Source organism: Caballeronia sp. AZ1_KS37 (genome assembly GCF_023631165.1).
Lineage (GTDB): Bacteria > Pseudomonadota > Gammaproteobacteria > Burkholderiales > Burkholderiaceae > Caballeronia > Caballeronia zhejiangensis.
Genome location: NZ_JALQDP010000037.1, coordinates 226963 through 284633 on the forward strand (window position 1 = coordinate 226963; position 57671 = coordinate 284633).

Annotated in this window: 52 protein-coding genes (1 of these 52 running past the window's edge); 36 read left to right on the plus strand and 16 right to left on the minus strand. The window is 64.6% G+C overall.

The window, feature by feature from the left end; translation table 11 throughout:
• Positions 1-224: 224 nt before the first annotated feature.
• The 7 genes from NCS00_RS25435 (at position 225) to NCS00_RS25465 (ending at position 6298) form a co-directional block, all read left to right on the plus strand.
• Positions 225-1064 (plus strand): alpha/beta hydrolase, encoded by an 840-nt coding sequence (locus NCS00_RS25435; RefSeq protein ID WP_250441304.1) that lies wholly within the window; start codon positions 225-227, stop codon positions 1062-1064.
• A gap of 136 nt (positions 1065-1200) precedes the next feature.
• Positions 1201-1896: a CBS domain-containing protein gene (locus tag NCS00_RS25440; RefSeq protein WP_033536426.1), complete on the plus strand. Its 696-nt coding sequence runs from the start codon at positions 1201-1203 to the stop codon at positions 1894-1896.
• Positions 1897-2105: 209 nt separating this feature from the next.
• Positions 2106-2300 carry a hypothetical protein gene (locus NCS00_RS25445; protein WP_008347565.1) on the plus strand — a complete coding sequence of 65 codons (195 nt, stop codon included), beginning with the start codon at positions 2106-2108 and terminating at the stop codon, positions 2298-2300.
• Between the two features lie 151 nt (positions 2301-2451).
• On the plus strand, positions 2452-3438 hold the full coding sequence (locus tag NCS00_RS25450; protein ID WP_250441305.1) for a sulfonate ABC transporter substrate-binding protein: 987 nt from the start codon (positions 2452-2454) through the stop codon (positions 3436-3438).
• A 138-nt stretch (positions 3439-3576) separates the two neighbouring features.
• Entirely contained in the window at positions 3577-4725 is a 1149-nt protein-coding gene (ssuD, locus tag NCS00_RS25455) for an FMNH2-dependent alkanesulfonate monooxygenase (protein ID WP_008347568.1), read from the plus strand.
• Positions 4722-5504 (plus strand): aliphatic sulfonate ABC transporter permease SsuC, encoded by a 783-nt coding sequence (gene ssuC, locus NCS00_RS25460; RefSeq protein WP_008347569.1) that lies wholly within the window; start codon positions 4722-4724, stop codon positions 5502-5504. The genes ssuD and ssuC overlap by 4 nt, the downstream gene beginning before the upstream one ends.
• Positions 5468-6298, plus strand: coding sequence for an ATP-binding cassette domain-containing protein (locus NCS00_RS25465; RefSeq protein WP_502801600.1), 831 nt, complete (start codon positions 5468-5470; stop codon positions 6296-6298). Before ssuC ends, NCS00_RS25465 begins: the two co-directional genes overlap by 37 nt.
• Before the next feature lie 23 nt (positions 6299-6321).
• On the opposite strand, the gene NCS00_RS25470 is transcribed toward NCS00_RS25465, so the two are convergent.
• Positions 6322-6795, minus strand: coding sequence for an Lrp/AsnC family transcriptional regulator (locus tag NCS00_RS25470; RefSeq protein WP_175980527.1), 474 nt, complete (start codon positions 6793-6795; stop codon positions 6322-6324).
• Between the two features lie 135 nt (positions 6796-6930).
• Between NCS00_RS25470 and NCS00_RS25475 the strand changes: the two genes are divergently transcribed.
• The 3 genes from NCS00_RS25475 to NCS00_RS25485 all read left to right on the plus strand — a co-directional run bounded on the left by NCS00_RS25475 (position 6931) and on the right by NCS00_RS25485 (position 11142).
• Complete coding sequence (locus tag NCS00_RS25475; RefSeq protein WP_008347574.1) at positions 6931-8304, plus strand: amino acid permease; 1374 nt, start codon at positions 6931-6933, stop codon at positions 8302-8304.
• Between the two features lie 11 nt (positions 8305-8315).
• A complete protein-coding gene (locus NCS00_RS25480; protein ID WP_250441307.1) occupies positions 8316-9521 on the plus strand; it encodes an amino acid aminotransferase in 1206 nt (401 codons plus the stop codon).
• 67 nt (positions 9522-9588) lie between these two features.
• Positions 9589-11142, plus strand: a complete 1554-nt coding sequence (locus tag NCS00_RS25485) for a class I adenylate-forming enzyme family protein (protein ID WP_250441308.1) — start codon at positions 9589-9591, stop codon at positions 11140-11142.
• 376 nt (positions 11143-11518) lie between these two features.
• Here NCS00_RS25485 and NCS00_RS25490 read toward each other — a convergent pair whose 3' ends face one another.
• The 4 genes from NCS00_RS25490 to NCS00_RS25505 all read right to left on the minus strand — a co-directional run bounded on the left by NCS00_RS25490 (position 11519) and on the right by NCS00_RS25505 (position 15185).
• Positions 11519-12703, minus strand: coding sequence for a benzoate/H(+) symporter BenE family transporter (locus NCS00_RS25490; protein ID WP_008347580.1), 1185 nt, complete (start codon positions 12701-12703; stop codon positions 11519-11521).
• An 8-nt stretch (positions 12704-12711) separates the two neighbouring features.
• Positions 12712-12990, minus strand: coding sequence for a muconolactone Delta-isomerase (gene catC / locus NCS00_RS25495; RefSeq protein WP_008347582.1), 279 nt, complete (start codon positions 12988-12990; stop codon positions 12712-12714).
• A 38-nt stretch (positions 12991-13028) separates the two neighbouring features.
• The gene (locus tag NCS00_RS25500; protein ID WP_008347583.1) at positions 13029-14156 is read right to left on the minus strand and encodes a muconate/chloromuconate family cycloisomerase; all 1128 of its coding nucleotides are present in this window, start codon (positions 14154-14156) and stop codon (positions 13029-13031) included.
• A 105-nt stretch (positions 14157-14261) separates the two neighbouring features.
• On the minus strand, positions 14262-15185 hold the full coding sequence (locus NCS00_RS25505; protein ID WP_008347585.1) for a LysR family transcriptional regulator: 924 nt from the start codon (positions 15183-15185) through the stop codon (positions 14262-14264).
• A 177-nt stretch (positions 15186-15362) separates the two neighbouring features.
• Between NCS00_RS25505 and catA the strand changes: the two genes are divergently transcribed.
• The 7 genes from catA to NCS00_RS25540 all read left to right on the plus strand — a co-directional run bounded on the left by catA (position 15363) and on the right by NCS00_RS25540 (position 21997).
• Positions 15363-16298 (plus strand): catechol 1,2-dioxygenase, encoded by a 936-nt coding sequence (gene catA / locus NCS00_RS25510; protein ID WP_008347586.1) that lies wholly within the window; start codon positions 15363-15365, stop codon positions 16296-16298.
• 105 nt (positions 16299-16403) lie between these two features.
• Positions 16404-17762, plus strand: coding sequence for a Rieske 2Fe-2S domain-containing protein (locus tag NCS00_RS25515; RefSeq protein WP_033536408.1), 1359 nt, complete (start codon positions 16404-16406; stop codon positions 17760-17762).
• Complete coding sequence (gene benB, locus NCS00_RS25520) at positions 17759-18247, plus strand: benzoate 1,2-dioxygenase small subunit (protein WP_250441309.1); 489 nt, start codon at positions 17759-17761, stop codon at positions 18245-18247. Before NCS00_RS25515 ends, benB begins: the two co-directional genes overlap by 4 nt.
• Positions 18248-18282: 35 nt before the next feature.
• Positions 18283-19311 carry a benzoate 1,2-dioxygenase electron transfer component BenC gene (benC, locus tag NCS00_RS25525; RefSeq protein WP_250441310.1) on the plus strand — a complete coding sequence of 343 codons (1029 nt, stop codon included), beginning with the start codon at positions 18283-18285 and terminating at the stop codon, positions 19309-19311.
• Positions 19308-20084 carry a benzoate diol dehydrogenase BenD gene (gene benD, locus NCS00_RS25530; RefSeq protein ID WP_250441311.1) on the plus strand — a complete coding sequence of 259 codons (777 nt, stop codon included), beginning with the start codon at positions 19308-19310 and terminating at the stop codon, positions 20082-20084. Before benC ends, benD begins: the two co-directional genes overlap by 4 nt.
• 19 nt (positions 20085-20103) lie before the next feature.
• Positions 20104-20511: a RidA family protein gene (locus NCS00_RS25535; RefSeq protein ID WP_033536407.1), complete on the plus strand. Its 408-nt coding sequence runs from the start codon at positions 20104-20106 to the stop codon at positions 20509-20511.
• 145 nt (positions 20512-20656) lie between these two features.
• Complete coding sequence (locus tag NCS00_RS25540) at positions 20657-21997, plus strand: MFS transporter (protein WP_250441312.1); 1341 nt, start codon at positions 20657-20659, stop codon at positions 21995-21997.
• Between the two features lie 19 nt (positions 21998-22016).
• Here the strand turns inward: NCS00_RS25540 and NCS00_RS25545 are convergent, their stop codons facing one another.
• Positions 22017-22211, minus strand: coding sequence for a hypothetical protein (locus tag NCS00_RS25545; RefSeq protein WP_008347602.1), 195 nt, complete (start codon positions 22209-22211; stop codon positions 22017-22019).
• A gap of 153 nt (positions 22212-22364) precedes the next feature.
• Here NCS00_RS25545 and NCS00_RS25550 point away from each other — a divergent pair, with 153 nt between their 5' ends.
• The 4 genes from NCS00_RS25550 (at position 22365) to NCS00_RS25565 (ending at position 24655) form a co-directional block, all read left to right on the plus strand.
• The gene (locus NCS00_RS25550) at positions 22365-23402 is read left to right on the plus strand and encodes a zinc-dependent alcohol dehydrogenase family protein (protein WP_008347604.1); all 1038 of its coding nucleotides are present in this window, start codon (positions 22365-22367) and stop codon (positions 23400-23402) included.
• Positions 23403-23444: 42 nt separating this feature from the next.
• Positions 23445-23891 carry a universal stress protein gene (locus NCS00_RS25555; RefSeq protein WP_008347606.1) on the plus strand — a complete coding sequence of 149 codons (447 nt, stop codon included), beginning with the start codon at positions 23445-23447 and terminating at the stop codon, positions 23889-23891.
• Between the two features lie 52 nt (positions 23892-23943).
• Positions 23944-24255, plus strand: coding sequence for a hypothetical protein (locus tag NCS00_RS25560; protein ID WP_239294878.1), 312 nt, complete (start codon positions 23944-23946; stop codon positions 24253-24255).
• Between the two features lie 94 nt (positions 24256-24349).
• The gene (locus tag NCS00_RS25565) at positions 24350-24655 is read left to right on the plus strand and encodes a DUF1488 family protein (RefSeq protein WP_008347608.1); all 306 of its coding nucleotides are present in this window, start codon (positions 24350-24352) and stop codon (positions 24653-24655) included.
• Here the strand turns inward: NCS00_RS25565 and fnr are convergent.
• The 8 genes from fnr to NCS00_RS33560 form a co-directional block, all read right to left on the minus strand.
• Complete coding sequence (gene fnr, locus NCS00_RS25570) at positions 24631-25365, minus strand: fumarate/nitrate reduction transcriptional regulator Fnr (RefSeq protein WP_250441313.1); 735 nt, start codon at positions 25363-25365, stop codon at positions 24631-24633. The two genes, NCS00_RS25565 and fnr, sit on opposite strands and share 25 nt — an antisense overlap.
• 162 nt (positions 25366-25527) lie before the next feature.
• A complete protein-coding gene (locus NCS00_RS25575; RefSeq protein WP_008347611.1) occupies positions 25528-26175 on the minus strand; it encodes a response regulator in 648 nt (215 codons plus the stop codon).
• On the minus strand, positions 26172-26639 hold the full coding sequence (locus NCS00_RS25580) for a universal stress protein (protein ID WP_250441314.1): 468 nt from the start codon (positions 26637-26639) through the stop codon (positions 26172-26174). Before NCS00_RS25580 ends, NCS00_RS25575 begins: the two co-directional genes overlap by 4 nt.
• Positions 26640-26723: 84 nt before the next feature.
• On the minus strand, positions 26724-27833 hold the full coding sequence (locus NCS00_RS25585; protein WP_250441315.1) for a PAS domain-containing sensor histidine kinase: 1110 nt from the start codon (positions 27831-27833) through the stop codon (positions 26724-26726).
• Between the two features lie 18 nt (positions 27834-27851).
• The gene (locus tag NCS00_RS25590; RefSeq protein ID WP_008347614.1) at positions 27852-28082 is read right to left on the minus strand and encodes a hypothetical protein; all 231 of its coding nucleotides are present in this window, start codon (positions 28080-28082) and stop codon (positions 27852-27854) included.
• 74 nt (positions 28083-28156) lie between these two features.
• The gene (locus NCS00_RS25595) at positions 28157-28384 is read right to left on the minus strand and encodes a hypothetical protein (protein WP_008347615.1); all 228 of its coding nucleotides are present in this window, start codon (positions 28382-28384) and stop codon (positions 28157-28159) included.
• Between the two features lie 94 nt (positions 28385-28478).
• Complete coding sequence (locus tag NCS00_RS25600) at positions 28479-28754, minus strand: hypothetical protein (protein ID WP_175980543.1); 276 nt, start codon at positions 28752-28754, stop codon at positions 28479-28481.
• A gap of 189 nt (positions 28755-28943) precedes the next feature.
• The gene (locus NCS00_RS33560; protein ID WP_250441316.1) at positions 28944-29291 is read right to left on the minus strand and encodes a hypothetical protein; all 348 of its coding nucleotides are present in this window, start codon (positions 29289-29291) and stop codon (positions 28944-28946) included.
• Here NCS00_RS33560 and NCS00_RS25610 point away from each other — a divergent pair.
• The 6 genes from NCS00_RS25610 (at position 29278) to NCS00_RS25635 (ending at position 37069) form a co-directional block, all read left to right on the plus strand.
• Positions 29278-30798 carry an outer membrane protein assembly factor BamB family protein gene (locus NCS00_RS25610; protein ID WP_235366245.1) on the plus strand — a complete coding sequence of 507 codons (1521 nt, stop codon included), beginning with the start codon at positions 29278-29280 and terminating at the stop codon, positions 30796-30798. The two genes, NCS00_RS33560 and NCS00_RS25610, sit on opposite strands and share 14 nt — an antisense overlap.
• 61 nt (positions 30799-30859) lie before the next feature.
• Positions 30860-31435, plus strand: a complete 576-nt coding sequence (locus NCS00_RS25615) for a DUF1993 domain-containing protein (protein ID WP_250441317.1) — start codon at positions 30860-30862, stop codon at positions 31433-31435.
• Positions 31436-31489: 54 nt separating this feature from the next.
• Positions 31490-32179 (plus strand): ABC transporter ATP-binding protein, encoded by a 690-nt coding sequence (locus NCS00_RS25620; RefSeq protein WP_250441318.1) that lies wholly within the window; start codon positions 31490-31492, stop codon positions 32177-32179.
• On the plus strand, positions 32176-34719 hold the full coding sequence (locus tag NCS00_RS25625) for an FtsX-like permease family protein (protein ID WP_250441319.1): 2544 nt from the start codon (positions 32176-32178) through the stop codon (positions 34717-34719). The genes NCS00_RS25620 and NCS00_RS25625 overlap by 4 nt, the downstream gene beginning before the upstream one ends.
• A complete protein-coding gene (locus tag NCS00_RS25630; RefSeq protein ID WP_250441320.1) occupies positions 34719-35804 on the plus strand; it encodes a lipocalin-like domain-containing protein in 1086 nt (361 codons plus the stop codon). The genes NCS00_RS25625 and NCS00_RS25630 overlap by 1 nt, the downstream gene beginning before the upstream one ends.
• 287 nt (positions 35805-36091) lie before the next feature.
• A complete protein-coding gene (locus tag NCS00_RS25635) occupies positions 36092-37069 on the plus strand; it encodes a M23 family metallopeptidase (RefSeq protein WP_250441321.1) in 978 nt (325 codons plus the stop codon).
• 3 nt (positions 37070-37072) lie between these two features.
• Here the strand turns inward: NCS00_RS25635 and NCS00_RS25640 are convergent, their stop codons facing one another.
• Positions 37073-38218, minus strand: a complete 1146-nt coding sequence (locus tag NCS00_RS25640; RefSeq protein WP_250441322.1) for a GGDEF domain-containing protein — start codon at positions 38216-38218, stop codon at positions 37073-37075.
• A 297-nt stretch (positions 38219-38515) separates the two neighbouring features.
• Between NCS00_RS25640 and NCS00_RS25645 the strand changes: the two genes are divergently transcribed.
• From NCS00_RS25645 to NCS00_RS25675, 7 genes are all read left to right on the plus strand, one after another.
• A complete protein-coding gene (locus NCS00_RS25645) occupies positions 38516-39211 on the plus strand; it encodes an RNA polymerase factor sigma-70 (protein WP_250441323.1) in 696 nt (231 codons plus the stop codon).
• 37 nt (positions 39212-39248) lie between these two features.
• Positions 39249-39494: an MbtH family protein gene (locus NCS00_RS25650; RefSeq protein ID WP_008347630.1), complete on the plus strand. Its 246-nt coding sequence runs from the start codon at positions 39249-39251 to the stop codon at positions 39492-39494.
• Entirely contained in the window at positions 39494-40492 is a 999-nt protein-coding gene (locus tag NCS00_RS25655) for a TauD/TfdA family dioxygenase (RefSeq protein ID WP_008347633.1), read from the plus strand. The genes NCS00_RS25650 and NCS00_RS25655 overlap by 1 nt, the downstream gene beginning before the upstream one ends.
• Positions 40489-41304 (plus strand): ABC transporter ATP-binding protein, encoded by an 816-nt coding sequence (locus NCS00_RS25660; protein WP_250441324.1) that lies wholly within the window; start codon positions 40489-40491, stop codon positions 41302-41304. Before NCS00_RS25655 ends, NCS00_RS25660 begins: the two co-directional genes overlap by 4 nt.
• A 94-nt stretch (positions 41305-41398) precedes the next feature.
• Positions 41399-43483, plus strand: a complete 2085-nt coding sequence (gene fhuB / locus NCS00_RS25665) for a Fe(3+)-hydroxamate ABC transporter permease FhuB (protein ID WP_250441325.1) — start codon at positions 41399-41401, stop codon at positions 43481-43483.
• Positions 43480-44238, plus strand: a complete 759-nt coding sequence (gene fhuF / locus NCS00_RS25670; RefSeq protein WP_250441326.1) for a siderophore-iron reductase FhuF — start codon at positions 43480-43482, stop codon at positions 44236-44238. The genes fhuB and fhuF overlap by 4 nt, the downstream gene beginning before the upstream one ends.
• Positions 44235-45188, plus strand: a complete 954-nt coding sequence (locus NCS00_RS25675; protein ID WP_409017477.1) for an ABC transporter substrate-binding protein — start codon at positions 44235-44237, stop codon at positions 45186-45188. Before fhuF ends, NCS00_RS25675 begins: the two co-directional genes overlap by 4 nt.
• 30 nt (positions 45189-45218) lie before the next feature.
• Here NCS00_RS25675 and NCS00_RS25680 read toward each other — a convergent pair whose 3' ends face one another.
• The gene (locus tag NCS00_RS25680) at positions 45219-46961 is read right to left on the minus strand and encodes a cyclic peptide export ABC transporter (RefSeq protein WP_250441327.1); all 1743 of its coding nucleotides are present in this window, start codon (positions 46959-46961) and stop codon (positions 45219-45221) included.
• 209 nt (positions 46962-47170) lie between these two features.
• On the opposite strand from NCS00_RS25680, the gene NCS00_RS25685 reads away from it, so the two are divergent.
• Entirely contained in the window at positions 47171-56713 is a 9543-nt protein-coding gene (locus NCS00_RS25685; protein WP_250441328.1) for a non-ribosomal peptide synthetase, read from the plus strand.
• Between the two features lie 25 nt (positions 56714-56738).
• A protein-coding gene (locus NCS00_RS25690) for a non-ribosomal peptide synthetase (RefSeq protein WP_250441329.1) crosses the window boundary here: on the plus strand, positions 56739-57671 show its 5' end (the start). It continues 4029 nt past the right edge of the window; 933 of the gene's 4962 nt are visible here — the first part of the coding sequence; it begins with the start codon at positions 56739-56741; its stop codon lies beyond the right edge, outside the window.

The following is a 57671-nucleotide window of genomic DNA, read 5'->3' on the forward strand; positions in this document are numbered from 1 at the left end:
TTTGCGATGCGTGAATTCGACACGCTTATAAACATCGAATAACCGGTATGCGTGGCATTCCTAATTGGAAAGATTATGAAAGATTCGTGATGCTATTCGTCAGGCCGCCGTAAGTGTGTGCGGTTCCTGCTGCTCTAAGATGATGCACGCAACGATATTTCCAGCACGGACAATAAGCGTCGTGCATCATGTCATGTCGCCTGAAAAAATACTCCGAACGCAACATGCATTTTCCGGCAAGAAGAAAGTTCATTGCCCTCGCGCTGGCGGCATGCGTGGGCGGCGTCATAGCGGCGCGCGCGCTCGAACACGATAGCGAACGAGCCGACGGTATCGCGTACGGCACGGATCCGCGCGAGCGGCTCGACGTCTATGCACCCGATTCGGGCACGCAGGGAAATCGCCCGGTCGTCGTGTATTTCTACGGCGGAGGCTGGCAAAGCGGCCATCGCAAGGACTCGCGCAATATTGCCGAGGCGCTCGCCGCGCACGGCATCGTGACCGTCGCGCCGGATTACCGCATTTATCCGCAAGCCGTTTTCCCCGGCTTTCTCGATGACGCCGCCGCCGCCGTGCGCTGGGCACGCGATCACGCGCACGAATACGGCGGCGATCCCAATCGCATCTTTCTGATGGGGCATTCCTCCGGCGCGCACTTGGCGTCCATGCTCGCAACCGATCCGCGCTATCTCGCCACGCAAGGCATCGCGAATACTTCGCTGCGCGGGATGATCGGACTCGCCGGTCCGTACGCCGCGATCCCGACGAGCGATCCCCACATGGACGAGATCTTTCCGGCGGCGTTGCGCGCGGGTGCGTTGCCGATCGCGTTCATATCGGGAGACGAGCCGCCGATGCTGCTCGCCGCAGGCACGGCCGACACCGATGTCGATCCGCGCAACAGCGATCGCTTCGCGGAAGCGCTGCGCGCGCATCATGACGCCGTCGTGCTGAAGAAATACGCGGGATACGGCCACGACACGATCATCGACACGTTCTCGGCGTCGCGCCGCAAGGATTCGCCCGTTCTCGCCGACGTCGTCGCGTTCATCGGCGCGCATTGAACGAGGCCGCGTCGGTTCGCCGCACGCGTGCTCCGGTGGATTGCTTGATGCAAGTCAATCGAGGATCGCGCAGCGCTCCTTAGAGTGATTCAGGACGCGTATGCGCGACCTTATTCATCGACCTCCGGAGCACATGATGCAAGCACGCGATGTAATGACTTCCCCTGTCGTTTCCGTCACGCCCGAAACGAGAGTGCATGACCTGGCGCGGCTCCTGGTGCAGCACCGCATCAGCGCTGCGCCCGTCGTCGATCAGGATGAGCGCGTCGTCGGCATGATCAGCGAAGGCGATCTGCTTCATCGCGAGGAAATCGGCACCGAGAAACGCAACCGCCGCTCGTGGTGGCTCGACATGCTCGGCTCCGATGGCGGCGCGGCCGACTACATCAAGTCGCATGCCCCGACGGTCGGCGAGATCATGACGCGCGAACCCATCTGCGTGAAAGAGGACACGTCGCTGGCCGATATCGCCGCGGTGCTCGAAAGCCATCACATCAAGCGCGTGCCGGTGCTGCGCGATGGCCGCCTCGTCGGCATCGTCAGCCGCTCGAATCTGGTGCAGGCGCTGGCGTCGGCGCTCGCCGTCGAAGCCGCGCCCGAGGCGCTCGCCAGCGATGCCGAGATCCGCGCCATGCTGATGGGCGATCTCGCGGGACGCGGCTGGGCGTTTCCGGGGCGCAATATCGTCGTGCGCGATGGCGTCGTGCATTTGTGGGGCACGGTGTGGTCGAGGGATCAGCTCGATGCCATGCGTATCGCGTCGCAAAGCATTCCGGGCGTGAAGCGCGTCGAGGATCACACGATTCCTTATCCGATCATGCCGGGGCTGTGAAAGTCCAAAGCCGATCAACGACAGGCGCGTCGCGGCGTAAGTCGTCTCGATCGGCCGATTTCTCCCACTATCCGGGACGACCCGAATTGCCGCGAACGGGCATCCGGTCCTACTATCGAATCCCGCTGCTATCGCGGCCAGAGGTACCCCCGGGTCATGCGTCCGAAGCGCATGCCTACATCAGCTAATCAAACGATGGGGAGACAGGTATGCTCAGCGCACACGAATTCGCAACCCTCATGCTCGTCAAGGATGCCGCCGATCAGATCATCGACCGGCACGAGCTCGACACGCTTCTCGAACGTCAACTGATCGCGATGGAACAACTCGTGAGCGGCGCGCAACTGCCGCGCATCACGGAAGATGGCGATTGGCTGCTGCGCGCCGTGCGGCGCACTCACTGAGTCGTCGGGACGTGTGCAGACGTACTGAGTCACGTCGGTACGCATCGGCCTGACCGCACTATCGATATCACGATTTCTCGTTTAGCCCGCGAGGCATGCGTTGTTAGCATTGGCATCGGTAAAGATGCCTTCGCTCAACGAGGAAACACGCATGTCCGACCGCAAGAACACGCCTTCCATTCCCGCGCGCCGTCGCACGCTCTTCACGCTCGCCGCGCTCGGTGCGGGGCTGTCGGGCGGGCTCGCCACGCGCATCGCGCAAGCCGCCGATGCGCCGAAGACCTTGCGTATCGGCTATCAGAAGTACGGCAACTTCGTCGTGCTCAAGGCGCGCGGATCGCTCGACAAACGCCTTGCGGCGCAAGGCGTCACGGTGCAATGGCTCGAATTCCCGGCCGGGCCGCAACTGCTCGAGGGACTCAATGCGGGCGCGGTCGATATCGGCACGGTAGGCGAGACGCCGCCGATCTTCGCGCAGGCGGCGGGCGTCGACTTCGTGTATATCGGCCACGAGCCGCCCGCGCCGCACGCCGAGGCGATCGTCGTGCCGAAGGATTCGACTATCCGTTCGGTCGCGGAATTGCGCGGCAAGAAAGTGGCGCTGAATAAAGGATCGAATGTTCACTATCTGCTCGTCGAGGCGCTCAAAAAAGCGAATCTCACGTGGTCGGATATTCAACCGGTCTATCTCGCGCCCGCCGATGCGCGCGCCGCGTTCGTGCAGGGCAGCATCGACGCATGGGCGATCTGGGATCCGTATCTCGCCGCCGCCGAAAAGCAGGCGAACGCGCGTCAACTGACCGACGCAGAAGGCATCGTGCGCAACGTGCAGTACTACCTCGCGACGCGCAAGATCGCGACGGCGCAGCCGCAACTCGTGCATGCGGTGCTCGAAGAGCTGGATCAGGTCGATCGCTGGGCGCGCGACAACGTCTCCGCCGTGGCGGCGCAATTGTCGCCGCTCGTCGGGCTCGATACCGGCATCCTCGAAACGGCGTTGAAACGCACGTCGTACGGCGTGCAGCCGATCGATCCAGCCACGCTCGCGTACCAGCAGCAGATCGCCGATACCTTCACGAGCCTCAAGCTCATCCCGAAGAAGCTCGACGTGACCGAAGCGCGCTGGAACGTTGCCTGACGCGGCGACCGGCGTTAGCACGATCACGCACATCCTTAGCGCGAATCGATGGTTCAGCCGCGCGCGACGCGTCGTTAGACTCGTTCGAGCGCCGCTGCATTCCTGCGCGCGGCAAGCCCTCTCTCAGACACGACGAACATGAATGTTTTCTGGTTCATCCCCACGCACGGCGACAGCCGCTATCTCGGCACGTCGCAAGGCGCGCGCGCCGCGAATTACGATTACTTCCGTCAGATCGCGGTAGCCGCCGATACGCTCGGCTACGAAGGCGTGCTGCTGCCCACGGGCCGTTCCTGCGAGGACGCGTGGGTGGTCGCGTCGAGCCTCATTCCCGCGACGAAGCGCCTCAAGTTTCTCGTCGCGATTCGCCCTGGCCTGAGCTCGCCGGGATTGTCGGCGCGCATGGCATCGACGTTCGACCGGCTCTCGAACGGGCGTCTGCTCATCAACGTCGTGACGGGCGGCGATCCGACCGAACTCGCGGGCGACGGCGTCTTTCACGATCACGACACGCGCTACGAAATCACCGACGAATTCCTCACGATCTGGCGCGGCCTGCTCGAACAGTCGCACGACAACGGCAGCTTCGATTTCGACGGCAAGCATCTGCAATCGCAGGGCGGCAAGGTGCTGTATCCGCCGGTGCAGAAGCAGCATCCGCCGCTGTGGTTCGGCGGTTCGTCGGCTGCGGCGCACGATATCGCGGCGAAGCACATCGACACGTATCTCACGTGGGGCGAGCCGCCCGCGGACGTCGAGAAGAAGCTCGCCGATATCCGCAGCCGCGCGAAAGCGGAAGGGCGCGACATCAAGTTCGGCATTCGCCTGCATGTGATCGTGCGCGAGACCGAAGAGGAAGCATGGGCCGACGCCGACAAACTCATCAGCAAGCTCGACGATGAAACCATCCGCCGCGCGCAGGCCTCGTTCGCGAAGATGGATTCCGAAGGCCAGCGACGCATGGCCGCGTTGCACGGCGGCAGCCGCGACAAGCTGGAGGTGTATCCGCATCTGTGGGCGGGCGTCGGGCTCGTGCGCGGCGGAGCGGGCACCGCGCTCGTCGGCAATCCGGAGCAGGTCGCCGGGCTGATGAAACAGTACGCGGAACTCGGCATCGATACGTTCATCCTGTCGGGTTATCCGCATCTGGAAGAGTCGTATCGTTTCGCCGAACTGGTGTTTCCGCTTCTGCCGCGCAAGCAGCGCGAGCAGGCGAGCGGGCCGCTCTCGGGGCCGTTCGGCGAAGTCATCGGCACGTCGGAATTGCCGCGCGCATCGGCATCATGAAACTGGCATTCATTGCTCGGCGCGCGCTGCCGTGGCTCGTGCCGTTGATGATCCTCATCGCTTGGGAAAGCGCCGCGCGCACGGGCGGACTGTCGTCGCGCGTGCTGCCCGAACCGCTCGCGGTGGTGAAGGCGGCGTGGGCGCTGATCGAATCCGGCGATCTGTGGGCCAACGTCAAGGTCAGCGCGGGCCGCGCGCTCGCGGGCTTCGCGATGGGCGGCGGAATCGGCTTCGTGCTCGGTCTCGCGACGGGTCTTTTCAAGCCCGCCGAAATCGCGCTCGACTCGACCGTGCAGATGATCCGCAACATTCCCGCGCTCGCGATGATTCCGCTCTTGATCCTGTGGTTCGGCATCGGCGAGGAAGCGAAGCTCGTGCTCGTCGCGCTGGGCGTGTTCTTTCCGGTCTACGTCAACACGTATCACGGCATCCGCTCGGTCGATCGCGACCTGATCGAGATGGCGAGAAGCTACGGCTTGTCCGGCTTCGCGCTGTATCGCGATGTGATTTTGCCGGGCGCGTTGCCGTCGATACTCGTCGGCGTGCGCTTCGCCTTCGGGCTGATGTGGGTGATGCTGATCGTCGCCGAGACCATTTCCGCGCAGTCGGGCATCGGCTATATGACGATGAACGCGCGAGAGTTCCTGCAAACCGATGTCGTGGTCGTCGGCATCCTGCTGTACGCGCTGCTCGGCAAACTCGCCGACATGGCCGCGCGCGCGATCGAACGCGCGACCTTGCGCTGGCATCCGGCGTATCAAACGAAGGCGCAATCATGAATCTGATCGATATCGACACGCTGACGCCCGCGTTCAGGCGCGTCGAAACACATGCGCGCGCGCCGCTCGGCGGGCGCGATATCGCCGTGTCGCTGCGCGGCGTGGAGAAGCGCTTCGGCGAGCGCACGGTGCTGGATCGGCTGGACTTGTCGATCGAGCGCGGCAGTTTCGTATCGATCGTCGGGCGCAGCGGCTGCGGCAAGTCGACGTTGCTGCGGCTCATCGCCGGTCTCGATCGACCGACCGGCGGCATTCTGCAGCGCAACGCCGCCGCGCGATCGGACGAACTGCAAGTGCGGATCATGTTTCAGGACGCGCGTCTCTTGCCGTGGAAGAGCGTGCTCGACAACGTGATGATCGGCCTGCCGCGCGACAAGCGCGACGAAGCCCGCGCGACGCTTGCCGAGGTCGGCCTTGCGGAACGCGAGAAGGACTGGCCGTCGCGTCTGTCGGGCGGGCAGCGTCAGCGTGTGGCGCTGGCGCGCGCGCTCGTCCATCGGCCGGATCTGCTTTTGCTCGATGAACCGCTCGGCGCGCTCGATGCGTTGACGCGCATCGAAATGCAGGGCTTGATCGAGCGTTTGTGGCGTGAACATCGGCTCACCGCGCTGCTGGTCACGCACGATGTGCAGGAAGCGGTGTCGCTCGGCGATCGCATCGTGCTGATCGATGCGGGGCGCATCACGCTCGATACCGACGTCCCGCTGCCGAGGCCGCGCACGCGCACGGCGCCGGGGTTTGCCGAACTCGAGGAACAGGTGCTTTCGCGGGTGCTTCAGCGAGGTTCGACGTGATCCTGGCGTGAGCGCCGCCCTCACTATCCCTCCAGCGGCACCGCGCTCACGCACTTCAACTCGTCGAGACATACGCTCGACTTCACGCCGCTCACGCCGGGAATACGCATCAGCGTGTCGAGCAGAAACTCCGACAAGCCCTTCAGGTCCCGCGCGATCACCTTCAGCATGTAATCGATATCGCCGGTCACGGCGAAGCATTCCTGAATCTCCGCGAGCTTGCCGACGACGCCCTTGAACTTCGCGAGGTCGCGCACGTGCCCGCGCTCCATCGTCACCTGAATGAAGGCGACGACGCCGAAGCCCAGCGCCTGCGCATCGAGCCGCGTCTCGTAGCCCTTGATGACACCCATCTCTTCCAGCCGCCGATGCCGCCGCAACGTCTGCGCCGGCGACAGGTTGATCGCTTCCGCCAGTTCGAGATTGGAGATGCGCCCGCGCGACTGCAGTATCCCGAGCAAACGCAGGTCGATACGATCGATCTCGATAGTCTGCAATTTTCTTTCTCCGATGAACCAATCGATGAAATCCGGACGCGCAAACTAGGGTTTGTCTGCGCGCGTTAGGAAATCATATTGTGCCGTAACAAATTTACACTGATTCCCCTAAATCGAGCACAAGGAGAGAGACACGTGACACATGAGGGACACGGCACGCTCAAGCGCGGCCTGAAGAACCGTCACATTCAGCTGATCGCGCTCGGCGGGGCGATCGGCACCGGGCTTTTTCTCGGCATCGCGCAGACGATCAAGTCGGCGGGACCATCGGTGCTGCTCGGCTACGCGATCGCGGGCATCGTCGCCTTTTTCATCATGCGGCAACTGGGCGAGATGGTCGTCGACGAGCCGGTCGCGGGTTCGTTCAGCCACTTCGCGGACAAATACTGCGGACAGTACGCGGGCTTTCTGTCGGGCTGGAATTACTGGGTGCTCTACATTCTCGTGTCGATGGCCGAGCTGTCCGCCGTCGGCATCTACGTGCAGTACTGGTGGCCGGGCATCCCGACGTGGATCTCCGCGCTCGTCTGCTTCTGCATCATCAACGCGATCAATCTGACGAGCGTGAAATCGTATGGCGAGCTGGAGTTCTGGTTCGCGATCGTGAAGGTCGTCGCGATCGTCGGCATGATCGGCTTCGGCGGCTGGCTGCTGTTCTCGGGCAGCGCCGGGCCGGACGCGAGCGTGACCAATCTCTGGCGTCACGGCGGCTTCTTCCCGAACGGCGTCTCCGGTCTCGTCATGGCGATGGCCGTCATCATGTTCTCGTTCGGCGGGCTGGAGCTGGTCGGCATCACCGCGGCCGAAGCGGACGATCCCTCGCACACGATTCCGCGTGCGACCAATCAGGTGATCTATCGCATTCTGATTTTCTACGTAGGCGCGCTCGGCGTGCTCCTTTCGCTGTATCCGTGGCAGAAGGTCGTGACCGGCGGCAGCCCGTTCGTGCTCATCTTCCATGCGATGAACAGCAACTTCGTCGCGCATGTGCTCAATGCCGTGGTGCTCACGGCGGCGCTCTCGGTCTATAACAGCGGCGTGTATTGCAACAGCCGCATGCTCTATGGTCTCGCGCAGCAGGGCAATGCGCCGCGCGCGCTGCTCAAGGTCAACCGGCGCGGCATTCCGCTCGCCGCGCTCGGCGTCTCCGCGCTCGCGACGGCCGTCTGCGTGCTCATCAACTATCTGATGCCGGGCAAGGCGTTCGAGTTGCTGATGGGGCTCGTCGTGTCGGCGCTCATCATCAACTGGGCGATGATCTCGCTCATCCATCTGCAATTCCGACGCGTGAAGGCGCGCAACGGCGAAACGACCGTGTTCAAGAGCCTCGGCTATCCGCTCACCAACTATCTGTGCCTCGCGTTCCTCGCGGGCATTCTCGTGGTGATGTGCCTGATCCCCGATCTGCGCATCTCGGTCTATCTGATTCCCGTGTGGCTCGCGGTGCTCGGCGTCGGCTATGCGATTCGCAATCGCCGTCGCGCGAGTGCGGCCTTGTCGCGCGTCTGACGGAGACGGTCATGTTCGAACACATCGATGCCTATCCCGGCGATCCGATCCTTTCGCTCAACGAAGACTTCGCGAAGGATCCGCGCGCGGACAAGGTCAATCTGAGCATCGGCATCTACTACGACGACGAAGGCCGTCTGCCGGTGATGCGCGCCGTGCGCGACGCGGAAGCGCAGTTGCTCGCGGAACCCGCTGCGAAACCGTATCTGCCGATGGCGGGCTTCGCCGCGTATCGCGATGCCGTGCAGTCGCTCGTATTCGGCGACGATTCGCCCGCGCGCATCGAAGGCCGCATCGCGACCGTGCAGACGCTCGGCGGCTCCGGCGCGCTCAAGGTCGGCGCGGACTTCATCAAGCGCTATTTCCCGGCGTCGCACGTCTGGGTGAGCGATCCGACGTGGGATAACCATCGCTTCATCTTCGAGCGCGCGGGCTTCACGGTCGGCACGTATCCGTACTACGACGAAGCGAGCGGCGGCCTGAAGTTCGACGCGATGCTCTCGGCGATCCGCGATCTGCCTGCGAAGAGCGTCGTGCTGCTGCACGCGTGCTGTCATAACCCCACGGGCGTCGATCTGAACGATGCGCAATGGGCGATGCTCATCGATGCCATCAAAGCGCGCGACTTGCTTCCGTTCATCGACATGGCGTATCAGGGCTTCGGCGCGGGACTCGATGCGGATGCGTTCGCGATTCGCGAGCTGGTTCGCCGCAACGTGCCCGCGCTGATCGCCAATTCGTTCTCGAAGAACTTTTCGCTCTACGGCGAGCGTTGCGGCGCGTTGTCGGTGATCTGCGAATCGGCGGAGATAGCGGCGCGCGTGCTCGGTCAACTGACGAGCGCCGTGTGCGCGAACTACAGCAATCCGCCGACGCATGGCGCGAAGATCGTCGCGCGCGTCTTGACGACGCCCGCGTTGCGGCAATCGTGGCAGGAAGAACTGGCGTCGATGTGCACGCGCATCGCGCGCATGCGTAGCGCGATTCACGCGCGTCTTTCCGGCAACGTGCCCGATGCGATGCTTGCGCGTTACGTCGAGCAGCGCGGCATGTTCACGTACACAGGGCTTTCCGCCGCGCAGGTCGATGTGCTGCGCGAACGGCACGGCGTCTATCTGATCCGCTCGGGCCGCATGTGCGTCGCGGCGCTGAACGAGCGCAACGTCGATGCGACCGCAAGCGCCATCGGCGAAGTGCTGTCGAAAGCGATCGCGTAGCCGCTCATTTTCGCCTCATTGTGCGCGGGCACACTGCATCCATCGCTGATGAAGGAGGGATGCAGTCATGGAAACGTTTCGCTCTTATGTCGATGGGCTGCTCGAGCAGCTCGACGCGCACGCCGATCGCACGGTGCTGCGCTATCTCGGCGACGACGTGACCGGCGCGGCGTTTCGCGCATCGATCTATCGATATGCGCGGGCGCTTGCGTCGTTCGGCGTCACGCGCGGCGGGTTCGTCGCGATGTTCGCGCCGAACTGCCCCGATGCGCTCGCGATCCGCTACGCGACCGGCCTGCTCGGCGCGACGACGATGTTCCTGCCCGCGATCACGCGCGCGGAACAGCGCGCCGCGTTTGTCACGCGCATGCAGCCGACGTTGCTCATCGCCTTCGAACAGACGAAGCATCTCGTGCCGGCGCATAGCGGCGCGCGTCTCGCGTATGTCGGAACGGGGCCGGCGCGTTTGCGGCTGGATATCCGGGCGCGCGTGCAGCACGATCTGCCGGTTGAGAGCCGTGCAAGACCCGACGATCTCGCCGTGGTGGTGTCATCGGGCGGCTCGACCGGCGTGCCGAAAGCGAGCCGCCGCAGCTTCGCCGCATATTCGACGATGGTGAGCGCGCCGAGCCCCGAGGATCGGCGGCAGCTTGTCAACGGCGCGCTTGCGTATCTGTCGCAGGTGCTCGTCGATAACACGTTGATGGGCGGCGGCATCGTCGTGCTCAAGCCTGGCTACGATCCCGCCGAAACGCTCGCGACGATCGAAGCCGAGCGCATCACGGACGTCTTGCTCGTCGAACCGCAACTGTTCGAAACGATGGATCATCCGGACGTTCATCGGCGCAATCTGTCTTCGTTGCGCTCGGTCGCGCATATCGGCGGATCGGCGCCCGCGATTTTGCGGCGGCGCGCGATCGAGCGCCTCGGCCCGGTGCTCACGCACATGTACGGCGCGAGCGAAGCGGGGCTCGTGAGCGTGTTGACGCCGTCGGACTATCTCGTCGATGCGAGTCTGCTCGAGAGCGCCGGGCGTATCCGGCCGGGCGTCGAGGTGCGGATTCGCCGCGCCGACGGCACGTTCGCGCGTCATGGCGAGCACGGCGCGATCGAGGTGAAATCGAAGGCGGTGGCGCAGGGCTATTACCGGCAGCCGATCGAAGCGGCGCAGAAGTTTCGCGATGGCTGGTGCATGACGGGCGATATCGGTTTCATCGACGGGAGGGGTTATCTGCATGTGATCGGACGTGGAGGGGATGTCGCCGAAATCGATGGTGCCGTCGTCGGTCCGGCGCAGATCGAAACGCCGCTTTGTGCGTTGCCCGATGTGCGCTATGCGCGCGCTGTTGCATCGGCCGATGCTGCGCGCGGTTATGTGTGGGATGTCGTAGTGGTGCCGTGGACAGGAAGGCGTGTGGATGTCGCGCGTTGCATGCGGGCGCTTGAATCGGCGTGTGGGGTCGCAGTGGCGAAGGTTGTGCGGATGGCTGCCGTGCAGCGCGTGCCGCTTACCGAGCAAGGGAAGGTGAATCGGGCGGCGATTGGGTTCTGGTGTCGGGAGGCCTTAAGTACCAGGTGTACATTCGGCCAAGCGCGTGCGATGCCGGCTGCAGTCAGTTGAAATATTGTCCTTGGTAAGTAAGCACGCCGATCGACGACGTAAAGCTACCGCCATCGACAAGTCCCTCACTCATGCTCCGGAGCACGATCAACGCATTTGCCGAATTGAGCGTGCCCGAAGATCGAACGCAGCCGTAATGACACCATTGCTACCGCCCTGCGCATTTTGAGTGGTGTATTCCTGTTTAACGCTCGCAAACGGGAGTTAAACATTCTCGGCATGGTAGCCACCCGATCCAATAGGATCGACGCCGCTAATACGCACGTCTTCAAGCGTGAACTTCTGGAAGTCGAGCGGCGTCCCGCCTGACTTGCGCATCGTGAGGATGGCTCTCGGGATAACCGTGCGTTTTGAAGGCATACACGCAAAGTCCGAATTAGCCCCTGTGCCTCGCCCGCCCCAGCACCAAATGCGCCATCGTCCCCAGCACGATCCCCCAAAACGCCGACCCCAACCCGAGAAAACTCATATTCGAAGCCGTCGCGATAAACGCGATAAACGAAGCTTCCCGATGCGCCTCATCCTGCACCAGCCCCACGACGTTCGCCGCGATCGCGCCGAGCAGCGCGAGACCGGCGAGCACCGCAACGAACGCATTCGGCAGCGCGGCGAACAGCATGACGACCGTCCCCGCAAAGCATCCGCCGATCAGATAGAAGACGCCATTGGCGATGCCCGCAACATAACGATTCGCCGGGTCGCGATGCGCATCGGGCCCGGTGCATAGCGCCGCCGTAATCGCCGCGATGACGATGGTGATGCCGCCCGAAAACGCGACGAGCATCGATGCGAGGCCCGTCGTCATGAGCACGGGACGCGTCGGCGTTTGATAACCCGACACGCGCAAGATCGAAAAGCCAGGCAGGAATTGCCCCGTCAGACTGACGATGACGAGCGGCAACGCAAGACTCACGGTCGATTGCCAGGACCAAGTCGGCATCGTGAATACGGGGCGCGTGAGATGAAGGCTGACCGACTCGAAATGCGTCAGGCCGAGTGCCATCGCCAGCGCGCAGCCGGACGCGAGAACCAGAATGAGGCAGTAGCGCGGCGCCCATCGGCGAAAAACGAGGAAGCTCGCGATCATGCCCAACGCGAGCCACGGCGTAACGGCAATCGACTTGAATACGTTCGTGCCGAACTGAAAGAGAATGCCGGCCATCATCGCGCAGGCGATGCCCTTCGGTATGCGCTTGACGATCTCATCGAACCATCCCGACAAGCCGAGCACGAAGATGCACGCGCCTGCGACGATATACGCGCCGATCGCCTCGCTCACCGGCATGCCGGGAAACAGCGTGACGAGCAGCGCCGAACCGGGCGCCGACCACGCGGTGATGATCGGCTGCTTCAGCCACACACTCAGCGCGATGCCCGAAACGGCCGCGCCCATCGAGATGGACCAGACCCACGACGCGATCACGTCGTTGCCGACATGTGCCGCGTGCGCGGCCTGGAAGAGAATCGCGAGCGGTCCGGCATACGAGATGATGACGGCAAGCAACCCGGCGCTCACCGCCGATACCGACCCGCTTCCTTCCCGCGATACCGGAATCGACATGCGCGGCTTCAGCGAATCGACGACGGATGATGCGCGAGGGCCGTCACTTGCATCGTCATGTACGGGAAGAGCGGCAGGCCGGACAAGATCGTGTGCAGTTCATCGTGCGAATCGACATCGAAGACGCTGTAGTTCGCATATTCGCCGACCACGCGATGCAACTGCTGCCATTTGCCTTGCCGCTGCAGTTCCTGCGAGTATTCCTTCTCGCGCGCCTTGATTTCATCGGCTTTGGCGGCGGGCATGTCGTGCGGCAGATGAACGTCCATCCTGACGAGATAAAGCATGATGTCCCCAATCGTTGTTGATGCGTTGATTCGATGATTCAAGCGCGCTTGTCGCGACGATAAAACGCGAGCTTCGCTTCATCGATCTGAAGCCCGAGGCCCGGTCCTTCCGGCAAGTGCAGATCGAAGTCGCGATACTGCGGACGCGCCGTGACGATGTCGTCCTTCAACAGCAGCGGCCCGAACAGTTCCGTGCCCCACGCGAGCTGCGGCAACGCGCTGAAACCATGCGCCGATGCAATCGAGCCGATGCTGCCTTCGAGCATCGTGCCGCCGTAGAGCGACACGCCCGCCGCATCGGCGATGGCGGCCGTGCGCATCATTCCGTAGATGCCGCCGGACTTCGCGATCTTCAGCGCGAACACATCGGCGCATGCGTGACGAACGAGTTCGAGCGCGTCCTCGGGGCCCGTCACCGCTTCGTCGGCCATGATCGGCACGATGAAGCGCGCCGCGAGCCGCGCGAGCGTGCCGCGCTGCTCGCGCGGAGTCGGCTGTTCGATGAGATCGATGCCCGCTGCCTGAAGCGCTTCGATGCCGAGCGACGCATCGGTCTCGCTCCATGCCTGATTCACGTCGACGGTGACTTTCGCGCGATCGCCGAGCGCGGCCTTGATCTTCGATACATGCGCGACGTCATCGCGCACGCCGCGCCGGCCGATCTTCAGCTTGAATGTGTTGTGACGGCGTTCGGCCAGCAGCATTTCCGCTTCTTCGATATCGCGCTGCGTGTCGCCGCTCGCGAGCGTCCAGAGCACCGGAAGCGTCTTGCGCACCGCGCCGCCGAGCAACTCCGACACCGGCACGTTCAACCGCTTGCCTTGCGCGTCGAGCAGCGCCGTTTCGAGCGCGCACTTCGCGAAGCGATTGCCGCGCGCGACCTTGTTGAGCTTCAGCATCGCCGCGTTGATGTTGCTCGCATCCTGTCCGATGAGCGCGGGCGCGAGATAGGTATCGATCGTCAGCTTGATGCCTTCGGGGCTTTCATCGCCGTAAGACAGGCCGCCGATGGTCGTGGCTTCGCCAATGCCCTCGATGCCGTCGCTCGTGCGCAGACGGACGATGACGAGGGTTTGCTGCTGCATCGTCGCCATCGCGAGTTGATGCGCGCGAATGGTCGGGAGATCAACCAGAATCGCTTCGACGGAGGTGATTTGGGCGTTCATACCTGAAATGTCGGAATGGAGAGGTTGATGCAGTATTGCGCGCCCGTTTGCCGCCTGTCCAAGACCATTCGCGTCTAGTGCGATACCCCCCAGGTATGACGTGCGTCATCGCCCCCGATCCGTGCGCGCCGTGTAAGGAATCTTCTCCTCGTCATACAGCCGGTAAATGAGTTCGAGCATTTCCTTGATGTCGCGCGATTCGTCGAGCGCGCGCATGCTCATGATGACCGGCGAAACGAGCGTGGGATCGTCGAGTTCCTTGTAGCTCACGTCGTCGCGCTTCAGGCCGTGGACGCTGCTCGGCACGACGGAAATGCCTTCGCCCGCCGCGACGAGCCCCAGCGCGATCTGCAATTCGCGCACTTCGTAGATCTTGCGCGGCGCGAGCCCGCGATCCTGAAACGCCGCGAGCACCTGATCCGCATAACTCGGGCGCGGCGACTTCGGAAAGATGATGAGCGTCTCGTTGACGAGATCGCGCAGCGAGAGAATGGGCTTCGCGAGCGAGAGCGGGTGCCCGAGCGGAAGCGCGACGATCAGTTGCTCTTCGCGCAAGATCACGCGACGGATGTTGGCATCCTCATGACGAATGCGCCCGAAGCCCACATCGATGCGGCCATCCTTGAGCGCGCGGATCTGGTCCATCGTCGACATTTCGTGCAGGCTCAGTTCGACGGTCGCGTTCTCGTCGCGAAAGCGCCGGATGATCTTCGGCAGCATGCCGTAGAGCGTCGAGCCGACGAATCCCACCGAAAGACTGCGCTCGATATTGCCTACGCGGCGCGTCATCGATTCGAGTTCGGCGGTCTGCGCGAGCAACTGCACCGCATGCGAATAAAAGAACTTGCCGGTCTCCGTGAGCTTGAGCGGCCGCGAGTTGCGTTCGAAGAGTTGCACGCCGAGCGTTTCTTCGAGTTGCTGTATTTGACGGCTCAAAGGCGGTTGTGCGATATGCAGCCTTTCGGCCGCGCGCGTGAAGTTTCTTTCTTCCGCCACCGCCACGAAGTAACGCAGGTGTCGCAACTCCATTCAATACCTCCTGGATATGGCCCGATACTAAATCAGTGTTGGACTGGGCTTCTTTACGTCCATTATCCTGCCTTCACGCTCTGTTTCAACACCCGACTATACCTTCCGAGCATATCTGCACAGGTGATGAAGCGAGGGTTAACCCCCACCAGAAAATTGCGAGATTCAGGAGAAGACATGAGCATCAAAGTGTTCGATACGAAGGAAGTGCAGGACCTGCTGAAGGCCGCTGCGAACATCGGGAGTCAGGACGGCAATGCTCGCGCCAAAGAGATCACGCATCGCCTGTTGAGCGACCTCTTCAAGGCGATCGACGACCTCGACATGACGCCCGATGAAATCTGGGCCGGCGTCAATTACTTCAACAAGCTCGGTCAGGATGGCGAAGCGGCGTTGCTCGCCGCCGGCCTCGGTCTGGAGAAGTATCTCGACATCCGCATGGATGCCGCAGACCGCGAAGCCGATATCCACGGCGGCACGCCGCGCACCATCGAAGGCCCGCTGTATGTGGCCGGTGCGCCGGTGCGCGAGGGCGTGTCGAAGATCGATCTCGATCCCGATGCGAACGCCGGCCCGCTCGTCATTCGCGGCACGGTCACGGGTCACGATGGCAAGCCGGTTGCGAATGCGGTCGTCGAATGCTGGCACGCCAACTCGAACGGCTTCTACTCGCACTTCGACCCGACCGGCGCGCAAAGCGATTTCAATCTGCGCGGCGCAGTGAAAACGGGCGCGGACGGCAAGTACGAATTCCGCACGCTGATGCCGGTCGGATACGGCTGCCCGCCGCACGGCGCGACGCAGCAACTGCTGAACTCGCTCGCGCGTCATGGCAATCGTCCGGCGCACGTGCACTTCTTCGCGACGAGCGAGAAGCATCGCAAGCTGACGACGCAGATCAACATCGAAGGCGATCCGCTGATCTGGGATGACTTCGCTTATGCGACTCGCGAAGAACTCGTTCCGCATGTCGTCGAAAAGACGGGCGGCACGGCGCTGGGGCTGAAGGCCGACGCGTACAACGAAATCGTGTTCGACATCCAGTTGACGCCGCTCGTGCAGGGCAAGGACAACCAGCTCGTCCAGCGCCCGCGCGCATCCGTCACCGCGTAATTACGCAACAGCGGCGGTCAGCCCGCCGCCGCCCGAATCTCCGTACGACCCCTTCGATACCGATGCATGCGCTCCGTCGCCGGAACGCGCATAGGGAGAACTCATATGTCCGCCATCACCGACAAAGCCACGCAGCTCGATGAACTGCTGCAAAACGCCGTCCAGGACGACAAGGAGAGTGGCATCTTCCGTTGCCGCCGCGACATCTTCACGAACGCCGATCTGTTCGATCTCGAGATGAAACACATCTTCGAGAGCAACTGGGTGTATCTCGCGCACGAAAGCCAGATCCCGAACAACAACGATTACTACACGACGTGGATCGGCCGTCAGCCCATCGTGGTGACGCGAGACAAGACCGGCGAGTTGCACGCGGTCATCAATGCATGCGCGCACAAGGGGGCGATGCTCTGCCGCCGCAAGCACGGCAACAAGGGCAGCTTCACCTGTCCGTTCCATGGCTGGACGTTCTCCAACACCGGCAAGCTGCTGAAGGTGAAGGACGAGAAGACGACCGAATACCCGATCCAGTTCAACACGCACGGCTCGCACGATCTGCGCCGCGTGCCGCGTTTCCAGAACTATCGCGGCTTTCTCTTCGGCAGCCTGAATGCGGATTCGATGCCGCTCGAAGACTATCTCGGCGAGACGAAGGTCATCATCGATCAGATCGTCGATCAGGCGCCGAACGGCCTCGAAGTCTTGCGCGGCAATTCGTCGTACATCTACGACGGCAACTGGAAGATGCAGATGGAAAACGGCTGCGACGGTTATCACGTCAGCACCGTGCATTGGAATTACGCCGCGACGATGGGCCGCCGCAAGATCGAAGGCACCAAGGCCGTCGATGCGAATAGCTGGAGCAAGTCGGTCGCGGGCGTGTACGGATTCGATCATGGCCACATCCTGTTGTGGACGAAGACGATGAATCCGGAAGTGCGGCCGGTGTATCAGCATCGCGAAGAGATCAAGGCGCGCGTGGGCGAAGTGCAGGCGGATTACATCGTCAATCAGACGCGCAATCTGTGCCTCTATCCGAACGTCTTTCTGATGGATCAGTTCAGCACGCAGATTCGCGTGGTGCGCCCGCTCGGCGTCGACAAGACCGAAGTCAGCATCTTCTGCTTCGCGCCGAAGGGCGAGAGCGCCGAAGATCGCGCGACGCGCATCCGTCAGTACGAAGACTTCTTCAACGTGACCGGCATGGGCACGAGCGACGACCTCGAGGAATTTCGCGCGTGCCAGTCGGGTTATGCGGGCATCACGGCGATGTGGAACGACCTCTCGCGCGGCGCGCCGCTTTGGGTCCACGGTCCTGACGAGAACGCGCAGAACATGGGTATCAAGCCGCTCATTTCGGGCGAGCGCAGCGAAGACGAAGGACTCTTCGTCGTGCAGCACGAATACTGGGTCAACGTGATGCGCGACGCGTTGAAGAAGGAACAAGGGGAGGCACTGGCATGAGCTTCGACTACCTGAAAATCTGCGCGACGCTGTATCGCGAAGCGCGTCTGCTCGACGATCGTCAATGGGACGAATGGCTCGGCTGCTATGCGGAAGACGTCACGTACTGGATGCCCGCATGGGACGACGACGATCAGATCACCGATGACCACGAAAGTCAGATCTCGTTGATGTATTACCCGGATCGCGGCGGCCTCGAAGATCGCGTGTTCCGCATCAAGACCGAGCGCAGTGGCGCTTCGATGCCCGAGCCGCGCACGAGCCACAACGTCACCAACGTGGAAGTGCTGGCCGAGCGCGAGAACGAAGTGGATGTGCGCTACAACTTCGACACGCTCAATCACCGCTACAAGATCACCGATCATTTCTTCGGCACGATCTTCGTGACGCTGCGCAAGGTCGACGACATTCTGGTGATTGTGCACAAGAAGATTGTGCTGAAGAACGACTATATCCGCCAGGTGCTCGACGTCTATCACGTCTGACACTCGCGGTGACGAGACAGGAAGTAGGAGGCAACATGTCCAGCTACAACATTGCACTGAATTTCGAAGACGGCGTGACGCGTTTTGTCGAATGCAAGGCGGGCGAGAAAGTTCTCGACGCCGCATTCCGCGCCAAGATCAATCTGCCGATGGATTGCTCCGACGGCGTGTGCGGCACCTGCAAATGCCGCGCCGAAAGCGGCAACTATGATCTCGGCGACGACTACATCGAAGACGCGCTTTCCGACGACGAAAAGGAAAGCGGTCTCGTGCTCACCTGCCAGATGGTGCCATCGAGCGATTGCGTGATCGCGGTCCCGGCATCGTCGACGGCATGCAAGACCGCGCAGAGCAAGTTCGCCGCGACGGTCACGAAGATCGAGCCGCACAACGACGCCGCCGTCGTGCTCGAACTGGATGTGGATGCCGCTACGCCCGCGCCGGTTTTTCTGCCGGGCCAGTACGTGAATATCGATGTCCCGGGTAGCGGACAGCATCGTTCGTATTCGTTCTCGTCGGCGCCGGGCGCGACGAAGATCAGCTTTCTCATCAAGAAGATTCCCGGCGGCGTGATGAGCACATGGCTCGAATCCGCGCAGGCCGGTCACACGGTCGAGCTGACCGGTCCGCTCGGCAGTTTCTATCTGCGCGGGGTGGAGCGTCCGCTGCTGTTCCTCGCGGGCGGCACGGGTCTCGCGCCATTCCTCTCGATGCTCGAAGTGCTCGCACGCGCGAACTCGCAGCAGAAGATTCACCTCATCTATGGCGTGACGCGCGATCTCGATCTCGTGCAAGTCGAAGCGATCGAAGCCTATACGGCGCGGTTGCCGAACTTCACGTTCAGCACCGTCGTCGCGGATGCGGATTCGAACCATCCGCGCAAAGGCTGGGTGACGCAGCACATGCCCGCCGAATCGCTGAATGACGGCGATGTCGATGTGTATCTCTGCGGCCCGCCACCGATGGTCGATGCCGTGCGCAAGCACTTCGACGATAGCGGCGTGAAGCCCAACAGCTTCCACTACGAGAAGTTCACGCCCAACGCCGCGCCGGTGGCAGCATGAACACGCAACGATTTGCCGGCAAGGTGATGGTCGTGACCGGCGCGGCGCAGGGCATCGGGCGCGGCGTGGCGCTGCGTGCGGCGGCGGAAGGCGCGAAGGTGGTGCTCGTCGATCGCGCGGACTTCATCGGGGAAGTGGCCGCCGAAGCGCAGGGCGCGGATACGGCCGGCTTCGTCGCCGACATGGAAACGTATGAAGGCGCGGCATCCGCGATGGCGTTCGCAGCGCGCACGTTCGGCGGCATCGATATCCTGATCAACGGCGTCGGCGGCGCGATTCGCATGCGTCCGTTTGCCGAGTTCGAACCCGCGCAGATCGACGCCGAAATCCGGCGCTCGCTCATGCCGACGCTCTACGCGTGCCATGCCGTGTTGCCGCATATGCTCGAACGCGGGCGCGGAACCATCGTGAACGTGTCTTCAAACGCGACGCGCGGGATTCGTCGCGTGCCGTATTCGGCGGCGAAAGGCGGCGTCAACGCAATGACGCAGGCGCTCGCGATGGAATACGGCGAGCGCAACATCCGCGTGGTCGCAGCCGCGCCGGGCGGCACCGAAGCGCCCGCGCGACGCGTGCCGCGCAATGCGAGCGGCGACAGCGAGCAGGAAGAAGTGTGGATGGGCGAAGCGGTGAAGCAGGTCACCGAATCGACGTTCTTCAAACGCTACGGCACGCTGGACGAACAGATCGCGCCGATTCTCTTCCTCGCATCGGACGAAGCGAGCTATATCACCGGCGCGGTATTGCCCGTCGCCGGCGGCGATAACGGCTGATCTCACGGGAGACGCAATCATGAGTGAACGCAAGGCAATCGTTCCCGCGGGAATGGAAGCGGTCTACGAAAAGATCCGCTATGCGCCCGCGATCAAGGCCGGCAATACGATCTACGTGTCCGGGCAGATCGGACGCGATGCGAACATGCAACTGGTCGAAGACCGCGAAGCGCAGATCGTGCAGGCTTTCGACAATCTCGAGCTCGTGCTCGAAGCGGCGGGTGCTTCGTTGAGCGATGTCGTCGACGTGACGAGCTTTCATACCGACATGCGCGATCTGCCGTTGTTCATGCAGGTGCGCGAGCGTTATCTGAACACGCATCCGCTGCCGGCGTGGACCGCGATCGGCGCGCATATGCTCGGTGGTTCCGCGGGTTATATCGTCGAAATCAAGGCGGTCGCCGTAGTGACGGCGAGCGCGTCGTAACACGCAAGAAACGTCAACGTAAAAAGAACCGACCTTGCTGCGCCATGCACGCAGCAAGGAGAACGCGCGCGCGTTCATCGTTCCGCCTGATCAATACATTAAAAATCGCGGAATCAAAGCAAGTCCTACATCCTTGGAGACACCCATGCGGCAAATAGACGTGCAAAAGCTATGCGACGATGCCCGGTTCAGCAAGTTTCATTTGCTGCTTCTGTTCTGGTGCGCGCTCATCATCATCTTCGACGGATACGATCTCGCGGTCGTCGGGATCGCGCTTCCGTCGATCATGAGCGACATGGGCATTCAGCCGACGAGCGCCGGATTCATGGTGAGTTCCGCGCTGCTCGGCATGATGATCGGCGCGGTGTTTCTCGGCACGATTGCCGACAGGATCGGCCGCGTGCCCGCCATCGTCATTTGTCTGCTGCTGTTCAGCGTATTCACGGCCGCGGCCGGATTGACGCGCGATCCCGTGACGTTCGGCATCGCGCGCTTTCTCGCGGGACTGGGCATCGGCGGCGTCATGCCGAATGTCGTCGCGCAAATGACCGAGTATTCGCCGCGCAAGATCCGCAGCACGATGGTCACGCTGATGTTCAGCGGATATTCCGTCGGCGGCATGCTCGCGGCGCTCGTCGGCAAGGGGATGATCGAGCGCTACGGCTGGCAATCCGTCTTCATCGCGGCGGGCCTTCCGGCGCTGCTCGCGCCCGTGATCCTCAAGTACATGCCCGAGTCGCTCGCATTCCTCGTGCGAAACGAACGCGCGGCGCGCCTGAAGGACATTCTTTCGCGCGTCGATCCGCGCTATGTGCCGCAAGAGGCCGACCGCTTCGCGCTTTCCGATCGCGAAGCCGCGCCCGGTTCGCCGATCGCGCGACTCTTCGCCGAAGGACGCGGCATGAGCACCGTCATGTTGTGGATCGCGTTCTTCATGTGCCTCTTCATGGTCTACGCGCTGAGTTCGTGGCTGACGAAACTGATGGCTGGCGCGGGGCACAGCCTCGGCTCGGCGCTCACATTCGTGCTCGTTCTGAACTTCGGCGCGATGATCGGCGCGATCGGCGGCGGATGGCTCGCGGACCGCTTCAACATCAAGTACGTGCTGATCGCCATGTACGCGCTCGCCGCGATTTCCATCAGCCTGTTGGGCGTGAAGGTGCCGGTCGGCGTGCTGTTTTTCCTGGTGGGTCTCGCGGGCGCATCGACGATCGGCACGCAGATCGTCACGTATGCGTTCGCCGGTCAGTTCTATCCGACCGCGATCCGCTCGACGGGCATCGGCTGGGCGTCTGGCATCGGGCGCAGCGGGGCGATTCTCGCGCCTATCGTGATCGGCTTTCTCGTGAGCAAGGCGTTGCCGCTGCAGCAGAACTTCGTCGCCATCGCGGTGCCCGGCGTCATCGCGATGCTTGCCGTTTGTCTGATCGATACGCGTCGTTCGCGCAATGACGCCATCGCCGTGGCCGCCGCCGATCCGGCGTAACGACGCGTGCGCCCGGCAATCACTCCTTCGCGGGCTTCGGTTGCCGGGCCTTCTGCGGCTCGGATGGAGCGCCGCGCTGCGTCGGCGCGCGCGTGCAGGCATCGGGCGGCGTGACATAAGGCACGTCGTGGCAGCAGCACGCATAGACCGGAAAGCCGTACGCGTTCGTGCGGACGATGGTCGTCGGTCCATGCAATGGACACACCGCTTTCATGCAGCCTCCTGAAAATGAAAACGCAGTCAATCAGGTGGTTTCATGTTACTCGCGATATGCGCGTGCGCTTGATTCAAGTCAATCGGAGCCGCGGGCGTCCCGATAGAGTGAGAGCGTCGATTCACGTCACGCGCCACGCAACGGAGTTCGCAGATGAAAGCACTCGTCTATCACGGCCCCGGCATCAAGTCGCTCGACGAGCGGCCGAAACCCGCGCTCGCCGCCGCCACCGATGCGATCGTTCGCGTGACGCGCACGACCATCTGCGGAACCGATCTGCACATTCTCAAGGGCGATGTTCCCACCTGCGAGCCCGGCCGCGTGTTGGGTCACGAAGGCGTGGGCGTCGTCGAGGACGTCGGCGCGGCGGTGTCGACGTTCAAGCCGGGCGATCGCGTGCTGATCTCGTGCATTTCGTCGTGCGGAAAGTGCGAGGCGTGCCGACGCGGCATGTATTCGCACTGCGCGACGGGCGGCTGGATTCTCGGCCACAAGATCGACGGCACGCAGGCCGAATACGTGCGCATCCCGCACGCGGATACGAGCCTCTATCCGATTCCGGCAGATGTCGAGGAAGAGGCGCTCGTCATGCTCTCCGACATTCTTCCGACGGGCTTCGAATGCGGCGTGCTCAACGGGCGCGTGCAGCCGGGCAGCACGGTCGCGATAGTCGGCGCGGGGCCGGTCGGTCTCGCCGCCTTGCTCACCGCGCAGTTCTACGCGCCGGCGCAGATCGTCATGATCGATCGCGACGCGCATCGGCTCGAAATCGCGCGTACGTTCGGCGCGAGCGCGTGCATCGACATCGCGCGCACAGAGGCCGTCGCCGAGATCATGCGTCTGACCGATGGCGCGGGCGTCGATTGCGCCGTCGAAGCGGTCGGCGTGCCCGCGACCTTCGAGCTGTGCCAGCAGATCGTCGCGGCGGGCGGCACCATCGCGAATGTCGGCGTGCATGGCGTGAAGGCCGATCTGCATCTCGAATCGCTCTGGGATCGCAACATCAGCATCACGACGCGTCTCGTCGATACGGTCAGCACGCCGATGCTGCTCAAGACCGTGCGCGCGGGGCGGCTGCAGCCGAAGCAGCTCATCACGCACCGCTTCACGCTCGCGCGCGCGCTCGACGCTTACGACACCTTTGGCCGCGCGGCGGAAACGAACGCGCTGAAGGTCATCATCGAAATTTGAAGTGGGCGGCCTTCAGCGGGAAGCCGTGCGGGCCGGAAAACGATGTACCGCAAAATCCTGGTTGCGCTCGATGGCAGCGAGTGCTCGCAACGCGCGCTCGACGAAGCGATCCGCATCGGCGCGCGCGCGCGAGTGAATGTCGTGTACGTGATCGACGTGGCCGCGCTTTCGTCGTATCCGGCGCAGTATCGCGTGAACGTGCGCGAGGAAGGCGGGCACGCGCTCGATATCGCGTATGCGCGCGTGATCGATGCGGGCATCGAATGCGAAACGGAACTCGCGGAGACGCGCAACGTCACCGATACGATCGCGAAGTGCCTGCAGCGCCGCGCGGTGCACATGCCCGCGGATCTCGTCGTGATGGGCACGCATGGCCGGACCGGGTTGCGCAGGCTCGCGCTCGGCAGCGTCGCGGAAGCGTTCGTCAGACGCTCGACGTGTCCGGTGCTGCTCACGCGCGCACCGAAGCATGTCGCGAAAGACGCGTGAGCCACGACGAGTGAGGCGCGCCCGCGCGATGGCCTGACCGGAGAACAATGACATGGGCCTCGGAATGCAGATCGCCTGCCTCGGCTTCGCGGGCTCGAGCGCGATCGAACGCGAAGCGGGCGTCGAACTCGTGCGGCTTGCGGGCGTCGCGAAAGACATCGTCGATTGCAGGCTCACGATCAAGGCGTCGCTCGACCGCGCGGGACGCACTGTCTTCGACGCGCAACTGGTTCTGCTCACGCGCGATTCCGAGCAGGTCACGGTGCAACGCAGCACACACGCCGACGTGAACGCGGCGCTGCGTCATACATTCGATGACGCCGTTCAGTTGCTGCTTCAGCGCGGCGCGCCGGACGCGATTTGATCCAGATCAATACGCGCTCCGAAACCGTGGCCAAGACTAAGTGGATATGCGCTGCGCCGGCTCGCGTCGCATCAACGTTCCACGAGGTATCGGCATGATCGTTACGTTTCCGAGTCAGCCGCCCGTCTATCAGGGCGATGTCCCTTCGCTCACTTTCGCCGCCTTCGCGGACGGTGAGCCGATCGAGTGCACCATTTCGGCCGAAGCGCTGGAGGATCACTTCGGCGCGGCGTCGTGGCGTGAGGAAGATCTGCAGCAGGCGTTCGAGAGCCATCGCTCGTCGATAGAAGGCGCCGCCGAACATGTGCTGAGCCGCGTCGGCGGCACGTCGGTGATGCTGCGCAGCGGATTTTTCCGCTTTCGCGAAGCGCGCGCTCAGACTGCTTCGAGCCGCGCCTGATCGAGGATCCGCACGTCCTTGCCGCGCGCGTCGATCACGCCGGCCTTTTGCAGCCGCGAGAACATGCGGCTGACGGTTTCGATCTTCAGCCCGAGATAGCTGCCGATTTCCTCGCGCGTCATGCGCAGCACGAATTGCGCGGGCGAATAGCCGCGCGCCTTCATGCGCGTCGACAGATTGAGCAGGAAGGCCGCGACGCGCTGCTCCGCCGTCATCGTGCCGAGCAGCATCATCAGATTGGATTCGCGCACGATCTCGCCGCACATCATGCGATGAACGTGATGCTGCACCGCCTTCACTTCGCGGCACAGCAATTCGAGCAGATCGAACGGAACGATGCAGACGACGCTGTCTTCCAGCGCGATGGCGTCGCACGCGTGGCGGTCGGTGCTCACGCCGTCGAACCCGAGGGGCTCGGCCGCCAGATGAAAGCCCGTGACCTGCTCGTGTCCTTCGCGATGCATGACGACGGTCTTGAAGCAGCCGCTGCGCAGCGCATAGAGACTCTGGAAGGAATCGCCGCTGCGGAAAAGCGTTTCGCCGCGCCGCACGAAGCGCGTCGAGCTGATCATCGCGTCGAGACGCTGATAATCGACCGGCGACAAGCCGGACGGCATGCAGATGCGCTTCATCGAACACGTCGAGCAACGCGTGCTCGGCGGCTTCGCGTCGGCGTGCATGCCGGGACTGTCTGCGCTCGCGGAAATCATGCTGCGCCTCCTGTCGAACCGGATCGCGCATCGACGCGCGATCCCGCATGTCACGTGTCCAATTATGGAGTGCGCTGTGTCGAAAAAATGTCGGTGCTGGCTGATCGTGCCGTAGGCATTCGGGAAGACGTGTAGGGAAATGCCGACACGCGCCGCTTCGATTCAGGCGCTGTCGTCGTCGAAAAGCTGATGGCGCACCGCGTAGCGCACGAGCGCGGCTTCGTGGGGAATCTGCATTTTTTCGAGGATGCGCGCCTTGTAGGTGCTGATGGTCTTCGCGCTCACGCACAACGCCTCGCCGATATCGCTGATGGATTCGCCCGCGCACAGCCGCCGGAACACTTCGAACTCGCGGTTCGACAATCGCTGATGCGGTAGCGCATCGTCAGGTTCGGTGAGGCTTTGCGCGAAGCGTTCGGCCATCGCGAGGCTCACGTACGCGCCGCCCGACGCGACCTTGGCGACCGCCGCGACCAGCTCCGCGCTCGCGCTTTCCTTCGTCAGATAGCCCGACGCGCCGGCCTTGAACGCGCGCGCGGCGTATTGCTGCTCGGCGTGCATCGTGAGCACGAGAATGCGCAGCGCGGGCTTTTCGTCCTTGATCTGCTTGAGCAGGTCGAGGCCGCTGCGGCCGGGCATCGACAGATCGAGCACGAGCACGTCTGCCTCCGTTGCGCGCACGAGCGCGAGCGTGCCCGGCCCGTCGCTCGCTTCGCCGGCGACCTCGAAGCCGTGCGCGTTCGCGAGGATATGGCGCAGGCCGTCGCGCACGAGCGCGTGGTCATCGGCGATCAGGACTTTCGTCGTCATGGATTCGGTTCTTCCGTTTCGCGGCCCGGCACCAGCAGAACGGGACACCGCGACAGCCGCGCGAAACCTTCCGCGACGCTGCCGAGCACGATCCGCCGCAAGCCGCGCCGCCCGTGCGTGCCCATGACGACGAGATCGGCGCGGAAATCGTCGGCGCAATGACGGATGCGCTGCGGGATGTCATCGCCGAGATACTCGACTTCGCACACGCGCGGCGTGCCCTTCACGCCCGCTTGCGTCATGCGCTCCGTGGCCGTCGCAGCGAGCCGCCGGCCTTCCTCCAGCAATGCGTCGCGCAGGCCAGGATAGAACGCGCTCGTGGCGTCGTAGGAAACGGGCTGCATGTCCACGACGAAGAGCGGCTGAATTTGCGCCGCGGTCGCGCTTGCGATCCTGATCGCCTCATCGAGGGCGTGGAGGGAAGTCGGGCTGCCGTCGATGGGCACGAGAATGCGGTTGTACATGACGATCTCCTGATCCGGTGTGTTGGCGCTTCGCGGGTGTGCGATCGAGTCTACGGACGGCGTATGCAAAACGGTTGACGCAAGTCAAGGAACGGACCGGTCATCGGCGGGGCGATGAAGCGGAATGTCCACGACGACGCGAAAGCCTTCGCCCGGCGCGCTGCGAAACTCGATGACGCCGCCCAGTTGCCGCACGCGCTCGCCCATGCCGAGCAGGCCGAACGTGCCCGCCGCGCGCGGCCGTTCGATCTCCGCGCCGCGGCCGTCATCCTCGATCGTCAGCGTGCAGCGCGCATACGCGCAGCCGATCGCGATGCGAACTTCCGATGCCCGCGCGTGGCGCACGACGTTCGTCAGCGCTTCCTGCACGAGCCGGAAGAGCGACGTGGACGCAGTCGCCTCGAAGCCGTCCTCGTCGCCTTCGATATCCAGATGGATCGTCAGATCGTAGCGGCGGCGGTAATCGCAAACGAGCCAGTCGATTGCGGCGAAAAGGCCGAGATCGTCGAGCACGGGCGGACGCAGGCCCGCCGCGATGCGTCGCAGCGAACCGATGATCGTGTCGATTTGCGTGAGCGCCTGCTGTTTGAAGCGCGCGTTCGGCGCGGTGCTGTCGAGAATCGACAACTGCATTTTGAGCGCGGCAAGCTGCTGGCCGAGATCGTCGTGCAACTCGCGGGCAATCGACGCGCGCTCGTTTTCCAGCGCCGTCTGTACGTGCGCGGAGAGCTCGCGCGCATGCTGCAGTTCCGTGAGCCGCAAGCGGTCGGTCATGTCGCGCGTGACTTTGGCGAAGCCGATCAGACTACCCGACGGATCGTGCAACGCGGTGATGACGACGTTCGCCCAGAAGCGGCTGCCGTCTTTGCGGATGCGCCAGCCTTCGTCCTCGACGCGGCCCACGCGCGCCGCCGTCGAGAAGGCGTTGTGCGGCTTGCGCGCGGCGATATCGTCGCCCGGATAGAAGACGGAAAAATGACGGCCGACGATATCGCTCGCGTCATAGCCCTTGATCCGCCGCGCGCCGTTGTTCCAGGTCGCGACGTGGCCGTGCGCGTCGAGCAGGAAGATCGCGTAGTCCTCGACCGCTTCGACCAGCAGACGGAAAGGTGCGTCCGTCAGCAGCGAAGGCGTGTTGCCGGGTTCGGTCGCGGAGCAGTCGATCATCGTTGCAATGGGCGGATGCGCTTGCAACGTCGACGCGTTGCGGCGCTATTGCTTCATCATCTGAAAGGGCGGCAAGGGCAGCTCGTCGCCGTCGAGAAACGCGGTCGCGCAGCGCACCGCGAAGCCGAGCGCGCCGTCCTTGCTTGCGAATGCGCCGAGATTGCCGAGCGAGGTGGCATGGCCGTCCTCTTCGAGAATCGACGCGGTCGCGACGAACGCGTTGCCTACACGAGTGGCGGAGGGCTTAAAAGCCGCTCCCCGATGATAGATGATCATAGATTTGACCGGTGGAGATGATCGAAAGGCTTATGCGGCAGGCATGCCGCGGCGTGAGAGCGAATGCGCGCGGATCAGCGCGGGTTCTGCACTGACTGTCGATAGTCGATCTCGGCCATGCCGTAAGCGAACGCGTAGCGCACCGCGCCCGTTTCGCTGGCGAATTCGCCGAGCATTCCGCTCGAACGGCGCGTGCCGTCCGGTTCTCGCACGATGAGCATCGCCGCGTATCTGTCCTGCTCCGGGACGGCGGTCGCGCTCAGTACGTGCCCTTTGTAGATCACGTCGTCGGGTCGATTCATTGCTCTCTCAGGTTCTAATGTTTTGCCGGCGTGGCAATTCTGACGTTTGCCTACATTCCGTAAGCAGTAAGCCTAACCGTTCAATTTTTGTCGCTTAATCCGATTTAAGCTTTTTTACTTTTCCCATGCAAATGCTTAAGTCCGACCAATCCTGCGGGCATCGGGTCGCGCCTCTGCGCATCGCGTTGAACAGTCTCGATACCGACTTCGCCGCAACGACGTACATCGCGCCGGAGAGCCCCGAATCGGAGCGCATCAGCAGATCGGCTGCGAAAAGCGCCGCGATCGCGACGAGCGGGTGGCACATCACCTGAGCGGTCAAGCGTTTCATCTGCGTCTCACCTCGAAAACATCTGTCGAAATCGGGCAAGACCGCACAGTGCTGCGATAGCGATACGAATCGGGTCCCGTCCTGAGCCTTACTGTGCCTTTAACGTCCGCTTGCAGTCCTGCCCGCACGTCCGCGCTGGCTGCCCGAGCGTCCGGGTTTTTTCCGCTGTCTGCGAATTCGTGAGACGCATACATACAGCCCGCCGACCGTTCCGCCAAAGCCTAGCGTTCAGCCGACGGTCGTCCACTTTTTTAAGCCGTTGCAGACAATAATCGCGACTGCACCGGGGCCGGCCCCTCCTGAACGGAGATCGCAGATGAAAGGGCATTTATCGGTTGGCGTGATCGCAGTCGCTATCGCAGCAATCATCGGTGGATGCAGCGGAGGAAGCTCCTCCGATCCGTCCTCGACATCCGGCGGCTCCGCGTCGGCATCCGGTCCCGCGTCGGCGTCGAGCCCAGCGTCGGCATCCAGTCCTTCGGCAGCATCATCGGCAAACGGCGCGAGCGCGCCCGCGAGCGCAAGCGCTCCCGCGATGAACTCGCCGTCCGCATCGACTCCGATGGATGTCACCACGTATCACAACGACATCCGCCGCACCGCGCAGCAGCTCGCCGAGACCCGGCTCACGCTCGCCAGCGTGAAGTCGTCCACGTTCGGCAAGCTCGGCTTCTATGCCGTCGATGGCGCCGTCGATGCGCAACCGCTCTTTCTCGCCAACGTGCCGATCGCGGGCGGCACGCATAACGTGCTGTACGTCGCGACCGAGAACGCGACCCTCTACGCGTTCGATGCCGACACCGGCGCCGTGCTCTGGCAAGTCTCGACGCTCGGCGCGGGCGAAGTGCCGAGCGACGATCACGGCTGCGACCAGACCACGCCGAAAATCGGCATCACGGCGACGCCGGTCATCGACCGCTCGCGCGGGCCCAACGGCGTGATCTATGTCGTCGGCATGTCGAAGGACAGCGGCGGCGCGTATCACCAGCGCATCCACGCCATCGACATCGCAACGGGCGGCGAACTGTTCGGCGGCCCGACCGAAATCACCGGCTCGTATCCCGGCACCGGATCGGGCAGCGTGAACGGCGTCGTGCCGTTCACGCCGGGCCAGTACATCGAGCGCGCGTCGCTGCTGCTGCTGAACGGCGTCGTCTATACGGCGTGGAGCTCGCATTGCGACACGCTGCCGTATACCGGCTGGCTCATCGGCTACAGCGCGGACACGCTCAAGCAGACGGGCATCCTCAACGTCACGCCGAACGGCGAGATGGGCGGCATCTGGATGGGCGGCGCGGGCCTGGCATCGGACGGCACGTCGATCTATTTCCTCGACGGCAACGGCACGTTCGACGCGACCATCAACGCGCAGGACATGCCGATCAGGAACAACTTCGGCAACGGCTTCCTCAAGGTCACGCCGAGCGCGACGTTCGCGCTTCAGGTCAACGATTACTTCGAGCCGTCGAACACCGTGGTGGAATCGAACCAGGATCTGGATCTCGGCTCGGGCGGCGTGCTCGTGCTGCCCGATGTCACCGACATCAACGGCAACGTGCAGCATCTCGCGATAGGCGGCGGCAAGACGCGCGTCCTCTACGTCGTGAACCGCGATTCGATGGGCAAGTTCGATTCGAACGCGGATCACATCTATCAGCCGCTTTACTCGACGATCACCGGTCCGATGTTCACCGCGCCGGCGTTCTACAACAACACGATCTACGTCGGCCCGGCGGGCGATCATCTGAAGGCGCTGCCCGTCGTCAACGCGATGGTCGCGACGAGCGCATCGAGCCAGACGACGAGTCCCGCGGGCAACTGGAATTTTCCGGGCCTCGCGCCGGTCATTTCCGCGAATGGCAATACCGACGGCATCGTATGGGGCGTCGAGAACACCACGCCGACCGCCGTGCTGCATGCCTACGACGCGAGCAATCTCGCGATCGAGCTTTACAACAGCAATCAGGCGGGCACGCGCGATCAGTTCGGCAACAACAAGTTCATCTCGCCGACGGTCGCGAACGGCAAGGTCTACGTCGGCACAAAGACGGGCGTGATGGTGTTCGGTCTGCTCGGCGGATGACTGGCGCGGGTCGGGGCCGCATCGATATAAGATCGCGTTACCTCGACCCATGGAGCTTCCGATGCAACTGACCCGTCTTCTCGTTCCGACGTTCGTGCAGACGTTGAAGAACCTGTCGGCGTGGCTCGATAAAGCCGCTGCATTTCAGCACGAGAAAGGCGCGAATCCCGATGCGCTGATGACCTTGCGTCTCGCGCCCGACATGTTTCCGCTCGCCGCGCAAGTGCGCTTCGTGTGCTTTCAGGCACAGGAACCGGTGTACCGGCTGCGCGGCGAAGACCTGCCGCAGACAGTGCTGCGCGTGCGGAAAGAAGGCGCGCATTCGAACGAAGCGCCGGGCACGTTCGCCGATGCGCAAGCCTGCATCGCCGATGCGATCGCATTGCTCTCGAACCTCACTTCCGATGCGCTCGACGCCGGAACCGGCGAGCCGATCGCGCTCGATTTGCCGAACGGCATCGTCTTCGACATGACCGGCGAGCAATACGCGCGCGACTGGTCGCTGCCGCAGTTCTATTTCCACGCGATGACCGCTTACGCGATCCTGCGCAACCACGGCGTGCGGCTCGGCAAGCCGGATTACGTGGCGCACATGTTCTCGTATATCCGGCCCGGCACGCTGCCCCAATCGGGCTGAATCCGCGCGACTTCGGCACAATGCTTGCGCAGACACGAACTACGACCTTGCGCCATGCGACCCGCCGACCCGAACGTTTCTCCCGCCCTCGAATGCCGCCGCCTGACGAAAACCTACGGCAGCGGCCGCATCGTGCTCGACGCGCTCGACTTCGCGCTCGGCGCGGGCGAGTTCGTCGCGATCATGGGCGACTCGGGCGTCGGCAAATCGACGCTGCTCAATCTGATCGCGGGCCTCGACACCGCCGATAGCGGCGACGTGCTGATCGACGGCGCATCGATCTCGACGCTTCCCGACGACGCCGCCACGCGCCTGCGCCGGCAAAAGCTCGGCTTCGTGTTCCAGGCGTTTCACGTCCTGCCGCATCTGACGCTGTATCAGAACGTCGCGGTGCCGCTGCTGCTGAACGGCATGCCGCCCGCGTCCGCGCGCGAGATGCTCGCGGCGGTCGGCCTCGACGGACGCGGCGACGACATGCCGCGCCAGCTTTCCGGCGGCGAGTTGCAGCGCGTGGCGATTGCGCGCGCGCTGGTGCATCGGCCGCGCCTCATTCTCGCCGATGAACCCACCGGCAATCTCGATCCGCAGACCGCGCACGAAGTGCTCGAATTGCTGCGCGCCGAAACCAAGGCGACGCGCGCCGCGACGGTGATGGTTACGCATTCCGAAGCGGCGGCCGCGTTCGCGGATCGCGTCGTGATTCTGCGCGACGGCGCCTTGCACGCCGCGGCGCTCGCCCGATGAGCGATATCGCCGCCGGAAGCGGATTCGTCGACACGCTCGCGCGCTGGCTGCTCGGCGCGCAATGGCGCAGCCATCGCGGACGCGCGCTCGTCGCCATGCTGACGATCGCGCTCGGCGTCGGGCTCGGTTATGCGGTGCAACTCATCAACGGCGCGGCGTTCAACGAGTTTTCCGCCGCCGCGCGCAGCCTTTCCGGTCAAGCCGACTTGCAAGTGCGCGGCGCGCAGCCTTTCATCGACGAGAGCGTTTATCCGCGGCTCGCGACGCGCGCGGGCGTGGCCGCCGCGAGTCCGGTGCTCGAACTCGATGTCGCCGTGCCCGGCAAGAACGCGCCGCTCAAGGTGCTCGGCATCGACGTGTTCCGCGCGAAGCGCATCGCGCCGGACCTGACCGGCGTGCCCTCGCCGGAAGCATCGTTCGATGTTCTCGCCGATGACGCGATCTTTCTTTCGCCCGCCGCGCTCGCCTGGCTCGGCGCGCGCGATGGCGGACGCATCGAATTGCAAAGCGGCACGTCGCCGGTGACGTTGCGCGTCGCGGGCGGCATCGCGCGAACGCGTCCCGGCCAGCGCATCGCGGTGATGGATATCGCCGCCGTGCAGAACCGCTTCGGCATGGCGGGCAAGCTATCGCGCGTGGATGTGCAACTCGCGCGCGGCGTCGATCGCGATGCGTTCCGCGAGACGCTGCAACGCGAACTCGGCGCGCGGCTCGTCGTGACCGGCACGCAGGATATCGAGAGCCGGACGGACCGGCTGTCGCGCGCGTATCGCATCAATATGAACGTGCTCGCGCTCGTCGCGCTGTTTACCGGCGCGTTTCTCGTGTTCTCGACGCAAGCCGCGGGCGTCGTGCGCCGTCGCGCGCAATTCGCGATGCTGCGCGTGCTCGGCATGACGCGCGCATCGCTCGTGCGGCAGATCATGCTCGAAGGCGCGCTGCTCGGCGTGGTGGGCGGCGTGCTCGGCATCGCGCTCGGCTTCACGGTCGCGGCGCTCGCGTTGCGCTTTTTCGGCAGCGATCTCGGCGGCGGATATTTTCCGGGCGTCGAGCCGCGCGTCGTCTTCGATCCGCTAGCGAGCGCGATCTTTCTCGCGCTGGGCATCGGCGTCGCGCTCGCGGGCACGCTCGTTCCCGCGCTCGAAGCGGCGCGCGCCCGGCCCGCGCCCGCGTTGAAGGCGGGCAGCGAAGAAGCCGCGCTCGCACCGCTCGGCACGCCGTGGCCCGCGCTCGCGTGCCTCGCGGCAGGCGCGGCGCTGACGCAGGCGCCGCCCGTTTTCGATGCGCCCATCGGCGGTTATCTCGCCGTCGCGCTGCTGCTCGTCGGCGGCATCGCGCTGATGCCGCGTGTCACGGCAATCGTGTTCCGCCGCGCGATGAAACCGCGCAACGCCGTCGCGACGCTCGCGCTCGCGCGTCTCGCGAATGCGCCCGGGCAGGCATCGCTCGCGATGGGCGGCGTGCTGTCGAGCTTCACGCTGATCGTCGCGATGGCGATCATGGTGACGAGCTTTCGCGTGTCCGTCGAAGACTGGCTCGCGCATCTGCTGTCGGCGGATCTTTATGTGCGGATCGCATCGAGCGGCGACACGGGCGGCTTGCAGCCCGATCAGCAAACGCAGATCGCAGCAGTCGATGGCGTCGCGCACGCGGCGTTCACGCGCGCGACGAAGCTGACGCTCGATCCCGCGAAGCCGCCGGTCGCGCTGATCGCGCGCGAGCTCGACGCCGCCGATCCCGGCGCGACGTTGCAGATGACCGGCGATGCGTTGCCGCCATCCGCGTGGCGCGCGGGCGAAACGCCCGTCTGGGCCTCGGAAGCGATGGCCGATCTGTATGGCTATCGCGTGGGCGAGCGCGTGAGCTTGCCCGTCGGCGGCGCGGGCGAGCGTTTCGTCGTCGCGGGCATATGGCGCGACTACGTGCGGCAGACGGGCGCGCTGCAAATGCGTATCGCGGACTATCGGCGGCTGACCGGCGACACGGCCGCCACCGACATCGCCATTACCTTGCGCGCGGGTTCGGGCGCGGCGCAGGTCATCGACGCGATCAAAAAGCTGACCTTCGGCGGCGCGCTCGAATTCTCGCAACCGGGCGAGATCCGCGCGCGCACGCTGACCATTTTCGACCGCAGTTTCGCCGTGACGTATCTGCTCGAAGCGGTCGCGATCGTCATCGGGCTGTTCGGCGTCGGCGCGACGTTTTCGATGCAGACGCTCGCGCGCTCGCGCGAATTCGGCATGCTGCGGCACGTCGGCGTGACGCGCGCGCAGATTCTCGGGCTGCTCGCTTCGGAAGCGGGCTGGCTCACGCTGCTCGGCATCGCGATGGGCTGCGTGCTCGGCTTCGCGATCAGCCTGATTCTCGTGTTCGTCGTGAATCCGCAGTCGTTTCACTGGAGCATGTCGCTGCACATTCCGTCGACGATGATCGCGGCGATCGCGTGGGTGATGATGGTGTCGTCGTGCGCGACGGCGGTGCTGTCGGGCCGGCGCGCCGTGTCGGTCGATGCGGTGCGCGCCGTGCGGGAGGACTGGTGATGCGCGCGCTGCTTTTCGCGTTGATGCTCATGTCGATGACCGCATTCGCCGGCGAGCCGAAGTTCGCGCCCGTCGCGCCCGGCCACGTCATCGACTGGCCGAAGGACAGCGGCGCGCATCCGCCGTATCGCACGGAATGGTGGTACGCGACCGGCTGGCTCGAGACGGCGGAGCACCAGCCGCTCGGGTTTCAGATCACGTTCTTTCGCTCGAACACCGGCAAGAAGCACGGCAAGAGCGCGTTCGATCCGTCGCAACTCGTCATCGCGCATGCGGCGTTGTCCGATCCCGCGTACGGGCGGCTCGCGCACGATCAGAACATCGCGCGGCAGGGCTTCGGTCTGGCGTACGCGAAGGAAGGCAACACCGACGTCAAGCTCGACACATGGCGCATGTCGCGCGCGGCGGACGGCAGCTACACGGTCATCGCCGATGCCGCCGGATTCGCGCTCCATCTCACCTTCGCGCCGACGCAGCCGCCGATGTTCCAAGGCGAAGGCGGCTACTCGCGCAAAGGGCCGTCGCCGGAGCAGGCGAGCTATTACTACAGCGAGCCGCAGCTCAAGGTGACGGGCAGCGTCGTGCGGCCATCGTCATCGGGGAAGGAGAGCGCGAGCGTCGCCGTGACGGGCCGTGCCTGGCTCGACCACGAATGGTCGAGCACGTTGCTGCCATCCGATGCGGCCGGCTGGGACTGGCTCGGCGCGAATCTCGACGACGGCTCCGCGCTGATGGCCTTCAAGGTCCGCGCCCGCGACGGCCATTCGGTCTGGGCGCACGCCGCATTGCGCGATCGCGACGGCCGCACCCGACAATTCGGCCCCGGCGATGTGGAATTCACGCCCGAGCGCGAGTGGCGCTCGCCACGCACGAGCACGACGTATCCGGTGGCGATGAACCTGCGCGTCGGCGGCCTGCACTGGCGGCTGACTCCGCTCATCGACGATCAGGAACTCGACTCGCGCGATTCGACCGGCGCGCTGTACTGGGAAGGCGCGGTCACGCTCGACGGCGACGGCGGAAAAGGACGCGGATATCTCGAACTGACGGGATACGCAAAGACGATCGAGATCGAAAAGCGGTGAAGTGGCGGCATCCTCGTGCAACTGTAGCGAAACTTCGTACAAAAGCGTAAAAAGGGGCAGCTTAAGCTTCGTTTAAGAAAAGTCTCATAGTCTCGCTCGACACGCCTCCGCCGTCTCGCCTTTCCATGTCAGCGCGCCTTTTTGTCCGAAGATCCCCGACGATTTACCCGCTTTCGCGGCAGATCGAATGACGCGCGGGTTTTCCCGACGCTCGCGGCCCGCGCCGCGCCTTCTGATCCCTCGACCGATGCGCCCTAAGCGCGCGTCGCTCGATCCGCCTCCCTCCGATGCCTTTATCTTCTTCCAACGCCTTGCCCGGCAAGGCAGGCCGACTGCTTTTCACTTGCGCGATCGGTTCCATCTGTACGGTCGTGATCTGCAACGCGCTGCATCGTCCGACCGCGCCTTCGGCCGATAAGGACTACACGCCCGCCGTATCGCTGCCCCAACGCGCCGCGCCGAAAACGCCGCCCGCGCCGACACGCACCACTGAAAGCGCGACCGTCGACGAGACGGTCTCCGATGCCGCGCAAAGCCTCGGCATCGACCAAGGGACGATCGCGACGCTCACCGAAGCGTTCGCGAGCAACGTCGACATGCGGCGCGATCTCAGAAAGGGCGACACGCTCACCGTGGTCTATGACCGTCCGCAAGGCAGCGCAACCGCCGATGACCCGCCACTCGCCGTGCGTCTGACGACCGGATCGTCATCGCACGACGTGTTCCTTTATCGCGATCCGAACGGCGAAACGCGCTATTACGCGAAGGACGGCAAGAGCACAAAACCCGCGTTCTCGCGCTATCCGGTTGCGTTCACGCGGGTATCGTCGGACTTCTCGCTGCGAAGGTTCGATCCGGTCGTGCATCGCTGGCAAAGTCACGACGGCGTCGATCTTGCCGCGCCCATCGGGACGCCGGTGCACGCGACGGCGCAGGGCAAGGTGACGTTTGTCGGCAGGCAGACGGGTTACGGCAAGGTCGTCATGCTGGAAAATCCGCCGCCGTATTCGACCGTCTACGCGCATCTTTCGCGTTTCGCGAAAGGCATCAGGACTGGCGGGACGGTGCAGCGCGGGCAGGTGATCGGCTATGTCGGCGAAACGGGTTGGGCGACCGGACCGCATCTGCACTACGAAGTGCACGTCGATGACGTCGCGATGGATCCGCTCACCGTCGATCTTCCCGGCGACGATCGTCTGCACGGCGAAGAACGCCAGCGATTCGCGAGGGAAGCGGAAGCGCTGAGCGCCGAGCTCAACGGCTGACGTTCAGACGGCGAGACCGGCCGATTCCCGCACGGCCGCAAGAACGCGGCGGCTCTTGCCCGCGCGCTTGGCTTCGTAGAGCGCGTTGTCGGCGTCGCGCAGCACGCCGTCGAGTTCGTCGTGATGATGATCGAACATCGCGACGCCGATGCTCACGCCGATCTCCAGCATCGCGCCGGCATCGGTGACGAAGGGCTTCGACAACTCGCGCACGATGACATCCGCGAGCGCGAGCGGATCGGCCTGCGGCGGCGTGACGATCACGAACTCGTCGCCGCCGAGCCGCGCGACCAGCGATCCTTCGCCCGACAGATGCCGCAAACGGCGCGCGACCAGCGCGAGCAGCGTATCGCCGATTTCGTGGCCGTGGGCGTCGTTGATGGCCTTGAAGCCGTCGAGATCGAGATAGAGCAGGGCGGTGTGCTCCGGCGCGCTCGACCGGACCGCCCGGAAAAGACCCGCGCGGTTGAGGAGCCCGGTCAGTTCGTCGTGGCGCGCGCGGCGATCGTTTTCCTGTTCGGCTTTCATCGTGGAGACGAGCATGCCGTTCAGACGCCACGCGGCGGCGCTCATCGCAAAAAGATAAAACGGGATTTGCAAAAGCGTGAGCCAGAGCGTCGGCTCGCCCGAGAGCACCGCGCCGATGCAGCACGGCCCGAGCGACAAAAAGATCATCACCGCGACGAGACGCGGCGCGCCGAAATTGCGGAAGCAGATGCCGCCGACCATCGCGGCGGCGGACAGAAACGACAGCGTCGCAGCGACCCAGTCGCCCGACAGCACGGAGACCAGCGCGCCGTAGCCGACGGTTGCGCCCCAAAGCGGCGCGAGAAGCACGTAGGTATCCGTCAGCGTCGATTTGCGCTCGCGCGCGCGGCGTCGCGCGACGACGAGCACGACGAGCCGCACGAGACACACGGCGATTTCGAGCGCGAGCCAGATGTGGAAAGCGGGCGTCGGATGGCGGCCGTCCAGCACCCACGCGACGGCGACCGTGTTCAGCACGCCGCCCGCGAATATCGGCAGCGTGCCGAACAGGCTTCCGACGAGGGCGACGCGGATCGCGCGGGGAATGTCGGCTCCCGCGTGCAGCAACCACGTCGCCGCACGTCCGCGCGGCAGGGTGAACACCTCAGTTTGTTGTTCCATATCGGGCTTTTCGCGTCACGGTCGGGCCGGACCACACTGCGGATAACGGTCGTTCGCATCGAAACTTTAGTAGGCCGCCGCTTAACAACGGCGTGCAATCGGTTGGGAACAGGCGATAAAAAATAGTTATTCGCGGCGTGTTCTTGACTTTTTGTCCGCTTCGCGCGCGCCCATATCCGCTCAGGGAATCCGTCCGAATCGCGCGAAACCTTACGACCTGCTGTCATGTAGGGCTTTATTGAGAACGATTCGCGTTTACGTTAGCTTCGCGACTCCTACGGAAGTGGAGCACGATTTATGGCTTACGCGCACATACAGCCGGCATCGTCGAAGCGTTCTTCGACCTCGCCGCCGCCTTCGAATCTGCCTCTCGATGCTTACTGGCATCGGCGCGAACCCGCCGTCGCGCGTCCGGCGCCGCCCGAGCGCGAAGCCACCGGGCGCAGCCTGCTCGATCTCGCCATCGCCAACCGGCAGATGCTCGTGAACATGGCGCGCGGCGTCGTCGGTTGCGCGAGCCGTGCCGAGGACGTGGTGCATGACGTCTTCGTCAGTCTCATCGACTTGCCGCAGCAGGACGCCGTGCGTCAGCCGATGGGCTACATCGCGCGCATGGTGCGCAATGCGTCGATCGACGCGTGCAGGCGGCAAAGCCTCGAAAACATCTATCGCGCGGACGAGGAGGACGGCCTCGACGTGCCCTCGCACGAACTCTCGCCCGAAGCGCGCGCGCAGGCCCGCGACACGCTGCACCGCGTCTGCGATGCGCTCGCGCAGTTGCCCGAGCGCAATCGCGCCGCCTTCGAAATGGTGCGGCTGCGCGACGAGACGCTGCAAAGCGCGGCGCGCGCGCTGAACGTCTCGCAGACGCTCGTGCACTTCATGGTGCGCGACGCCCAGCAGCATTGCGCCGCTTGCCTCGACGCGCGCGAACGCAATGTCGCGTGTCCGGCGTTCGTCGGCGGTAAAAAAGCGCGCCGCTCATCCGTCTAGTCGATATAGGCCAACTCGCAGAGAGAGAGACATCACCATGTCGCAACAGCAGAACCACGCAGCCGACGATCTCGTCTACACGGTCGTCATCAACGACGAAGAGCAGTATTCGATCTGGCCGACGTTCCGCGACGTGCCCGCGGGCTGGCGCGAAGCCGGCAAGCGCGGCGCGAAGGCCGATTGCCTCGCGTACATCGAACAGGTCTGGACCGACATGCGCCCCGCGAGCCTGCGCCGTCACATGGACGCCATCGCCACACAAGCCCGCGCGAGCCTGAACTGATGAGCGCGCTCTCCGTGACCGCGCCCGCGCTCGCCGATCTGCGGATCGAGCCGGGCTTGCCGGTCGTCGTATCGCCGCGCGCGGGCGTCGATCTGTCGCTCGCCGATGCCGCGCCGCTGCTGCATTCGATCGTCGCGGAATCGCTCGAACGCGCGGGCGGCGTGCGCTTCACCGGCTTTCGCGTCGAGTCGATCGAGGCGTTCCAGCAATTCGCCGCGTCGTTCGGCGATCCGCTGATCGGCTACGAATTCGCCTCGACGCCGCGCAGCCAGGTCGAGGGCGCGGTGTACACGTCGACGGAATATCCGCCGCATCGCTCGATTCCGCTGCACAACGAGCAGTCGTACACGCGCGAATGGCCGATGCGCATCTGGTTCCACTGCGCGCTCGCGGCGCGTGCGGGCGGCGCGACGCCGATCGCCGACAGCCGCGCGGTGTATCGCGCGCTCGGTCCGGCGCTCGTCGAACGCTTCGCGAAGCGCGAGCTGCTGTACGTGCGCAACTTCGGGCAAGGACTCGATCTGCCGTGGCAGAACGCGTTCGGCACGGACGATCCGCGCGAGGTCGAGCGCATCTGCGCGGCGCGCGGGATTGCGTGCGCGTGGCGCGACAGCGACGACGGCGAACTGCTGCTGCGCACGGAAGAGCGTTGTCAGGCGGTCGCGCGGCATCCGCGCACGGGCGACATGGTCTGGTTCAATCAGGCGAATCTCTTTCATCTTTCCGCGCTCGACGACGACATGCAGGAAGCGCTCGTCGATGCCGTCGGATTGGAAAACGTGCCGCGCAACGTCTTTTACGGCGACGGCGCGCCGCTCGAAGCCGATGCGCTCGCCGAGATCCGCGCGGTGCTCGACGAAAAGCGCATCGCATTTCCGTGGCTCACCGGCGACGTGCTGATGCTCGACAACATGCTGACCGCGCACGCGCGCGATCCGTTCGAAGGACCGCGCCGCGTCGTCGTGGCGATGGCGCAGAGTTACCGCGAGGCGCGATGACATTGCCCGTGGCGCTGCGCGCGCGTTCGTTGACGGTCGCCTATCGCGACGACGTCGTACTGGAAAACCTCGACATCGATATCGCCGAAGGGCGCGTCACCGCGTTATGCGGACCGAACGGCTGCGGCAAGAGCACGTTGTTGCGCACGCTCGCCGGTTTGCAGCCGGCGCGCGCGGGATCGGTCGACGTGAACGGCAAGCCGCTCGCATCGATGCGCCGCCGCGCGCTCGCCCGCACGCTCACCATGCTCGCGCAGTTCAATCAGATTCCGGCGGGACTCACGGTGCGCGAACTCGTCGCCTACGGACGCTACGCGCACGGCGGCTGGATGCGCGGTCTCACGCGCGCGGACCACGCGGCGATCGATGCGGCGCTCGACGCGAGCGGACTCGTCGACGATGCCGCGCGCGATGTCGCCGCGCTTTCCGGCGGCGAGCGTCAGCGTGCGTGGATCGCGATGGCGCTCGCGCAGGAAGCGCCGATCGTGCTGCTCGACGAGCCGACGACGTACCTCGACATCCATCATCAGCTCGACATCCTGCGGGAATTGCGGCGGCTCAATCGCGAGCGCGGACTCACGATCGTCTGGGTGCTGCACGACCTGAATCAGGCGGCGGCGTTCTCCGACGAAATCGTGCTGATGCGCGCGGGGCGTATCGTCGCGCAAGGCTCGCCCGAAGCGATGATCGATCCGCGTCATTTGCTGGAGACTTTCGGCGTTCGCATGCTGCGCGTCACGCATCCGCAGACGGGCGCGCCGATGTGCGTGCCCGCTTACGATGGCGTCGAAGAACGGAGCATCGCCGCATGACGACGCTCGCGACTCGCCGCCGCCTGCATCGCGCGCATTCGTTCTGGGCGCGCGTGTCGCTCGTCATCGATCTGATCGCCGGACGCCGAACGACATGACGACGCTCGCCACGGCAAACGCATCGCGGGATCGCGTGGCCGCGCCGAATCGCGCGGGCGCGATCGCGTGTGCGTTGATCGCGCTGATTCTCGCGCTGGCCGCGCTGCGTCTCTATCCCGAACTGCGCGCGTGGCTCGATGCGCCATCGGGCACGGATGCCGCGCGTCTCGCGCATGTCTTTCTCTTCGATCTGGGCGCGCCGCGCGTGGCCGCCGCGCTCGTCGCGGGCGGCTGTCTCGCGGTCGCGGGCACGCTCTTTCAGGCGCTGACGCGCAACCCGCTCGCCGCGCCCGATCTGCTCGGCATCACCGGCGGCGCGCAGCTCGGGCTGCTCGCGGCGATGATCGCGCCGGAGGTCGTCGGCGCGGCGTCGGTGCCGTTGCTGTTCGTCTGCGGGCTCGCGGCGGCGGGTTGCGTCGCGGCCGCGGCGGGCGGCTGGCGCGCGACGCCCTTGCGCCTCGTGCTCGCGGGCAGCGTGTGCATGCTGCTTTTTTCCGCGGTCTCGACGCTCTTGCTCGCGTTCTTCGAGCAGACGGTCGTCGGCGCGTCGCTGTGGGCGAGCGGCAGTCTGTATCAGCCCGGCGCGACGGGATTGATGTCGGCGCTGCGCTGGCTCGTGTTGCCGCTTCTCGCGCTGCCGTTCGTGATGCGCCCGCTCGATCCGCTCGCGCTCGGCGACGATGCCGCTGCCGCCGCCGGCGTGAACGTCGATGCGACGCGCCTCTTCGCGATGACGGTCGCGGTCGGCTTCGCGAGCGTCGCGGTGGCGATCGCGGGGCCGCTGTCGTATGTCGGGCTGATCGCGCCGAATCTGCTGCGTCACCTGCGCGGCGCCAAAGCGTCGAAGCTCGCGGCGCTCGTGCCGCTCTCCGCGCTCGCGGGCGGCGCGCTCGTGCTCGCGACCGACAGCGCCGTGCTCGCGCTCGATCTCGATTCGACCTTGTCGACGGGCGTCGCGATCGCATTCGTCGGCACGCCGCTGATGCTCGCGATGATCAGGAGCGGCGCGGCGTGGTCCGGCGCGCTGCACGCGGGCCAGACGCGCGAATCGGCGCGGCACGGCATGCGCGCGGTGCGGGCGTTGTCCGCGTGGCCGTCGCCTGCGCTCGCCGCTTTGCTCGTCGCCATCGGATGCGCGGTGCTCGCGATCGGCGCATCCATCGGTCCGACGATGCTCGGCCCCGCACGCTGGATCGATGCGCTCGCGCACCGCGACGACATCGCCCGCATGCTGCTCGAACTGCGCGTGCCGCGTCTTTTGTGTGCGTTGCTCGCGGGCGCGCTGCTCGCATCGAGCGGCGTGCTGATGCAGAGCATCGTGCGCAATCCGCTCGCCGGACCGGAAGTGCTCGGCGTGACGCAAGGCGCGGGTCTCGCGACGCTCGCCGCGCTGATGATCTGGCCGCTCGCCGGGCATCTCTTTCTCGCGGCGGCCGCGTTGACCGGCGGCGGCGCGACGCTCGCCATCACGCTGCTTTTCAATCGGCGGCATCGATACGCGCCGCTCGCGGTGGCGCTGACGGGCATCGTCATCGGCACGTTATGCACGACGCTCGCGCAATGGCTCATCACGCAGCAGAGCGTGCAGCCGGCGCGTTTTGTCGTGTGGCTCGTCGGCGGCACGTATGGGCGAAGCTGGGGCGAAGTCGCGACGATTCTGCCGTGGTGCGCGCTCGCGCTGCCGGTGCTGGCGTTGCTCGCGCGTCCGCTCGATCTGCTCGCGCTCGGCGACGAACAGGCGCTGGCGCTCGGCCTGCCGATCGCGCTCCTGCGTCCGCTCGTGCTCACGGTCGCGACGCTCGCCGCGTGCGCGGCGGTGGCGGCGGTCGGGCCGGTCGGCTTCATCGGCCTGATGGCGCCGCATCTCGCGACGATGCTCGGCGCGCGCACGCACGGCACGCGGCTCTGGCTCGCGGCATTGCTGGGCGCGCTCGTGCTCGCCGCCGCCGATCTCGCCGCGCGCACCCTGCTCGCGCCGCGTGAGATTCCGGCGGGCGTGCTGACCGCGCTGATCGGCGCGCCTTACATGCTGGCGCTGCTCGTCATCGAAACGCGTCGCGAGAAGGGCCGCGCGCGATGACAGAGCAAGCGCGTTCCTTCGCCGAATTCGCGCCGCCCGAGCTTGCGCCGTATCTGCAGAACGTGTGGCTCGGCAAGCCGGACGACGATGCACAACGCATCGCGCTGACATCGCTCGCCGATCATCGCGATGCAATGCTCGCCGCGATGATCGCGCTCTATGGCGGCGATGCCGCGCTTCATGCGCGCGCGCTGCTGTCGCAATGGAGCAAGTACTACTTCGGCCTCGCGGCGCCCGCGGGCGTGGCGGCGGCGAGGCTGCTCGGGCGTCCGCTCGATATGTCGCCCGAACGCACGCATCTCGTGCTGAAAGAGGGCATGCCCGCCGCGCTTCATTTCGATGCCGATGCATTGCGCGCATTCGATGCCGATCCCGCGCGCCGCTATGCGAGTCTCGTCGCGCATCTGGACCGCGTGATCGGCATGATCGCGGGCATGACGAAGATCGCACCGCGCGTGCTGTGGAGCAACGCGGGCAACGTGCTGGACTATTTGCTCGCGAATTGCCGGTCGATTTTCAGCGATGCCGATATCGACGCGGCCTGGCTCTTTCGCGCCGGCGATGCGAATCCGCTGCGCACGCCGATCCGCGATGCGACGCCGCGATCGACGCTTCTGCCCAACCCGTTTCGCGCGCGCCGCGTATGCTGCGTGCGCTATGAGATTCCCGGAGAGACGCAACTGTGCGCAAGCTGCCCGCTGCTTTTGACGATGCGCGACGAAGAACTCGCTTTGCAAGACGCCATCTCTCGATAGCGCTTGGAGCGTGTCTGTGCATCGCGTTCTCCGGTCAGCGCGCGCTCGCCTGCGCGCCGCTCGCCGGCAATCCGACCGTGTCGCAATTCAGCAAGACGATGCCTGCGCGCCCGTTGCGCATCGTCGTGCTCGAATTCATGTTCGCCGAAGACGTGGCCGCGCTCGACATGACGCCCGTCGGTGTCGTCGATCCCGAGTATTACGACGGCTGGATCGGCTACGACAGCGCGCGCTTCAAAGGCGTGCCGGCGGTCGGCACGCGTCAGGAACCGAGTCTGGAAGCGATCGCATCGACGCGGCCGGATCTGATCATCGGCGTGGGTTATCGACATGCGCCGATTTTCGCGGCGCTGGATCGCATCGCGCCGACGGTGCTGTTTCAATTCAGCCCGGATGTGCAGAACGGCAAAGCCGATGGCGCGCGCACGCAGCTCGAATGGACGCGCAGCATCTTTCACACGATCGCGTGCATGACAGGACGCGAAGAGCAGGCGCGCATCGCCGATGCCAAGCTCGATGCGGGACTGGCTCGCGATGCCGCGCGTCTGAAGGAAGCGGGTTTGACGGGCACGCGCTTCGCGCTGTTGCAAGACCTCGGCCTGCCCGACCGATACTGGGCTTATACGGGTAACAGCACGGCGGCGGGCGTCGCGCGTGCGCTCGGCGTTCATCTGTGGCCTGAAAAGCCCACGCGCGAAGGCACCGTGTATGTGACGTCGGCGGACTTCCTGAAGCGGCCGGATGTGGCCGTGCTGTTCGTGACGACATCGAATGCGGCGACGTCCGTCGATGCCACACTCGATTCGCCGATATGGCGCTTCGTGCCCGCGAAGAAGGCACAGCGCGTGACGCTCGTCGAACCGAATATCTGGGGATTCGGCGGGCCGATGTCGGCGTTGAAGCTCGGCGACATGATTACCGAAAAGCTGCTTGCGTTGCCGAAGCATTGAAAAAACGGGGCCTTGCGCCCCGTTCATCGTTCAACCCGATGTGCCATTCGCCTGAACGTCGAGCGTTGCCGCTCTCACGCCGCCGCCGCGCGTCTCGTTCACGACCATTCCGTTCTCCAGCTTCAGCACGCGATCCGCGATGGAGAAATAGCGGTCGTCATGCGTCACGACGATGACAGTCTTGCCACGCGCACGCAACTCCGGCAACAACTGCTCGTAGAACACCGCTTTGAATGCCGGGTCCTGATCGGCGGCCCATTCATCGAAGAGATAGAGCGGACGGTCTTCGAGATACGCGACCACCAGCGCAAGCCGTTTGCGCTGACCTGTGGAAAGCGAGCGCGTCGAGAACGCGCCATCGACGACCTTCACCTTGTGGTCCAGCGACAGCTTCGCGACGAGCGCATTCGCGCGGGCATCCGCGGCCGCGCGCGATGCATCGTTCGGATCGACGATGCCGAGCAGCGCATCGAACAGATGGAAGTCGTTGAACACGGCAGTGAAACGCTCGCGATATGCAGCGCGATTCGTTGCATCGACCGCGACGCCATCGACTTCGATCACGCCCGATTCAGGCTCATAAAGCCCTGTAAGCACTTTCGCAAGCGTGGTCTTGCCGCTGCCGTTTCCGCCGACGATGAACACGAGTTCACCCGGCCTGAACGTCAGATCGACGGGACCGATGCGGAACATGCGCTCGTCGCGTTCATGGAAATACGAGTGCGCGACGCCGCGCATCGTGAGCGTGTGAAAGCCCGCATCATCGGCGGAGGAAACAGAAACAGAAGACACGCGCAGACTGCCGAACTCCGCCATCACCTTCTCGATGCGCGCCAGCGAAACGCGCGCCGCGTTCAGCGTGGGAATGTTGTTGAGCAGACCATCGAGCGGCACCAGCATGAACAGAAACACGACAACGTAGCCTGCTGTCGCGCCCGCATCCGCGCGCACGCCGAGCGATGGCCAGAACGCCGCAGCACCGAGAAAGCCGTAGAACAGAAAGATGATCCAGCCCACGCCGATCGCATAGGCGCTGAACGCGCGCCGCCGATGATCGCGCACTTCGCCGATTGCCGCGCCGAGTTGTCCATCGACGAACTGCTGCGAGCGCGCGCGATGCAGCTTCAATTCCTTCGCGCCCGCAAAGAGCGCGCCGAGACAGCCGAACAGCTTGTCCTGCGATTGCCCGGCCGCTTCGAGCGAAGCGATCGCGCGCTTGTCGCCGAGGTGATAGCCGAGCGATCCCGTGATGATCGCCGCGAGCGCGAGCAGGCAAATCGGCCACGACAGCCACGCGAGATAGCCGAGGCAGCCGAACACGATCGATCCGTGCATCACGATGTTCGGCAACGCGAAGAAGAGCATGGAGACATTGGTGGCGTCGTCGGTCAATACGGACTGAACGGGCGCCGCGCCGATGCGCTCGACATCGCGCAACTCCGCCGCTGCCACGCGCCGCGCGACATGCTCGCGCAGTTGCGCCATCGTGTCCTGCGAGAGCCGCGCGAACAGCACGCCCGATACGACGCGCGTGAAGAGCGCGATGACCGCGCACAACGCAAAGCGCCAGGCGAGCGCGCCATCGGCGGATGAAGGCGTCGATAGCGCGCGATTGAGCGTCGCGACGAGCATCACGCTCGCGATGCCGTTCATCACGCAGGCGACGAGCGCCACCGCGAATGCGCCGCGCGAGCGCTTGAGCAGCGCGAGGATGAGGCGCGCAGCGGGCTTCTGCGTGGCGGAAGAATCTAAAGGCTCGTGGATAGCAGTCATTGGCAGGGCATCACTGAACTGAAGTCGGAAAGCGGCGCTGAACGCACCTCTACATAGAGACGTTTCAGCACGACGAATCTTTAGCGCATGAAAAGCGGTAAAAATTTTTTCGCGCGAATCGTCATCCCGAATGAAGCCGCATTTTCAGCGGCCCACGTTCGTGCCGCAGCTTTTCCCGATGCGGCCGGAACCCGAAGGAATTCATGCCGATGACGAGTTTTCCGACCGCGCTGCATCTTCGTATCAAGGCACTCGCGCGCCTTCAACCGGATGCGCCCGCCCTCGCATTCAATGCACATGACGACGCACGTCTCACACGCGGCGAACTGGATGCCCGCGCGTCGCGGCTCGCGGCGCGTCTGCGCGCTGCGGGCGTCGGCGCTGAAGTGCGCGTCGGCGTATGCGTCGAGCGTTCTTGTGAATTGTTCGTCGCGCTGCTTGCCGTGTTGAAGGCGGGCGGCGTATTCGTGCCGCTCGATCCGCATCATCCTGCCGCGCGTCTCGACTGGATCGCGGACGATGCGCGCCTCGCGCACGGCATCGTCGATCGACACGCCGACGATGCGATGCGCGCGCGCTTCACGCGATGCTTCGACGTAGAGCAAGACATCGCCGATGCGCCCACGCTCAACGACGCTGCGCCCGTGCATCCGCGCGCAGCCGCGTACATGATTTACACGTCGGGATCGACGGGCACGCCGAAGGCCGTCGTCGTCGAACATGGCCCGCTCGCCGCGCATTGCGATGCACTTGTGGCGGCGCTCGGCATCGGCGAGGGCGACAGCTTGCTGCACTTCGCATCGGTGAACTTCGATGCGGCGCACGAATGCTGGCTCGCGCCGCTGGCCGTGGGCGCGCGCGTCGTCATCACGGCGCCGCCGCCGTTCGCGCCCGAAGCAGCGCATACGTTGATCGAACGTGAACGCGTGAATGTGGCCGCGTTTCCGCCTGCTTATCTGCGCGAATTCGCTTCCGTTGCCGAGCGCAAAGGCGTGCCGGCCTCGTTGCGCGTGCTCGCGTTCGGCGGCGAGGCGCTGTCGCGTGAAGCATTCGCGCGCGTGCGTCGTGTATTCGCGGCGCAGCGCCTCATCAACGGATATGGTCCGACGGAAGCCGTCATCTCGCCGATGCTCTGGCCCGTCGAGCCGCACGTCACGCCCGATCTCGACGATGCCGATGCGTATGCGTCGCTGCCCATCGGACGCGTGATCGGTCCGCGTGTCGCGCGCATCGACGATGGCGAGTTGCTGCTCGGCGGCGCGTGCATCGCGCGCGGCTATCACGGTCGCGCTGCGCTCACGGCGGAGCGTTTCGTGCCCGATGCTTCCGGCGAGCCGGGCGCGCGCATCTATCGCACGGGCGACCTCGCGCGCGAACGTGCCGATGGCGCTTACGACTATCTCGGCCGCATCGATGACCAAGTGCAGATTCGCGGCGTGCGCGTCGAGCCTGCGGAAATCGCCGCGTGTTTGCGCGCGCATCCATCCATTCGCGACGCAGCCGTGCTCGCCGATTCGACGAACGGACGCGTGCAACTAACCGCCTGTTTCGCGCCCGCACATGAAGCTGTAAGCGATGCCGCGTTGAAGGCATATCTCGCGGAACATTTGCCCGCAGCCTGGCAGCCGCATCGGTATGTGAGGCTCGCGCGCCTGCCGTATACGTTGAACGGCAAGCTCAATCGCGATGCGTTGAAGAAGCAGGCGGATCGCGCAACGTCGATGTCGCGCGACGCGGATTACATCGAGCCGGCGACCGATACCGAACGCCGTCTCGCGCAAACGTGGCAGCGCATTCTCGACCATGCCGCGCCCATCGGACGTGCTGATCGCTTCTTCGAACGCGGCGGCGATTCGCTCGCGGCGATGCAGTTGCAGGCGGCGATCCGCCTCGACTGGCGCGTGAATCTGCGGCTCGATACGATCTTCGACGATCCGCCGCTGCAAGCACTGGCCGCATCGATCGATGCGAGCGAGAAGGAGGCGAGCGATCCGGTCATCGTGAGAAGCGTGGTTTCGTCGGATGCGCCTTATGTCGATCGCGCGGCATCGTTCGCGCAGCAGCGCTTCTGGGTGCTCGCGCAAACGCGCGACGCGGGCGCGGCGTATCACGTCGCGGGTCGTTGGGACATCAGCGGCAGCCTCGATGCAAACGCATTGCAACGCGCGCTGGATCATTTGATCGAACGCCACGAGGCATGGCGCACGACGCTCGTCGAGAACGAAGACGGCGTCGTCATGCAGCGCATTCACAAGTCCTTGCCGGTGACGATTCAGCGTGTGAATCACAGTTCGAATGCTGATGAAGAACGTCACGCGAGCGAAGCGTTCGACTTGTCGAATGGTCCGCTGTTGCGCGCGACGCTCGCATCGTCCGGCGATGAATCGCACCGGCTGATGCTGGCGGCGCACCACGCGATCACGGATGGCTATAGCTCGCGCATCGTCTTCGATGAACTCGCGCATGTTTATAGCGCGTACGCGCAAGGCCAAACGCCTTCGCTTGCCGCGTTGCCGATTCAATACGCGGATTACGCGCAGTGGCAGCGCGAACTCGTCGCGGGTGAAGAGGGCGCGCGTCAGCTTCGCTTCTGGCGCAAGGCGCTCGATGCCGCGCCTGAACCGCTCGCGCTTCCTTTGGATCGCGCGCGTCCAGCCGAACGCGATCATCGCGGGCAACGCGTAACGTTGCGCTTGTCCGCCGATACGTCGAACGCATTGCGTCAGCTTGCACGCACGAAGCACGCGTCGCCGTTCGTCGTGTTGCTGAGCGCGTTCGACGCGTGGCTTCATCGGCTTACGGGCGCAAACGATTTCGTTGTTGCGACGCCGGTCGCGCATCGGCAGCGGCCCGAGACGGCGGCGGTCATCGGCCTGTGCCTGAACACGCTGGCGTTACGTGCGCGCGTCGATGCGGCTCAAACGTTTTCCGATCTGATCGAAGCGACGCGCATTCATGCGCTCGATGCGTTCGCGCATCAGGACGTGCCGTTCGATCGCGTGCTCGATGCAGTGAAGCCGCCCGTCGCGCGTGGCGACGAGTGGCTGCGCGTGAAGCTCGCGCAGCAGTTCGATGCAGCGTTGACATCGACGTTGCCGAACGCATCGGCGATTGCAACGCCCGGCCCCGATCTCGCGGCGCGTTTCGATTTCGCGCTCGACTTCACCGACGATGTTCGCGGCATCGAACTCGTCGCGGCTTACGCGTGCGATTGCATCCATGAAGCCACCGCGCGCGCATGGCTTGCGAGCTTCGCGACGCTCGTCGCGGATGCGGTGCGCGATCCGTCGCGCCCGATCGCATCGCTCGATTGCATGCCTCAGCGCGACGTGCAACGAGGCCGCGCACTGAACTTCAAAGCCGACGATATCCTCGCGTTGATCGCGCATCACGCAAGCGCCACGCCGCATCGCATCGCGCTTGCGGACGCGCATACGCAGATCAGTTACGCCGAACTCGACGACGCATCGAACCGCATCGCGCTCGCGTTGCGTCATAAAGGCGCGAAGGCGGAGCAGGCGGTCGCGGTGTGCATCGAACGTTCGGTGCGCTTCGTCGTTGCGTTGATCGGCGCGATGAAGTCGGGTGCTTATGCGGTGCCGCTCGATCCGTCGATGCCGCACGCGCGCATCGATGCCGCGATCGACGCATGCGGCGCGCGTTTCGCGCTCGTCGCGATGAACGACGACAACGCGCCGCGCGCGCTCGGCAATGCTCAACTGCTCGATGTCGATACGCTTGCGCACGATGCATCGCTCGCGAATGCCGCCGTGCAGCGCGTGCAGCTTGCGCCTGCGCAGACCGCTTATGTCATCTTCACGTCGGGCTCGACGGGCACGCCGAAGGGCGTAGCGGTGCCGCATCGCGCGCTCGCCGACTACGTGCAAGGCATGCTCGATGAACTCGCGTTCGCGCCTGGCGCATCGATGGCGATGGTCTCGACGGTCGCCGCCGATCTCGGTCATACGACGCTCTTCGGCGCATTGTGTTCGGGACGCACGCTGCATCTGTTGCCTGCTCGATGCGCGTTCGATCCGGATCGCTTTGCCGCAGAAATGCGCGTGCGCGAAGTGGGCGTGCTGAAGATCGTGCCGAGTCATCTGCACGCGCTGCTCGAAGCGCAGCATCCTGCCGATGTGTTGCCGTCGCATGCGCTCGTGACGGGCGGCGAGTCGTTGCCGTGGGCGCTGGTCGATCGCGTGAAGGCGTTGAAGCCTTCGTGCCGCGTCATCAATCACTATGGTCCGACGGAAGCGACTGTCGGCGCCATTGCGTGCGAAGCGTCTGCATTCGCCGACGATGAACGCAATGCGCAGAGCGTGCCGCTCGGACACCCAATGCCCAATGCCGAGGCTTATGTTCTCGATACATCCGGCGCGTGCGTGCCGCCGGGCGGCATCGGCGAGTTGCATATCGGCGGGCCGGGCGTTGCGCGCGGTTATCTCGGACGCGCCGCGGCGACAGCGGAGCGCTTCATGCCGCACCCGTTCGTGCGCGGCGAACGCCTTTATCGGACCGGCGATCGCGTTCGTCTGCTCGCGGATGGACGTATCGCCTTCCTCGGCCGTCTCGACGATCAGGTGAAAATTCGCGGTTATCGTGTCGAGCCGGGCGAAGTGAGCGCGGCATTGCGCGCGATCGAAGGCGTGGCTCAGGCCGAAACATTGCCCGTCGATCGCGATGGGCGTCTTCAGCTTGTCTCGTTCGTGACCGGTTCCGCGCAAGACGATTCGACGTTGCGCGATGCGCTCGGCGCGCGCCTTCCCGACTACATGCTGCCCGCGACGATCGTCATGCTCCACGCGTTGCCGATGACCGCCAACGGCAAGATCGATCGTGCAGCATTGCGCAGCATCGCATCGAAGCCGGTCGAATCCGTCGTAACGAGCGATACGCCGCGCGGCGACACCGAGGAAGCCATCGCCTCAGTATGGCAGGACGTGTTGAAGGCGAAGCACGTCGGGCTCGATGACAACTTCTTCGAGCTTGGCGGCGATTCGATTCTCGTGCTGCAAGTAATCGCGCGTCTGCGCAAGCGAGGCCTTCGCGTCACGCCGAAACAGGTTTTCGATAACGCGACAGTCGCGCAACTCGCGCTAGTCGCGAAGCCTGTCGACACGAACGAAGCGAAAGCGCCTGTCGTCGCGACGAAACAGGCGGATGAAAGCGCAGCGTTGACGCCCGCGCAATTGCGCTTCTTCGCACTCGACATTCCGCAGCGCGGGCATTGGAATCAATCGGTGGAATTCGACGCGAATACATCGTTCGATCTCGACGCCTTTGCGCGCGCGTTGGATGCGCTGCTTACGCATCACGCTATCTTCAGGCAACGCTTCGAGCGCGATGGCACGACTAACGCATGGCGCATCGTGCAGGCATCGAAGGCATTCGATACGCTGCCGCTCGCAGCCGTCGCCGCGAACGATGAAACGGATGCGCTTGCGCAGTTCGATGCGATTCAGCGCACGCTCGACATTTCGCACGGGCCGCTCGCATGCGCGCTCGTTGCATCGCTTGCGGACGGACGCACGAAGCTCTATCTGGCAATTCATCATCTGATCGTCGATGGCGTGTCGTGGCGCATCCTGCTCGACGATCTGTCGAGCGCATATCAAGCGGCGCAGTCGCGCGGCACCGCGAGTCTTGCGCGTACCGGCGCGACGGCGTCGCAATGGGCCGCGCGCCTTGCGGCAGCCGCGCGTGACACACACTCTCCCTTCGCAGACGAGGCGAAATACTGGATCACCACACTCGCTGCGGGCGATGACCTGCGTCTCGATCATCCGCAAGCGAAGGCAACGAACGCAGACGCCGCGGTCATCGAACAGACGCTCGAAGTCGATCTCACGCGTGCCGTGCTCGCCGATGCCAACCTCGCCTATCGCACGCAGACGATCGAACTGCTGATCGCGGCGCTTGCTCATGCGACCGGCGCGACGTGCCGCATGGAGCTGGAAGGACATGGCCGCGAACCGCTCTTCGACGATATCGACGCAAGCCGCACGCTCGGATGGCTGACGAGTCACTATCCGGTTTCGATTCCGGTGCTGGCATCGCCGATCGAAACGCTCGCAGCCGCGAAAGACACGCTGCGCGCAGTGCCGAACAAAGGTCTCGGCTTCGGCGTGCTGCGCCATTTTGGCGACGATGCGACGCGCGCTTCGCTCGAAGCATTGCCGCGGCCGCGCGTGACCTTCAACTACCTCGGTCAGTTCGATTCGCTCGATTCGCGCGACGCAGCGTTCACGCCGCGCTTCGGCGGCGCGGGTTGCGAGCGCGATCCTTCCGGTCCGCTCGGCAACGCGCTCGCGATTCACGCTTATGTCGCCGATGGAGCGGAGCGCACGCTCAGGCTGCATTGGGTCTACGGCGCGACGCAATTCGAACGCGCGACGATCGAGGCGCTTGCGCAGCGATTCGAGGGCACGCTCGCCGATATCGTCGCTGCATGCGCCGGGCGCATCGCGATGAAAGGCGCAGGCGCGACGCCGGGCGATTTCCCGCTCGCCCGCGACGGCGGTTTGACGCAAGCGGCGCTCGAACGCCTGCCTGTGGATCTGCGCAGCATCGCCGATATCTATCCCCTCTCGCCGATGCAGCAGGGCATCCTGTTCCACTCGCTGTTCGCGCCTGGGCAGTCGACGTATGTGAATCAGTTTGCCGCAACGTTGATCGCTCCCGATGTAGACCGCCTGCGCGCGGCCTTCGAGGCTTCCGTGCCGCGTCACGACATCCTGCGCACAGGCTTTACCGCCGATGAAGCCGCGCCGATGCAGATCGTGCATCGCCAGGCGCGCTTGCCTTTCGATGTGATCGACTGGCGCGAACGTAGCGATGCATCGGCCGCCTTCGAAACGTGGCTCGCCGACGATCGCGCGCGCGGCTTCGATCTTGCCGCGCCGCCCCTGATGCGCGTCACGCTGATTCGCGTCACCGACGATGAATGGCGCATCGTGTGGACGCGTCATCATCTGCTGCTCGATGGCTGGAGCACGGCCCGCATGTTCGCGGATGTCCTGCGCGACTACATCGAGCCGCCGCGCGCGCAGCCGTTCGTCGCGCACGCGACGGCGCGTTATCGCGACTTCATCGAATGGCTCGCGACACGCGATGCGCAAGCCGACCAAGCGTTCTGGACCGACCGTCTCGCACGCCTCGGCGAACCGACGCGCATCGCGCAGCGCGAAGCGAGCAAGGCGCCGACACTCGACGATCATCGCTCGTGGCGCGCGTCGCTCGACCCTGCGATGACCGCGCGTCTCACCGACGCCGCGCGCCGTCTGCGCGTGACGCTCAACACGCTCGTGCAAGGCGCGTGGGCGCTCGCGTTGCAGCGCATGACGCATCAGGCGAGCGTGGCGTACGGCGCGACGGTCGCAGGCCGCCCGGACTCGCTCGCCGATATCGACGGCGTACTGGGACTCTTCATCAACACGTTGCCGGTGATCGCCGAGCCGCTGCCGCAACGCGCCGCGTCCGCATGGCTGCGCGAATTGCAAGCGGATAACGCCGCAGCCCACGAACACGCTCACACGCCGCTCGCGGATATTCAACGCTGGGCAGGTCAAGGCGGCGGTGCGTTGTTCGACACGCTCGTCGTATTCGAGAACTATCCCGTCGATGAAGCATGGGCCGGCCGCGACGAACGCGCGCTAAAAATGCGCGCGTTGCGCAACATCGAAGCGACCGACTTCGCGTTGACGCTCGTCGTGGAGGCGGGCGAAGCTATCGTCATCGACTATGGATACGACGCGGCGCGTCTGGATGAATCGCGTGTGGCGGCACTGCATCGCGCGCTATCCACATGTCTCGACGCATTTGCGACGAACCCCGATGGGCCGCTCGGCACGATCGCGCTCGCGGACGACGTCGCGCGTTTCAATGCGACAGCGCGCGCATGGAGCGATATCGAAAGCCTGCCACTGCATCGGCAATTCGAACGCATGGCGAACGCCGCGCCCGATGCCATCGCGCTTGAGATGATCGCGGTCGACGGCATTGTGAATCGCATCACGTATGCGCAGTTGAACGAGCGCGCGAATCGCGTTGCCGCTGCGTTGCTTGCAGCGGGCGTCGCGCACGACACGGCGGTCGCGCTGTGCGTCGAGCGTTCGTTCGACATGGTCGTTGCACTGTTCGGCGTGTTGAAGGCGGGCGCGGCGTATCTGCCGATCGATCCGGATTACCCGGCGGATCGCATCGCCTATCTGCTCGACGATGCGAAACCCGCTGTCGTGTTGACGCAAACGCACTTGCGTGCGCGCGTGGAGTCGGTTGCTTCGACGGCGCGCGTGTTCGATGTCGATGCGCTCATGCAAGGCGACGCGACGCTCACTGCGTCCATCGACGTCACCGACGCGCATCTCGCGTATCTCATCTACACGTCCGGCTCGACCGGCAAGCCCAAAGGCGCGGGCAACACGCATGGCGCGCTGGCGAACCGTATTGCGTGGATGCAGGACGCCTATCGCCTGACGCGCGACGACGTCGTGCTTCACAAGACGCCGTTCGGTTTCGACGTTTCCGTATGGGAGTTCGTATGGCCGCTCGCGACGGGCGCGAAGCTCGCTATCGCCGCGCCCGGCGATCATCGCGATCCGGCGCGGCTCGTCGCAGCCATTGAGGCGCATCGCGTGAGCACGCTGCATTTCGTGCCGTCGATGCTCGCGGCGTTCGTCGCGCATATCGACGAGTTCGGCGATGCGAAGCGCTGCGCGAGCATCGAGCGAATCGTCGCGAGCGGTGAAGCGCTTGCGCCCGAGCTCGTCGCGCGCGTCGCGAGGCTCTTGCCGAACGCGCGGCTCCACAACCTCTATGGTCCGACCGAAGCCGCCATCGACGTATCGCACTGGACGTGCAGCGCGGACGATATCGAATCCGCTTCCGTACCTATCGGTCATCCGATCGCGAACCTGCAACTGCATGTGCTCGATGCAGTGCTGCATCCGGTGGCCGCGGGCGGCATCGGCGAACTCTATCTCGGCGGTGCGGGACTCGCGCGCGGCTATCTCGGACGGGCGTCGCTGACAGCGGAGCGCTTCGTGCCCGACCCGTTCGTCGCGGGCGCGCGACTGTATCGCACGGGCGATCTTGCGCGCCGCCGCGACGATGGCGCGCTCGACTATCTCGGCCGCATCGACACGCAAGTGAAGCTGCGCGGACAACGAATCGAGCCGGGCGAGATCGAAGCGCTGCTGCGCGCCGAGCCGGATGTGCGCGATGCGGTCGTGATCGTGCGCGACGAGCAGTTGATCGGCTACGTCTCATGCGCGGCATCCGAGACCTTCGATGAAAGCGCCGTGCTGAATTCGTTGCGTTCGCAACTACCTGCGTACATGGTGCCCGCGCGTGTGATGGCACTCGACGCGTTGCCGGTCACGCCGAATGGCAAATGCGACCGCAACGCGCTGCCGGCCCCGGCGCGAACGCAACGCATCGTGACGGCGGCGCGAACGCAGACGGAACGCGAACTCGCCGCAATCTGGCAGCGCGTGCTGCGAGTGGAGGCCATCGGCCGCGACGACGATTTCTTCACGCTCGGCGGCCACTCGCTGCTCGCGACGCAAGCGAACGCTCAGGCCAATCTGCACTGGTCGCTCACGTTGCCGCTGCGCACGCTGTTCGATGAACGCACGCTTGCGCGCTGCGCCGCCGCGATCGACGCCGCGCTGGCTTCACGCGATGAAAAGGGCGGCGCGCATGAAGCCGCGAGCGTCATCGATGCCTTGCTCGATGAACTGGAGACGCAATGAAAACCGCAAGTCAAAGAGGACACGCATGACGCAGGCCAAACCCGATCTGCTTTCGCTCGCGACGCGCTTCGCGCAGTTGCCCCAAGCGCAGCGCAAGGTGTTCGTCGCGCGACTCGCCGATGCAGGCATCGACTTTCGCACGCTGCCGATTCCGCCGCGCACGCGAGGCGATGCGTGCGAAGCGAGCGTGCCGGCATCGTTCGCGCAGACGCGTCTGTGGCTGCATGCGCGCATGATCGACGAGCCCGCGGCGTATCACATCACCGAGCGCCTTCAGCTCGATGGCGCACTCGATGCGAATGCGCTGCGCCTTTCATGCGATGCGTTGATCGCGCGTCACGAAGCGCTGCGTACGACGTTCAGCAAGGGCGCGGACGGCGTGCTGCAAACCGTGCACGCGCCCATGCGCTGTCCGTGGCATTCGGTGAATCTCGAGCATCTTCCGGTCGCCGAGCGTGAGGCACGCGCCACGGCGCTCGCGCTCACCGATGAATCGCGTCCCTTCGATCTCGCTCACGCCCCGCTCGTGCGCGCGCATCTGATCAGACTCGATGCGAACACGCACTGGCTTTCTCTGACGACGCATCACATCGTGTCGGACGGGTGGTCCGCCGATATCGCGCTTGCCGAGCTTGCTTCGTTCTATCGCGCGTATGCGTGCGGCGAAGCGGTGTCAGTTGCGCCGTTGCCCATTCAATACGCGGATTTCGCGCTTTGGCAGCGGCGCTGGCTCGATGCGGGCGAGCGCGAACGTCAACTGGACTTCTGGCGCGCACGGCTCGACCCATCGCGCGACGTATTGATGCTGCCCGGCGCGGCAGCGCGTCCCGGCGAGCGCAGCGCGCGCGGTGCGCGCCATTTTTTCACGCTCGATGCAGCGCTTGCGGCGCGATTGCGCGTCATCGCAAGCGAATGTCGCGCGACGCCTTTCGCCGTTTTGCTCGCCGCGTTGAGCGCG

Excerpts from the sequence above, each read along its gene's own strand:
- NCS00_RS25440 (WP_033536426.1), top strand. The coding sequence starts at position 1,201 with ATGCAAGCACGCGATGTAATGACTTCCCCTGTCGTTTCCGTCACGCCC.
- benD (WP_250441311.1), top strand. The coding sequence starts at position 19,308 with ATGAACACGCAACGATTTGCCGGCAAGGTGATGGTCGTGACCGGCGCG.
- NCS00_RS25575 (WP_008347611.1), bottom strand. The coding sequence starts at position 26,175 with ATGACGACGAAAGTCCTGATCGCCGATGACCACGCGCTCGTGCGCGAC.
- NCS00_RS25630 (WP_250441320.1), top strand. The coding sequence starts at position 34,719 with ATGCGCGCGCTGCTTTTCGCGTTGATGCTCATGTCGATGACCGCATTC.
- NCS00_RS25445 (WP_008347565.1), top strand. The coding sequence starts at position 2,106 with ATGCTCAGCGCACACGAATTCGCAACCCTCATGCTCGTCAAGGATGCC.
- NCS00_RS25490 (WP_008347580.1), bottom strand. The coding sequence starts at position 12,703 with ATGTCGATTCCGGTATCGCGGGAAGGAAGCGGGTCGGTATCGGCGGTG.
- NCS00_RS25505 (WP_008347585.1), bottom strand. The coding sequence starts at position 15,185 with ATGGAGTTGCGACACCTGCGTTACTTCGTGGCGGTGGCGGAAGAAAGA.
- benB (WP_250441309.1), top strand. The coding sequence starts at position 17,759 with ATGAGCTTCGACTACCTGAAAATCTGCGCGACGCTGTATCGCGAAGCG.
- NCS00_RS25590 (WP_008347614.1), bottom strand. The coding sequence starts at position 28,082 with ATGATCATCTATCATCGGGGAGCGGCTTTTAAGCCCTCCGCCACTCGT.
- NCS00_RS25645 (WP_250441323.1), top strand. The coding sequence starts at position 38,516 with ATGGCTTACGCGCACATACAGCCGGCATCGTCGAAGCGTTCTTCGACC.
- NCS00_RS25655 (WP_008347633.1), top strand. The coding sequence starts at position 39,494 with ATGAGCGCGCTCTCCGTGACCGCGCCCGCGCTCGCCGATCTGCGGATC.
- catA (WP_008347586.1), top strand. The coding sequence starts at position 15,363 with ATGAGCATCAAAGTGTTCGATACGAAGGAAGTGCAGGACCTGCTGAAG.
- NCS00_RS25565 (WP_008347608.1), top strand. The coding sequence starts at position 24,350 with ATGATCGTTACGTTTCCGAGTCAGCCGCCCGTCTATCAGGGCGATGTC.
- NCS00_RS25545 (WP_008347602.1), bottom strand. The coding sequence starts at position 22,211 with ATGAAAGCGGTGTGTCCATTGCATGGACCGACGACCATCGTCCGCACG.
- NCS00_RS25615 (WP_250441317.1), top strand. The coding sequence starts at position 30,860 with ATGCAACTGACCCGTCTTCTCGTTCCGACGTTCGTGCAGACGTTGAAG.
- catC (WP_008347582.1), bottom strand. The coding sequence starts at position 12,990 with ATGCTTTATCTCGTCAGGATGGACGTTCATCTGCCGCACGACATGCCC.
- fhuB (WP_250441325.1), top strand. The coding sequence starts at position 41,399 with ATGACGACGCTCGCCACGGCAAACGCATCGCGGGATCGCGTGGCCGCG.
- NCS00_RS25685 (WP_250441328.1), top strand. The coding sequence starts at position 47,171 with ATGACGAGTTTTCCGACCGCGCTGCATCTTCGTATCAAGGCACTCGCG.
- NCS00_RS25660 (WP_250441324.1), top strand. The coding sequence starts at position 40,489 with ATGACATTGCCCGTGGCGCTGCGCGCGCGTTCGTTGACGGTCGCCTAT.
- NCS00_RS25595 (WP_008347615.1), bottom strand. The coding sequence starts at position 28,384 with ATGAATCGACCCGACGACGTGATCTACAAAGGGCACGTACTGAGCGCG.
- NCS00_RS25535 (WP_033536407.1), top strand. The coding sequence starts at position 20,104 with ATGAGTGAACGCAAGGCAATCGTTCCCGCGGGAATGGAAGCGGTCTAC.
- NCS00_RS25500 (WP_008347583.1), bottom strand. The coding sequence starts at position 14,156 with ATGAACGCCCAAATCACCTCCGTCGAAGCGATTCTGGTTGATCTCCCG.
- NCS00_RS25640 (WP_250441322.1), bottom strand. The coding sequence starts at position 38,218 with ATGGAACAACAAACTGAGGTGTTCACCCTGCCGCGCGGACGTGCGGCG.
- NCS00_RS25625 (WP_250441319.1), top strand. The coding sequence starts at position 32,176 with ATGAGCGATATCGCCGCCGGAAGCGGATTCGTCGACACGCTCGCGCGC.
- NCS00_RS25620 (WP_250441318.1), top strand. The coding sequence starts at position 31,490 with ATGCGACCCGCCGACCCGAACGTTTCTCCCGCCCTCGAATGCCGCCGC.
- NCS00_RS25635 (WP_250441321.1), top strand. The coding sequence starts at position 36,092 with ATGCCTTTATCTTCTTCCAACGCCTTGCCCGGCAAGGCAGGCCGACTG.
- NCS00_RS25550 (WP_008347604.1), top strand. The coding sequence starts at position 22,365 with ATGAAAGCACTCGTCTATCACGGCCCCGGCATCAAGTCGCTCGACGAG.
- ssuC (WP_008347569.1), top strand. The coding sequence starts at position 4,722 with ATGAAACTGGCATTCATTGCTCGGCGCGCGCTGCCGTGGCTCGTGCCG.
- NCS00_RS25680 (WP_250441327.1), bottom strand. The coding sequence starts at position 46,961 with ATGACTGCTATCCACGAGCCTTTAGATTCTTCCGCCACGCAGAAGCCC.
- NCS00_RS25555 (WP_008347606.1), top strand. The coding sequence starts at position 23,445 with ATGTACCGCAAAATCCTGGTTGCGCTCGATGGCAGCGAGTGCTCGCAA.
- NCS00_RS25610 (WP_235366245.1), top strand. The coding sequence starts at position 29,278 with ATGGATGTCACCACGTATCACAACGACATCCGCCGCACCGCGCAGCAG.
- NCS00_RS25540 (WP_250441312.1), top strand. The coding sequence starts at position 20,657 with ATGCGGCAAATAGACGTGCAAAAGCTATGCGACGATGCCCGGTTCAGC.
- NCS00_RS25435 (WP_250441304.1), top strand. The coding sequence starts at position 225 with ATGCATTTTCCGGCAAGAAGAAAGTTCATTGCCCTCGCGCTGGCGGCA.
- NCS00_RS25580 (WP_250441314.1), bottom strand. The coding sequence starts at position 26,639 with ATGTACAACCGCATTCTCGTGCCCATCGACGGCAGCCCGACTTCCCTC.
- NCS00_RS25515 (WP_033536408.1), top strand. The coding sequence starts at position 16,404 with ATGTCCGCCATCACCGACAAAGCCACGCAGCTCGATGAACTGCTGCAA.
- fhuF (WP_250441326.1), top strand. The coding sequence starts at position 43,480 with ATGACAGAGCAAGCGCGTTCCTTCGCCGAATTCGCGCCGCCCGAGCTT.
- benC (WP_250441310.1), top strand. The coding sequence starts at position 18,283 with ATGTCCAGCTACAACATTGCACTGAATTTCGAAGACGGCGTGACGCGT.
- NCS00_RS25560 (WP_239294878.1), top strand. The coding sequence starts at position 23,944 with ATGGGCCTCGGAATGCAGATCGCCTGCCTCGGCTTCGCGGGCTCGAGC.
- fnr (WP_250441313.1), bottom strand. The coding sequence starts at position 25,365 with ATGATTTCCGCGAGCGCAGACAGTCCCGGCATGCACGCCGACGCGAAG.
- NCS00_RS25650 (WP_008347630.1), top strand. The coding sequence starts at position 39,249 with ATGTCGCAACAGCAGAACCACGCAGCCGACGATCTCGTCTACACGGTC.
- NCS00_RS25485 (WP_250441308.1), top strand. The coding sequence starts at position 9,589 with ATGGAAACGTTTCGCTCTTATGTCGATGGGCTGCTCGAGCAGCTCGAC.
- NCS00_RS25450 (WP_250441305.1), top strand. The coding sequence starts at position 2,452 with ATGTCCGACCGCAAGAACACGCCTTCCATTCCCGCGCGCCGTCGCACG.
- ssuD (WP_008347568.1), top strand. The coding sequence starts at position 3,577 with ATGAATGTTTTCTGGTTCATCCCCACGCACGGCGACAGCCGCTATCTC.
- NCS00_RS25480 (WP_250441307.1), top strand. The coding sequence starts at position 8,316 with ATGTTCGAACACATCGATGCCTATCCCGGCGATCCGATCCTTTCGCTC.